Source organism: Streptomyces sp. NPDC001750 (genome assembly GCF_042892615.1).
Classification (GTDB): Bacteria; Actinomycetota; Actinomycetes; order Streptomycetales; family Streptomycetaceae; genus Streptomyces.
Genome location: NZ_JBIAUE010000013.1, coordinates 114296 through 171966 on the forward strand (window position 1 = coordinate 114296; position 57671 = coordinate 171966).

The window sequence follows — 57671 nt, forward strand, 5'->3', positions numbered from 1 at the left end:
GCTTCCATTACGTTCACCAGCGGCCTGGCTCTAGTGAACGACTGGGGCTTTCACTCGCCCACACGAGCCCGCACTGTCGCCCTGGTATGCGTCGGGGACGCACCGAAGGTATGCGTGCCGCCGGAATACGAGCCCTATGCAGCGACACTTCACCGAGACGCGCTCACTCCGATCGGCCGACTGAAGGCTGCCGGACTAGAGCCCCCCGAGGAACTGCGCATCGCCTCCGCCAAGCAGCCCCTGCCGAAAGGAACGTGGCCTCTCTACTGGTCGCTTCCTTCTCCCGGCGCTGAGGGCGATGTCCGCAGTCAGTACGCGGTTGACCTGGCAGAGTCAGCGGTGACAGGTGTTGCTGCGGCCCACGGCGTACGCGATTGTCGGCAACCAGGCTCTCTCACCGCCGCGTGGGCCGCCTTGGTGATAGGAGTGGACGAACTATCGATGAAGCAGGCAATGCTTGAGGCTGACTGGGCAGCCATCCAGAAGATCAGGAAACTGCCCCCTGCTGAGCAGGCCGACTGGTTCACCCATAGCGTGACCGCGCAAGATCACTGCGGGACTGTGATCCCATGAGGCTATACATGATCACCGTGCGCCGTTGGTGGGCCGTCCTCGTGGCGATCAGTGCTCTCGTTGTGGTCTGCTGGTCTCTCGGGACCACTGAAGTGCCAGTCCCGAGTCTGATCGGCGGCATGACGGGAGCGCGCCTCGCGTACTTCACTCCGCTTTTCGTCGTCGTAGCCACGTTGTACTGCCTCGAAAGACGGCTCAACCACGTGGAGAGTGCAGCGGTGATCGGAATCGCCCGCCTCGACCTCAGCGCCGTACTGCTCGTTGTAGCCCTCGCCCATGCCGCCGGGTTGATAGTGGGAATGGACATTGCGCGCAATGTAACTCTCCTCCTTTCCTTGGCACTTCTCATCCGGTGGTTCACGAACGAGGCTGCTGCCGCGACCGCAGGACTGATGTGCTTGATCGCCAGTCTTATGCTCGGCCGCACCTACCAACCCAGTGGCGAGGCGGGACACGCATGGTGGGCTCTGCCGCTCTACCCGGCCGACAGCTTCGCCGCATGGCTCGCCGCCACTGCCTCCTTGGCCGTCGTTACAGGTTTGGGGCTGGCAAGACGATCTCGCTAGGCGAGTGGAGTGCCAAACGCTGGGGGCCACAACGACGATTCGGTGTGGCCCCCAGCGTTGCAGGAAAGTCGGCTCCGGCCGCTGTCTTTCGGCAGCCCACCCCGGGATTCGCAGCCAGGGCACCCACCTCGTACCGCATCAGACAACGTTCGCCCTGCTCACGGCCTCGCGAAAGCGTTCGTCGGTGGCGTGCTTGTTCCGCCAGATGATGTAGCGCGGATCATGCCGCCCTGCTCACTTCCGCCTTCAAGGACGACGCGCAGCCGGTCTTCTGCTGGACCCAGTCCGCCGGTCACGGCCCCGGCCCGGAGCTGCTCGGCAACCCACGTGCGGTGTTGGAGCTCGGCTGCAGCACCGGCCGCGCCCCTCGCCCACCTTGCTCAGCACGGTATCGCCGCTCGGGGCGTCGATCTGTGTCCCGTCATGGTCGAGAAGACCACCACGAAATTTACACGGGAGGCTCCGCGGGCAGGGCGATGTTCACGTACCGCTACAGCCACCGCGCCGCCCTGTGGGAGCATCTGCTCACCCACGCCGGGGTGCTGTGGCCGGAAAGGTTTGCCGGGCCGTTTAGGGTCAATGCGACCGAACCAGGTCGGCCCGGAAGGCGTCCCACGCGGCGGGGGCGACGACCAGGACCGGGCCGGCGGGGTCCTTGGAGTCGCGGACGGCGACGGAGCCCGGGACGTTGACAGCCACCTCGACACATTCGCCATTGCCGCTGCTGTAGCTGGACTTGACGAACTCGAAGTGGGGCACGGCTACAACTCCTTGCGGATACGCTCCATCAGCGCGATGGAATCACGGGGAGCGAGTCCATTTCGCGCGATCCGATCGAACGTGGCGTTGTGGCGCACAGCATCAGTCTCACTCTCCAGCCACAGAGTAGACGACGTAGTGTCCATGTAAACCACGTCCATCGCGCCAGGCTCAGCGAAGGACACCACGCTGAAGGCGCTGGTCATCCCGGGGTGCGATCCGGCGAGAAAGGGCACCACCTGCAGCTTGATGTTCGGCGCCGCCGCCATCTTCTCCATGTGGGCAAGCTGTGCACGCATCACCTCGCGGCCACCTACCAGCTGCCGTAGGGCACTCTCGCCGACAATCGCCCACAGCTCCAGCGGGCTCTCGTCCGAGAGCCGCGCCTGACGAGCGATCTTCGCCTCGACAAACCTCTCGATCTCATCGGGGTCGTCCCAGTCCGCGTTTCCCACGGCCAATGCGCGGGCGTAGTCCGGCGTCTGCATCAGGCCGGGCACGAAGGAAACCTGCCACGTCCTGATACCGGTCGCGATGTCTTCGAGAGCGACGTACTCGACCAACGAGCGCAGCTCAGGGTACTGATTCCACCAGCCCTTGACCTTGCGCCGTTCGCGGTCTGTCCTCGCCAAACTGAGCAGCCGTTCCAGGACTTTGGCGTCGGTGACGCCGTACAGCGTGCACAGCGCACGGATGTCCGGGTCTCTGAACGGGACCCAACCACGCTCCATCTTCGCCACCTTGGCGGCCGTCGCTGAGAGCACGGCGGCAGCCTGGGTCTGGGTGAGCCCAGCGGCGTCCCGGAGTTCAAGCAACTGGCCGCCCAACTTCCGGGCCAGCACGGTGGATACGCGGTTTCCTCGGCTGGATTGTTCTACGACCACTTCGCCTACCTCCCGATTCGGAGCCAGTCTGCCGCGCGCCCCAGAATCCGAACAACTCATCGTGGGGATAAATATCTCCGCGACTGCTTGCACCAAAAGCCCGAGCGCCGCTACGTTCAGTGCCCAGTCGCTCACCCAGCGGCGTACCCATCGGCGGAAGCGCACCGCCCTGCCCGTTCGCGCAGGCGCGGCATGCCACCGCCCGCACCCGAGGGAGCTCGCGCCCATGACCGCAGCCCAAGAGGTTCCGACGCCCGGACCCGGCCCGACCGGCCCCGTGCGGGCCTGCCCCGTGCCGTTCTGTCCCGGGCCCGACGGGTCCACCCCCACCGGCTCCGGCCCCGTTCTCCGCGAGGACCGGCTCGACTACGCCCCGCACCCCCACAACGTCGCCTTCAGCCGCCGCCGCGCGGGCCGGCTCGTCGCGGAGTGGGGGTACCCGGAGCTGTCCAGCGACGCGGCGCTACTGGTCAGCGAGTTGGCGACCAACGCACTGCTGCACGGCACCGTGCCCGACCGGCTGTTCCGCGTCCGGCTCGCCCTCCTGCCCGGCGTCCTGCGGATCGAGGTGAGCGACGCGTGCGACGAGCGGCCGGCCGGGCCCGGGGCGCGTGTGGGCGCCGGTGACGAGACTGGGCGCGGGCTACTGATCGTCGACCGGGTGGCCGACCAGTGGGGCGCCGAGTCCCGTACCGTCGGCAAGACCGTCTTCGCCGAACTCGACCTCGCCGAAAGGGACATGAAGACGCCGGTGGGCCCGCGCGTCGGAACGCGCGGGCCCACCGACGGTGAGTGAACCGTACGGCCTCGGGCCCAGGTGATCAGGCGCTCGATTCACGTGGCCGCCAAAGCGCCTCGATCCCGAGGCGCTCGACTCTCGTACGCGCCGAAGCACCTCGATCCCGAGGGCGGCCTCCGGCCTCGCCGTCCGCGAAGAACGCTCAGTCGAGACAGAACTCGTTGCCTTCGACGTCCTGCATCACGATGCACGACTCGTTTTCTTCATCGGCATACAGCACCTCCACACACACCGCGCCGAGCGCGATCAGCCGATCGCGTTCGGCCTCAAGGGTGGCCAGGCGCTCCGCGCCCACGAGCCCGGTGCCGGCCCGCACATCGAGATGCACCCTGTTCTTGGCGACCTTCCCCTCGGGAACGCGCTGGAAGTACATGCGCGGACCCTCGCCCGTGGGATCGGAGCACGCGGCCCATGAACCCTTCCCCTCGGAAGGCAGCGTCACGGTGTACCCCAACACCTCGCACCAAAAACGAGCCACGCGCTCGGGTTCCGCACAGTCGAAAGTGACCTGGAACTTCTTGACCGATGTCATTGGACCACGTTAACGACCCGCCGCCGAGGCCCGGTTCCCGGTGAGGATCGGCATGGTGGCCAGCGCATGAACGGCAATCGGCCCCGCTGCTCGCCCCACGCCGTGCCCGCGGGTTGCCCCCCTCCCGCGGCGATGAAATCGTCAGCTCTCCCGATCGACGGAAACCTCAGCTCTCCCAGTCGACGGAAACCACCGTCCCGTCCAGGGTCGACTTGACGGCGAGTATTTGATCACTGAGATCGGGCTCAAACACGTAGTCCAGAACGACCGGGGACCCATCGGACAGGTCGCTCAGCCACAGGCCGACACCACTCAGGCGCATGGCGGCGACGAAGGAATCGGCTCCGACCGCGTCGTCGGCCGCGTCCCGTACGAGACGAGCAACCGTCTCGCTGTCTTCAAGCGCCTCGACATGGAAGTCGATGAAGTAGCGGTCCTCGCGCAGGTACGTGCGCAGCGCCGCGCGAGCCGCTGTGTCGAGAGCCGACAGGCCGGTGATGCATGCCGCGCATCCGTCCAGTTCTTCGGCGTCCGGCTCGCTGGACGGTCCGGCCCACAGCCGGACCTCCACCTCACCGTCCCCAAGTCGTGAGGTGCTTTCCCAGACGACATCCACGCCATCCAGCGCACCTGTTTCCACGCGCCCGAAGTAGGCGTGCTCCATGGCTTTCACGAGGGACCACCGGCCTCTTTCCGCGCCGAATTCGAGCGATTCTCTGGATCGGTCCACCGTAGCGGGGGCCTCTGACACCGGCAGCCGACGCCCGGGGTATCCGACGGAGTTGCGTCCGTGACAGGGCCCGGACGGAAAGTGGGTCCGCGCGAACTCCGCGCGGACCCACCTCGTACTGCTGAAGGCACCCGTGCTGCCGAAGGCACGCGTACCGCCGAGCCCCCTACGCCCAGGTGATCAGTCGCTTCGGCTGCTCCAGGATCGCGGCGACGTCCGCCAGAACCTTGGAACCGAGCTCGCCGTCGACCAGCCGGTGGTCGAACGAGAGCGCCAGCGTGGTTACCTGACGGGGCTTCACCTTGCCCTTGTGGACCCACGGCTGGAGCTTGATCGCACCGACCGCGAGGATCGCGGACTCGCCCGGGTTGAGGATCGGCGTACCCGTGTCGACGCCGAAGACGCCGACGTTGGTGATCGTGACCGTGCCACCCGCCATGGCGGCGGGGGACGTCTTGCCCTCGCGCGCCGTGGACACCAACTCGCTCAGGGCCTCGGCGAGTTCGGGCAGGGTCTTGTCGTGCGCGTCCTTGATGTTCGGCACGATAAGACCGCGCGGCGTGGCGGCGGCGATGCCCAGGTTGATGTAGTGCTTGCGCACGATCTCCTGGTTCGCCTCGTCCCAGGCGGCGTTGATGTCCGGGTTGCGGCGGATCGCCACCAGGAACGCCTTGGCGATGATCAGGAGCGGGTTGACCCGGACCCCGGCGAGGTCCTTGTCCTGCTTGAGCTCCGCGACGAGCTTCATCGTCCGCGTCACGTCGACGGTCACGAACTCCGTGACGTGCGGCGCGGTGAAGGCGCTACCGACCATCGCCTGCGCGATGGCCTTCCGTACGCCCTTGACCGGGATGCGGGTCTCCCGGGCACCCGCGACGGCGGTGATCGCCGTCTCCTCTTCGAGTACGGAAGCCTGGGCCGGGGCGGACGCGGGCGCGGCCGGTGCCTGCGCGGCGACCGGCCGCTGTGCCTGGGCCGGTACGGGCGTGGCCGCTGCGTGCACGTCCTCGCGGGTGATGATCCCGCCCGCGCCGGTCGGCACGACCGTGGTCAGGTCGATGCCCAGGTCCTTCGCCAGCTTGCGCACCGGCGGCTTGGCCAGCGGCCGGTTCTCCCGGACCGCCGTGGCCACGGAGCCGGACCCGTGACCGTTCAGCTCGCCCTGCACCGCAGCCGCCGCGGCGCTCGTAGCAGCCGTACGGGCCGCCTCCGCGTCGCCCTTGCGGGCGCGCCGCTTGGTGGATGTCTCGGCGACGCCGTACCCCACCAGGACCGGCTTACGGCCCGAGCCGGACGCGGGGGCCGGTGCGGTCGGGGCCGGTGCCGTCGGGGCCGCCGCGGGCTCCGGGGCGGGGGCGGCGGTCGGCGCCTCACCGCCCGGCGCCACGTCCACCGCGATGATCACCTCGCCGACGTCGACGGTCGTGCCCTCGGGGAAGCGCAGCTCGTGCACCACCCCGTCGAACGGGATCGGCAGCTCGACAGCCGCCTTCGCCGTCTCGACCTCGCACACGACCTGGCCGTCGGTGACGGTGTCACCGGGCTGGACGTACCACTTGAGGATCTCGGCCTCGGTCAGGCCCTCGCCCACGTCGGGCATCTTGAACTCGCGGACGCGAGCGGCATTGGAAGTGTCGGTCGTCATCGTTGTCACGCCCCAGTTCTCAGTACGCCAGCGAGCGGTCGACGGCGTCGAGCACACGGTCGAGACCCGGCAGGTATTCGTCCTCCAGCCGCGCCGGCGGGTACGGGGCGTGGTAGCCGCCGACCCTCAGCACCGGTGCCTCCAGGTGGTAGAAGCAGCGCTCCGTGATGCGGGCGGCGATCTCGGCCCCGGAGCCGTAGAACACCGGCGCCTCGTGGACGACCACGAGCCGGCCGGTCTTCTCGACCGACGTCTGGATGGCGTCGAAGTCGATCGGGGACATCGAGCGCAGGTCCAGGACCTCGATCGACCGGCCCTCCTCCTGCGCCGCCTCGGCCGCCGCCAGGCAGACCTTCACCATCGGCCCGTACGCGACGAGCGTGAGGTCGGAGCCGGTGCGCGCCACGGCGGCGCGGTGCAGCGGGCCGGGAATGGCGTCGGTGGCGACCTCGCCCTTGTCCCAGTAGCGGCGCTTCGGCTCGAAGAAGATGACCGGGTCGTCGCTCTGGACCGCCTGCTGCATCATCCAGTACGCGTCGTTCGCGTTCGAGGGCGAGACCACCTTCAGACCCGCGACGTGTGCGAACAGCGCCTCGGGGGACTCGCTGTGGTGCTCGACCGCGCCGATGCCGCCGCCGTACGGGATCCGCACGACGACCGGCATCTTGACCTTGCCGAGCGCGCGGGCGTGCATCTTGGCGAGCTGCGTGACGATCTGGTCGTACGCGGGGAAGACGAAGCCGTCGAACTGGATCTCGACGATCGGCCGGTAGCCGCGCAGGGCCAGACCGATCGCGGTGCCGACGATGCCGGACTCGGCGAGCGGGGTGTCGATCACCCGGTCCTCGCCGAAGTCCTTCTGGAGCCCGTCGGTGATCCGGAAGACGCCGCCCAGCTTGCCGACGTCCTCGCCCATGATGAGGACCTTGGGGTCGTTTTCGAGGGCCTTGCGCAGCGACTCGTTGAGCGCCTTCGCGATCGACATCTTTTCCACGGCCATGGCTACTTGCCCTCCTCGGCGTCCGCGAACGATGCCTGGTACGCGGCGAACTGTGCGCGCTCCTCGTCGACGAGGGGATTCCCGTCGGCGTAGACGTGGTCGAACATGGCCATCGGGTCCGGATCGGGCATCGCCCGCACCGCCTCGCGCACGCGCTTGCCGAGGGCCTCGCTCTCGGCCTCCAGCTCGGTGAAGAACGCCTCGTCGGCGGCGCCCTCCGCCTCCAGGTACCTGCGCAGCCGCAGGATCGGGTCCTTGGCCTCCCACGCGGCGCGCTCCTCGTCCGCCCGGTACTTCGTCGGGTCGTCGGAGGTGGTGTGCGCGCCCATGCGGTAGGTGAACGCCTCGATGAGCATGGGGCCCTCGCCCCGGCGGGCGCGCTCCAGCGCCGCCCTGGTGACGGCCAGGCAGGCGAGCACGTCGTTGCCGTCGACCCGGACCCCGGGGAAGCCGAAGCCCTGCGCGCGCTGGTAGAGCGGGACGCGGGTCTGCTTCTCGGTCGGCTCGGAGATCGCCCACTGGTTGTTCTGGCAGAAGAAGACGACCGGGGCGTTGTAGACCGCGGAGAACGTGAAGGACTCGGCGACGTCCCCCTGGCTGGAGGCGCCGTCGCCGAAGTACGCGATCACGGCCGAGTCCGCGCCGTCCTTGGCGACGCCCATGGCGTAGCCGGTGGCGTGCAGGGCCTGCGAGCCGATGACGATCGTGTACAGGTGGAAGTTGTTGCTGTTGGGGTCCCAGCCGCCGTTGTTCACGCCGCGGAACATGCCGAGGAGGTTGGTCGGGTCCACGCCCCGGCACCAGGCGACGCCGTGCTCGCGGTAGGTCGGGAAGACGTAGTCGTCGTCGTTCAGGGCCCGTCCGGAGCCGATCTGGGCGGCCTCCTGGCCGAGCAGCGAGGCCCAGAGGCCCAGTTCGCCCTGGCGCTGGAGGGCGGTGGCCTCGGCGTCGAAGCGGCGGGTGAGGACCATGTCGCGGTACAGACCACGCAGTTCCTCGGCGGTCAGGTCCACCTGGTAGTCCGGGTGCTCCACGCGCTCGCCCTCGGGCGTCAGCAGCTGTACGAGCTCGGGCTCGGAATTCCGCGGGGCCCTGGCGGTCGCCTTGGCCGGCTTCTTCGCGGGCGCCTTGGCGGTCGCTTTGGCGGTCGCCTTAGTGGGCTTGTTCGTGGTCGTCTTCACGGCGCTGGTCCGCTTGCTGCTGCGTCGCGGTGTGCGCGCGGCAGTGCTCTCCACGGTCACGTGCGTGCTCCTCCGTCGGTCCGGCCCCCGGGGTCTGCCGGGAAGCCAGTGCGGCTCGCCTGCGCCCGTACCCGTGCACGGGGTGGGTGCCGCTCGGTTCGGGAGACAGGCGTGACAGGTGCCCCGGCGAGCGCCCTGTCAAAAGCACGTTACCCAGTACGCCGCATAACTGCGAAACCCTGCCTGACCTGCGATTTTGCTTGGATTTCCAAGTAAATCGAAAAAGTCGGGAACTCTCGCTGGTCACAGCACTGGGAACAGCCTTGTGGGCTGCCGGAACACCGGCACGTTATCCCGCCGTTCGGCGGCAGGGAAGAGGCGAGTATGTGAGACTTCATTTTGTGCGCGAACAAGGAAAAATCACCGTTTTTCTGCTGGACGACCATGAAGTGGTCCGGCGCGGGGTCCACGAATTGCTGTCGGGCGAGGACGACATCGAGGTGGTCGGCGAGGCCGGCACGGCGGCGGACGCGCTCGTCCGCATCCCGGCGACCCGGCCCGACGTGGCCGTGCTCGACGTCCGGCTGCCGGACGGGAGCGGGGTGGAGGTCTGCCGGGAGATCCGCTCCCAGGACGACGGCATCAAGTGCCTGATGCTGACCTCGTACGCCGACGACGAGGCGCTTTTCGACGCGATCATGGCGGGTGCGTCCGGGTACGTGCTGAAGGCGATCCGCGGCACCGAACTGCTGAACGCGGTCCGGGACGTGGCGGCGGGGAAGTCGCTGCTGGACCCGGTCGCGACCGCCCAGGTGCTGGAGCGGCTGCGCGAGGGGAAGAAGGGCGGGGGCGACGAGCGGCTGGCCTCGCTCACCGAGCAGGAGCGCAAGATCCTCGACCTGATCGGGGAGGGAATGACGAACCGCGCGATCGGCGAGCGGCTGCACCTCGCGGAGAAGACCATCAAGAACTACGTCTCCAGCCTGCTCTCCAAGCTGGGCATGGAACGGCGCTCGCAGGCCGCCGCGTACGTGGCCAGGCTCCAGGCCGAGAAGCGCTGAGCGGTCCGGCCCGCACCCCGCGCGCAATCGCGCCGAGCGGCCCGGCCACTGATCGGGGTGGAGCAGGGCCGAGCAGTCCGGTCACCGTTCCGGGCGGAATCGCGCCGAGCGGTCCGGCCACCGATCCCGGCGGAGAAGCACTGACCGGCCCGGCCTCCGCCCGCCCCTCGCGCCGCGCCCACCGGGAGCCGGTGATCCTCCGGTGGCGTATCGGTTGACCTCTCGTTGAACACTTGATGGTCCCGGGTGATCCCCGGTGATCCATCGATGCCCTCTTGTTGATCTTCGGGACTTTGGTCCCGGGGCAACCGGGGCAGGGGCCTCTTCCCGCCGCCGCGGGGTGCCGGGAGAGTGGAGGACATGCCCTCTGAGGATCTCCACGCGCTCGAACTGCTCGGCCGCGTCGCATACGGCCGACTGGCGACGAGCATGCGGGCCCTTCCGATACTGGCCGTGGCCCGTCACATCGTGGCCGACGGCCGGGTCGTCCTGCGGATGCACGAGGGCCTCGGCTATCACGACGCGTGCGACGGCACGGTGGTGGCGTACGGGGCGGACAACTACAACACCGCGTCCTCGGGGAACGACGGCGAACTGTGGTCCGTGCAGTTCACCGGCCCCGCGCAGATCGTGCACCCGACCTCCGGGCAGCGGAAACGCTTCGGTGACGCACCCTCCGTGGTCAACGGGGAACCCTTCGCCCCGGCCTACCTCGCGGTCGCCCCGCACTTCGTCACCGTGCACACGCTCGGCTTCCACACACACCCCGGGCTTTCACGCAAGTCAGCCGATCCGCAACACAGCGTGATCTAACATCTGGCGGGTGCTGCGCTCATCTGTACCCCTTTCAGCCCTTTCTCCGGGTCCGTCGGTCCTTACCGCCGCCCCGTCGGTTCTTCCCGCCGCCCCGTCGGTTCTTCCCGCTGCTCCGTCGGCCGTTCCCCGGGCGGTCGTGCCCCGTCCGGCCGTCCCCCGTCCGGCCGTACCTCGCCCGACGGCTAACCGCCCGAGCGCATCGAGCCGCCCGAACGGAACGGACCATCCGAACGGAACGGACCGCCGAGACGGAACGGGTCCCCGGGACGGAACGGGCCGCCGGGACGGAACAGGTCACTGGGACGGAACGGGCCGCCGGGACGCGAGCCGCCCGACCGGGCCGCGCCCGCCCGTGCCGCCGGTCGAAGAGGTACTGCGCCGCTACCCCGACGTCGGTGCGCCGCTCACCTGCAAGCCCGTCACACAGGGCCTGCTCAACCACGGCTACCGCGTCTCCACCACGCGCGGCTCCTACTTCCTCAAGCACCACCTCGACGCCTCCACCGGCGACCGCGCCACGATCGTGCGCCAGCACCGCGCCACCCAGCGCCTCCAGTCGCTCGGGCTGCCGGTCGCCCCGCCCGTCGAGGACGTCGAGGGGGACACGGTCACGGAGATCGGCGGTCGGTGCTACGCCCTGCACCCCTGGGTCGACGGACTCCACCGGACCGGCGACCAGCTGACCCGCGCCGAGTCGCGGCGGCTCGGCGCCCTGCTCGGCGCCGTGCACATCGGACTGGAACGGGTCATGGGCACGCTCCCTGAGCCGGCCGGGCGGTCCGGCGGGCACCCGAGCCCGGACCCCGTCGACACCTTCACGCTGATCGACGAGCTGCTGGCCGCGGCGCGTGGTCGGCGGCACCGCGACTGCTTCGACGAACTGGCCGAACACCGCCTGCTGGAACGGCGCGCCCTGCTGGAACGGCACGCCGACCGACGGCCTCCCGCCCCCGACGTCCCGGCCACCGGCTGGGTGCACGGCGACTTCCACCCGCTGAACGTCCTCTACCGGGGCACGGACCCGGTCGCGATCCTCGACTGGGACCGGCTGGGGGTCCAGCCGCGCGCGGAGGAGGCGGTGCGGGCGGCGGCGATCTTCTTCGTGCGGCCCGGCGGGGAACTGGAGTTGACGAAGGTACGGGCGTACGCGGGGGCCTACCGGCGGGCGTCCGGGGCGGGGACGGCCGAGCTGGCCGCGGCGGTGCACCGGGTGTGGTGGGAGCGGCTCAACGACTTCTGGATACTGCGCTGGCGGTACTGCCTGCACGACCGGAGGGCCGACCCGCAGTTCCCGGCGGTGTCGGCCCTGGTGGTCTGGTGGACGCGCGAGTACGAGGCGGTGTGCGAGGCGTTCATGGGGTGACATTCGTGGGGTGACGTTGGTGGGGGTGGGGCCCGGCGTCCGCGCGGCGGGGGTGACTCCGGGGCGGGGCGGTGGCTCCGGAGCCACCGCCGGCCCGCCTCACGCGGGGCCGATCCCGGCAACCTCTTCACACAGGACCGCCCCGGGCCGGAAAACCATCGGCCCGGGGCGGTCCTTCTCTACGGTCAGGCGGCGCCTTCGGTCACTGACCGGTGCCCGTCGAGGTCCCCAGGGGACCGGAGGCGGTTCCGGTCGTCCCGTTGTTGGTGCCGCTGCCGTCGGTCGTGCCGGTGCTTCCGTCCGTCGTACCGGTACTGCCCTCGGTGGTACCGGTACTGCCGTCGGTCGTGCCGGTGCCTCCGTCCGTCGTACCGGTACTGCCCTCCGTCGTACCGGTATTGCCCTCGGACGTCCCCGTGCCGCCGTCCCCCGTGCCGCCCGTGGCCGGGGTCGTCGGCTGGTCGGAGGACGGCTCGTTCGGCTCGTTCGACCGGGCCGGCGGGGAGTAGGAGTGGCGGGGCCACGTTCCCTGCTGGTCGCCGCTGGAGTTCTCCGGCTGCTGGTTCTGCTCGGTCTCCTCGTCCTTCGGCGTCGGCGAACTTTCCGGCGAGGACGTCGAGCTGGAGGTCGGGGCCGGCGGCTTCTCGCGCTGGTCTGCGTTGTCGTTCGCGGCCTTGACCGCGAGGGCGACGCCGGCGCCGATGGCGATCAGCGCGAACACGACGAACAGCCACATCTTGCCGCGCCCGCCGGCGCCCTGGTGCCCGCCCTCGTAGCCGCCGTCGTCCGGGTTCATCGGCGGCAGGATCGGCCCCTGCGAGGTGTCCCCGTGGCGGGGGTGGTTCATCGCCATCGTGCCGCCGGTGACGCCCATGGGCGGGGTGTGCCCGCCTTCGAACATCGTGGCCTGGCCGGTGTTCCAGGTACCCGTGTGCCCGCCCTGCGACTGGAGCATCTGCAGGCTGTACTGGATGAGTCCGCGCATCTCCTCGGCGCTCTGGAACCGGTCGTCCGGGTCCTTCGCCAGCGAGCGCATGACCAGCCCGTCCAGCTCCGGCGGGACCGATTCCAGCACCTGCGACGGCGCGACCGGCGTGTCCTGCACGTGCTGGTACACGACGGACAGCGGGGTCTCGCCCGTGAACGGGGGCCGCAGCGCGAGGAGTTCGTACAGCAGGCAGCCGGTCGCGTAGAGGTCGGAGCGGTGGTCGACGGCCTTGCCCAGTGCCTGCTCCGGAGAGAGGTACTGGGGCGTGCCCATGACCATGCCGGTCTGCGTCATCGTCGACTGCGCGCCGTGCAGCGCACGGGCGATACCGAAGTCCATCACCTTGACCGCGCCCGAGTTCGTGATGATCACGTTGGCGGGCTTGATGTCACGGTGCACGATGCCGTGCTGGTGCGAGTAGGCGAGCGCCTCCAGCACGCCCGAGACGATGATCAGCGCCTGCTCGGGCGGCGGGGCCTCGGCGTTGAGCAGCAGATCACGGATGGTGCGGCCCTCGACGAGCTCCATCACGATGTAGGGGACGGTCTGGCCGCCCACGACATCTTCGCCGGAGTCGTACACGGCGACGATCGCGTGGTGGTTGAGACCGGCCACCGACTGCGCCTCGCGCGTGAACCGGGCCTTGGAGACCGGGTCCTCGGCCAGATCGGAACGCAGGAGCTTCACCGCGACCGTACGTCCCAGCCTGACGTCCTCGGCCGCGAAGACCTCCGCCATGCCGCCACGGCCGAGGCGGTGGGTCATCCGGTAGCGCCCGTCACCGACGACGCCGCCGATGCCCCAGGAGTCGGTGCCATCCGAGACTCCGCCGCCGTTTGCTTCGGAATCGGGTGCCATCAGTCCTCGCCGTCGTATCTGTCCGCGCGTCCGCGGGTTCTCACGGTGTCCAGTGCCGCTCCCGGCAACCAGCTGCATTGCCACGTCACGCTACAGCCTCTGGCGGACACACTGTTCCCGCGAGGCACAGCCCGGCGAACCGCCCCGTGGGGACCTATGGGGAGCCCGCGCGGATTCCATGCGGTTCCTGTAACGCTTCCGGGACGCTTCTTGTGCGGAGGGTCACGGAACGGGCACCCGGCTTGACGTGTCGGACCCCTGGGGCAGACTTGGCGCGTAAGAGGGATCACCGCGTGAGTCGCGCGCCGAGGGGGAAGCAAGTCATGAGCCAGGACGGCGCACACGGCGCGCGGAGCGCGCAGGGCCGCTACGCGGGCGGCTCGGTCGCCGGTGGCCGGTACCAGCTTCGCGACCTGCTCGGCGAGGGCGGCATGGCCTCCGTGTACCTGGCGTACGACACCGCGCTGGACCGGCAGGTCGCGATCAAGACGCTCCACACGGAGCTGGGCCGCGAGCAGTCCTTCCGCGAGCGGTTCCGCCGCGAGGCGCAGGCCGTTGCCAAACTGCAGCACACCAACATCGTCTCGGTCTTCGACACCGGCGAGGACGAGCTCGGCGGCGCGCTGATGCCGTACATCGTCATGGAGTACGTGGAGGGGCAGCCGCTCGGCTCCGTGCTCCAGGCGGACATCCAGAAGTACGGGGCGATGCCCGCCGACAAGGCGCTCAAGGTGACGTCCGACGTGCTGGCCGCGCTGGACACCAGCCACGAGATGGGGCTGGTCCACCGCGACATCAAGCCGGGCAACGTGATGATGACCAAGCGCGGTGTCGTGAAGGTCATGGACTTCGGCATCGCCCGCGCCATGCAGTCGGGCGTCACGTCGATGACCCAGACCGGCATGGTCGTCGGCACCCCCCAGTACCTCTCCCCCGAACAGGCCCTGGGCCGCGGGGTCGACGCGCGCTCCGACCTGTACTCGGTCGGCATCATGCTGTTCCAGCTGCTGACCGGCCGTCTTCCGTTCGACGCGGACTCGCCGCTCGCCATCGCGTACGCACACGTCCAGGAGGAGCCGGTCGTGCCCTCCACCGTCAACCGCGCGGTCACCCCGGCGATGGACGCGCTCGTCGCCCGCGCGCTGAAGAAGAACCCCAACGAGCGCTTCCCGAGCGCCGCGGCGATGCAGGACGAGATCGCGCGCGTGCTGAGCGCTGGCGGTCAAACGGGCGCCCCGGTGATCGTCGCGGGCGGCCCGGTGAACAGCGGCTCGGGCGTCGGCTCGACGGTCTTCCCGCCGGTCGACCAGGCCGCCCCGGCGCCGCAGAACGTCCAGACGCCCTACCAGCCGGGCCCGTACCAGCAGGGCACCCAGCCGGGTCCGTACGGTCCGGCGACCCCGGCCCCCGCGACCGGCCCGTCGTACGGCTATCCGCAGTCGGCTCCGGCGTACCAGAACCAGGCGGCGATGTCATCGGTGCCGACGGCGCCGTCGATGCAGCAGACCCCGCCGTACACGGTCGGACCGCAGACCCTCGCGGGCGGTGGCGGTGGTGGTGGCGGCGGTTCGAAGCGGAGCATGCCGATGGTCGTCGGCGCGATCGTGGTCGCGCTGGTCGCGATAGGCGGGCTGGTCACGTACCTCTCGCTGCAGGGCTCGGACACGGGCCGGGACACCAAGGCCGACGAGACCCCGGCCGCGACGGGCGAGCACAAGCCGCCGGAGCGGAACCGGACGATGAAGACCGAGAAGTGCACGGACGCACTGGAGAGCACCGACGACCCGGCGAAGGTCGACGCGCCGAACTTCCTCTACAAGGACTACCTCTCCGCGAAGGCGTGCGCAGACGCGGCCGGCTGGGTCGTCAAGAAGGTCGAGGTGCCGGGGAACACGTACGCCGAGGACCAGATCATCGACCAGTTCCCGTCCGCCGGCACCGCCGTGGACAAGGTGGGCGCCAAGTTCGAGCTGCGCGTCGCGACGGGCGACCCGGCCTGAGTGGATGCGGCCCCCAGTGGCGGGTCCGGGCTGTCCCTGTGGCGGGTCCGGCTGTCCCGGTTGCGGACGCGCGCCGGTCCGGCTGCCGGACGACGGGCGGGTGCGGGCCGGGGTGGTGCGGGCCGGGGTGGTGCGGGCCGGGCCGGGTTTGCCTCCGAGTGGCCGCGCGTGGGGCTTTTGTGACGGCATAACCGGATGCGGCGCTCCCGGGGAGAGACTGCACCCTTCACATCCATGGCGTCCCATATGCCCGAAACATCCGAGATGCCGGACATGTTGCGTCATGTGACTCTGACCTCATGGCTCAAGGACTTCTGCCTTCGCGATCCACGAGGTGCGTGGCCTGCCTCATACTCTCGGCGGGCGCGGCACTGGGGGCCGCGGCCGGTGAGGCGCACGCGGGCCGACGCCCGAGCGGCGACATACCGGGTACGGCCGACGCCCCGGTGACGACTGCGGCGGTCACGATGGCCACGCCTCTCGCCCGCCCCGCACCCGCCCCCGGCGCCGAACCGTCGGCCAGGGGCCTCACCTCATCGGCCGAACCATCCGCCCTCCCCGCAGACACGCCCCCCGCACCCTTGGTGCCCGGACCGCCCCCACCGCACCCGTCACACCCGTCACACCTGGCCCCACCCATATCCCTCTCCTCCCCCGCCGCGCCTCTTCCGTCCTGGTCCGCGCACGCCGCCGCTTCCGCCTCCGCTCCCGCGGCCCGTACAACGCCCCCGGACCCGGCCGCGTCCCCTGCTTCCCCGGCCGCCTCGGGCTCCCCCACCCCCGCCTCCACCTCGACTCCCTCCGCCGACGGAGAGTCGACGCCTCCGGAAACACAGACCCCGCCCGCCGGGCGCGAGGCCGGAGAAGGGCGGACCCAGCCCGGCCGATCGCTCTCGCCACAGGGGCACTCACAGGAGCTCGCGCCGGACCCCGCAGAGGATTTCGCACAGGCGGACGAATCGCTCGACGACTTCACCGAACCCGACGCACACCCCGCGGCCATCGATCCGGCGCCGGTGACGCCCGACGGGAAGCCGGCACCGAGCGCTTCCCCTGGGGCCGGCCGGAGCGCCCCTCAGGCCCTCGACGGACCCTCCGCACGACAGGTCCGGCAGGTGTCCATGGGGGCGGGAATCGCGCTGATAGGGCTGGGCCTGGGCTTCCTGGCCCTCCACTTCCGGCATCCCGGCTGACCTTCTCCGCCGCGTGAATCCGGTCACCCCACGCGTGCAACGGGTCGCCTCCGCCCCTGATCCACCGACCGCCCCGGCCCCCGCTCCCTGCCACCCCTGCTCCTCCTTCACCCCTCACCATCAGCGGCCTCGCCGCCGAAGACGACTTGCACCAATGAACATACTCGGTATACATACTCAGTATGTCGATCCGTCATGGGCTCTTGGCCCTGTTGGAGCGGGGCCCCAGATACGGTTCCCAGCTCCGTACCGAATTCGAGTCGCGCACCGGCTCCACCTGGCCGCTCAACGTCGGCCAGGTGTACACGACGCTGAGCCGGCTGGAGCGCGACGGCCTGGTCGTCCAGGACGACGAGGACGACCAGGGGCACGCCCTCTACGCAATCACCGGCGACGGCCGTACCGAGCTGCGGAACTGGTTCGAGACGCCCGTCGACCGCAGCAGTCCGCCGCGTGATGAGCTGGCCATCAAGCTCGCCATGGCAGTCGGAGCGCCGGGCGTGGACATCCGGGCCGTCATCCAGTCCCAGCGCCACCACACCGTCAAGGCGATGCAGGACTACACCCGCCTCAAGGCGCAGGCCCTCGCCGATGTCCCGGCCAACCGCGACGAGGTCGCCTGGCTGCTCGTGCTCGAACAGCTGATCTTCCAGGCGGAGGCCGAGGCACGCTGGCTGGACCACTGCGAGTCACGGCTGGTCCGCCTCGCCGAGGCCGCCGCCACCGAACCGGAGCCCGAGCCACGTGCCCCGAGCCGTGGCCCGGCTCGCGCCCCGGCTCATGCGCCCGCCCGCCTCGGCCGCCCGCGCGGCCGGGCCTGACCACGGCGGCGTAGCGCCCGCGTACGCCGCCGAGCCACCCGGCACCGCCGAGGCGACCCGGTACCACCGGGGTCGCCGCGGCCTCACCGGGACCGGCCGGGGAAAACCGGGACCGCGAAGGCCACGAGAAGGCCACTGAAGACCACCCGCCGCAGCCCGCCACCGGCGCCCGCACACGCCCTCACCGGCGAACGGATCACCTCGGCGTCCGGACCTCGACATCCGGACCTCGGCGTCCGACGCCGCACCACAGAACCGTCACAGGGGGAACCACCCACCATGTCCTCACACACCCCGTCCCGCCCCGGCTCCACGGCCGCCGTCCCACCGGGCTCCCCGGCACCGGGAGGCACACCGGTGCTCGAACTGCGGGCCCTCACCCGTACCCACGGCAGCGGCGTCGCCGAGGTGCACGCCCTGCGCGGCGTCGACCTGTCCGTGTACGCGGGTGAACTCGTCGCGGTGATGGGCCCGTCGGGGTCCGGCAAGTCCACCCTGCTGACCATCGCCGGCGGGCTCGACACCGCGACCAGCGGCCAGGTGATCATCGAAGGGCAGGACATATCCGGGCTCGGCCCCAAGGGGATCGCCGCCCTGCGCCGCCGCAGCGTCGGCTACGTCTTCCAGGACTACAACCTGATCCCGGCGCTCACCGCGGCCGAGAACATCGCCCTGCCGCGCGAGCTCGACGGGGTCTCCGTGCGCAAGGCCCGCAAGGAGGCGCGCGCGGCGCTGGAGGAGATGAACCTCCTCCAGGTCGCCGACCGGTTCCCCGACGAGATGTCCGGCGGTCAGCAGCAGCGTGTGGCGATCGCTCGCGCCCTGGTGGGCGACCGGCGCCTCGTGCTCGCCGACGAACCGACCGGCGCCCTGGACTCCGAGACCGGCGAGAGCGTGCTGGCGCTGCTGCGCAGCCGCTGCGACCAGGGGGCCGCGGGCGTGATGGTGACACACGAACCGCGGTTCGCGGCCTGGGCGGACCGGGTCGTCTTCCTGCGGGACGGCTCGATCGTCGACCAGGCGCTCACCATCGGGGCCGACGCGCTGCTGACCGGCGAGGGCACCGAGTGAGCGTGTTCACGGGCTGGCGCGCCGCCCTCCGAATTGCCGGCCGCGACGCGATGCGCGCCAAGGGGCGCAGCGCGCTGGTGGTCGCGATGATCGCGGTGCCGGTGCTGGGCGTCACGGCCCTCGACGTGACGTTCCGCAGCATGACGCAGACCACCGCCGAGAAACTGACCAGCCAGATGGGGTCGGCGGACGCCCTCTTCGCCGACCAGCAGATGGGCCCGCTGGAACAGATGCCCGGGGGGGAGATGTTCCAGCCGGCCGACCCGGACGCCCCGGCGTCCGGCGAGCCCCTGCCTCCGGTCGACGTCACGACCACGTTCCCCAAGGGCTCACGCGCGATCAGCATCCAGTCCGTACCGGCGAGCGTCACCACCGAGTACGGCATCGCCAACACGGACATCTACGAGTTCCGCACCTCGGACGGACTGGCGCGCGGCAAGACCGACCTCGTGCGCGGCTCCTACCCGCACGGCACGGGGGAGATGGCCGCCACCGAGCTGTTCCTCGAGGAAACCGGCCTGAGCATCGGCTCGACGACCACCGTGCGCAACTACGGCGCGAAGTTCAAGATCACCGGTGTGATCGAGCAGCCGAACGATCTGAAGAGCAAGGCCCTGTTCGCGGACCCGGGAGCGGTCATCGCCCCGTGGAAGGCCAAGGCCGACCACGACAAGAAGGTGCTGCCGCCGAACACCACTCCCAAGGAATGGCTGGTCAAGGGCCCCGACGGGGTGGGGGTGACCTGGCCCGACGTCATGGAGGCCAACAAGTCGGGCATCCTCGTCACCTCCCGCCAGGTCGCCCTCGACCCGCCGCCGGACTCCGAGGTCCCGCTGCTCAAGAAGACGGAGCGCCCGAACTGGGGCGGCTCCGGTGACTGGAGTCCCGCCCTCCTCACCGTGGTCTCCATGGCGGTCCTGGAGATCGTGCTGCTCGCCGGGCCCGCGTTCGCGGTCGGTGCGCGCCGCTCCCGCCGCCAGCTCGGCCTGCTGGGCACCTGCGGCGGGGACCGGCGGCATGTCCGGGCCGTGGTACTCGGCGGCGGTCTGGTACTCGGCGGTGTCGGCGCCGTGACCGGTGTGGTGCTCGGCGTCGGGCTCACCGTGGCGTTCCGGCCCATGCTCGAGAACTGGGCCGGACACCGCTTCGGCTCCCTCGTCATGCCGCCGACGGAGCTGCTCCTCATCGCCGCGATCGGCCTGGTCACCGGCCTTCTGGCGGCGTTCGCCCCGGCCGTCGTGGCGAGCCGGCAGTCCATTCTGGAGTCGCTCACCGGCCGTCGCGGCGTCCGGCGCTCCTCCCGGGTGCTGCCCGTCGTGGGCGCCTGCGTGCTGGCGCTCGGCTGCGCCGCCGCCGTGTACGGCGCCACCAGCGGGAACGAGGCCCTGGTCGCCGGCGGCTCGGTCGTCGCCGAACTGGGAATGCTCGGCTGCATCCCGGTGGTGGTCGGCCTCCTCGGGCGGCTCGGCCGCAGGCTGCCGCTCTCGCCCCGCATGGCGCTGCGCGACGCGGCCCGCAACCGCGGCCGCACCGCCCCGGCGGTCGCCGCGGTGATGGCGGCCGTGGCCGGTTCGGTGGCGATCGCCACCTACATGTCCAGCAAGGGCGCCGAGTACGAGTACGAGTACACCCCCTCGCTCGCCCAGGGGACCGTCGCTGTCATGTCGAACGGTGACGGGTCGGCCGAACGGCTGCCGCTGGCCCGCGCCGCCGTCGAGCGGAACATGACCGTCAGCGGCGGGCACGCCGACTTCAAGCGGGTCTGGGCGGGCAGCGACTGCAACGTCTACTACGAGGAGGAGAACGGCTGCGGCACCCTGCAGCTGATCAAGCCCACCGGCGAGGGCCACACCTGCCCGCTGAAGGGCAAGGGGGCCCAGGAACTCGCCGCACGGCTCTCCGCGGACGAGCACAAGGAGCAGATGAACACTCCGGCCTGCCTGGGCGAGCACACGCTCTCGCACGCGTTCCCCACCGGCGAGGACCAGATTCTCGTGGCCGACGCGAACATGCTCAGCACGTATGTGAAGCTCGACGACCCCGCGGCCGCCGATGCCCTGGCCGCAGGCACACCGGTGCTGCTCAACCCGGCGTACGCCAAGGACGGGGAGATCACCCTCACCGCGGTCCACAAGTACAACGACCGCGACAAGGAGAACCGGAAGCAGCACCCGGGCAAGGCACGGACCACGACGGACCGGCTGAAGGTGTACGTGGCTCCCGCGAAGTACGCGGCGACCCCCGGCGTCCGCCTGATCCTCCCGCAGAAGACCGCGGACCGGCTCGGTCTGCACACCCAGCCGGCCGGCAGCGTGTACGCCGTCTCGCAGCCGCCGTCGAACGCCGAGCAGCAGCGCATCGACGGAGCGCTCGAACAGGCCGGCGGCGGCTTCTGGCTCCAGGTCGATTCCGGCCCCGGCCAGGACGAGAACACGCTCCTGCTGGTCCTGACGCTGTTCGCCGGAGTGGTGACGCTGGGCGCGGCCGCGATCACGACCGGCCTCGCGAAGGCGGATGCGGAGGCGGACCTGACCACGCTGAGCGCGGTCGGCGCGCCCCCGGGCGTGCGGCGGACGCTGACCGGCTTCCAGTGCCTGGTGGTGGCGCTCACGGGCGTGGTCCTGGGCACGATCACGGGTCTGGTGCCCGCGGTGGCGCTGCGCCTCGTCGACCTGCGCGAGGCGCTGGCGGCGATGCGGGCCGAACCGATGGAGTCGGCGTACACCCCGATCGTGCTGCCCTGGAGCACGCTCGCCGTGCTGGTCGTGGGCGTTCCGCTGCTCGCCGGGGCGCTCGCGGCGGCGATCACCCGGTCGCGTCAGTCCCTGGCCCGGCGGGCCGGATGACGGCACGAGCGGCCCGTTCCGGGGCCTGAGCAGCCGTTCCGGTGCCCTCGCAGACGGTGGATCAACCGTTTGCGGGGGCACCACCGCGTCGTAGGGCGGGTGTGGGAGACAATGACGCCATGGAGATGCCGAGGAATGAACGGTCGCAGGAGCACCCCCAAGTCCTCGTGGTGGGGCAGGACGGCATGGCGATCGGCGGCGGTGGCACTGACGACGACTCGCGTGAGGTCCCGGTGACGGAGATGGTCGAACAGCCCGCGAAGGTCATGCGCATCGGCAGCATGATCAAGCAGCTCCTGGAAGAGGTCAGGGCGGCTCCTCTCGACGAGGCGAGCCGGGTCAGGCTCAAGGAGATCCATGCCGGGTCCGTGAAGGAGCTGGAGGATGGTCTCGCGCCGGAGCTGGTGGAGGAGCTGGAGCGGCTCTCCCTGCCGTTCACCGAGGACTCGGTGCCCTCCGAGGCGGAACTCCGGATCGCCCAGGCCCAGTTGGTGGGCTGGCTGGAGGGCCTGTTCCACGGCATCCAGACCGCGCTGTTCGCCCAGCAGATGGCGGCGCGTGCCCAGCTGGAGCAGATGCGCCGTGCCCTTCCGTCGGGTGCCGGGCACGAGGAGCAGGACGGCGGCGGCGATCAGAGCGGAGCCATCCGGACCGGCCCGTACCTCTAGTGCTGTGGCCGAAAGATTTGCCGGGAAGCTCGCGGCGTCCGGTGCGGTGCGTCGCAAGGCGGAGGAGCGCCCTCGTACGGGACGTACCCGGGTGATGCCACAACGCGTCGAGGCTCCGTGCCGGGCGCCGCGAGCCGGTGAACCCTTCCGGTCGCAGCACTAGGGTCGAGCCTCCGGCCCGTTTCTCCGACCTGTGAGATCGCGGTCGTGACCGGTGGTCGGCGGCCCGTACGCCGTTCGTCCGGTCCGCACCGCTCGCTTCGCTCACCCCCGGACACCACATCGATCACACCGAGCAGGTCGATCACACCGAGCGGGAGGCCCGGCGCACGCGGTCGACGACCATGTGCGCCGGGCCTCTCGATACCCATCCCCGTACGTCCCCGTACGGACGCGTGCGGGGACGTACGGGGACGCCCGTGGTCACCGCGTCCCGCGCCCGACGTACGTGTGTACGCGCCCGGCACGAGCGCGATGCGTCGCCCCGTGCGCCCGTGGGCCGCACGTGCCGCGGGCACCGGTCAGGGCATCCGGAGCACCATCGGCCCAGGCACGGAACGCGGTCGACCAGGCACGGGGAACGGTCAGGCAGACGCCGGGCGCGGTCGACCAGGCACGGGCAGCTGTCAGGCAGACGCCCGGCGCGGTCAGGCCGCGGGGTTCCGCAACAGCACCTTCCCGATGTGGGCGCTGGACTCCAGCACCCGGTGGGCCTCGGCCGCGTCCGGCATCGGCAGCGAGCGGTCCACGATCGGCCGGACGACCCCGCCGGCGATCAACGGCCAGACATGCTCACGTACGGCGGCGACGATCGCCGCCTTCTCGTCGAGCGGACGGCCCCGCAGCGAGGTCGCGGTGATGGCGGCCCGCTTACGCAGCAGAGCGTTCAGGTTCAGCTCGCCCTTCACGCCACCCTGGAGCCCGATGATGGCCAGTCGGCCGTTGACGGCGAGTGCCTTCACGTTCCGGTCCAGGTACTTCGCGCCGACGATGTCGAGGATGACGTCCGCACCCGCCCCGTCCGTCGCCCTGCGCAGTTCCTGGACGAAGTCCTGCTCGCGGTAGTCGATCAGGATGTCGGCCCCGAGCTCCGCGCAGCGCGCCAGCTTCTCCGGTCCGCCCGCGGTCACCGCGACCCGCGCGCCCACCGCCTTGGCGAGCTGGATCGCCATGGTGCCGATGCCGCTGGACCCGCCGTGCACCAACAGGGTCTCACCAGGGCGCAGATGGGCCACCATGAACACGTTCGACCAGACCGTGGCCGTCACCTCGGGCAGCGCCGCGGCCGTGACCAGGTCGACCCCCTCCGGCACCGGCAGCAGCTGCCCCACCGGCACGGCGACCTTCTCCGCGTAACCGCCACCGGCGAGCAGCGCGCACACCTCGTCGCCGACCGACCAGCCGCTGACGCCGGGGCCGACCCCCGAGACACGGCCCGCGCACTCCAGGCCCGGGTACGGTGACGCCCCGGGCGGCGGGTTGTAGAACCCCTGCCGCTGCAGCACGTCGGCGCGATTGACCGCACTGGAAACGACATCGACGAGGACCTCGCCCTCGCCGACCACCGGATCGGGCACCTCGGCCCATACGAGAGCCTCGGGGCCACCGGGTTCGGGGATGGTGATCGCATACATGGCCGCGAGGCTACTCCGTGCCACGGGCCGGGCGCCCTGACGCGAGCCGGACAACCCCCATCACAGGAGCGACCACCCCCTCACGGGGGCCGACCAGAAACGCGGACGGGTCGGACAGCACCACCGTACGGACCGGTGGCATGCGGTGCGTCCGGGCGCCGACTACGGGCGGGGGCCGCCGGGCGCCGGGCTGCCGAGCGCCTGTTCGTTCGTGGCGCGCACAATGGTGATCACGCGGTCCGTCAACTGCAACGGGCTCGCCGCCGGGTCGTCGTAGGCGAGCAGCCGGTGCCCGCGCAACACGCTGACCACGAGATCGTCCGTCTCCCGGACGCTCTTGCCCACCTCGGCCTTTATCACCGGTCGTTCGACGAGGTCGAGACCGCTGCCCTGCTGGATCAGGTCCTCCATCACCGTGCCCGCGCTGGGGCTGAGGACGGAGAGGCCGAGCAGTCGTCCGGCCGCGCTGGCGCTGGTGATCACGGCGTCGGCACCGGACTGCCGCAGCAGCGGGGCGTTCTCCTCCTCACGAACCGCGGCGACGATCTTCGCGCTCCGATTGAGCTGCCGCGCCGTCAGCGTCACCAGCACCGCCGTGTCGTCGCGCTGCGTGGCGATGACGATCTGACGCGCCTTCTGGAGCTCGGCCCGCAGCAGCACATCGCTGCGCGTCGCATCGCCGACCACCCCCACGAATCCCTCGGCGTTGGCGATCTCTATCACCTTGCTCGCCGGGTCGACGACGACGATCTGGTCATTTCTCAGGCCTGAGGCACGCAGGGTCTGGATGGCCGAACGGCCCTTCGTGCCGAACCCGACGACGATGGTGTGGTCACGCAAGTTGGTTCTCCAACGCTTCAGCCGGAAGTCCTCCCGGGTCCGTTCCGTGAGGACCTCAAGGGTGGTACCGACCAGGATGATCAGGAAGAGCACCCGCAGCGGCGTCACGAGCAGCACATTGGCGAGCCGGGCACTGTCGCTGTACGGGGTGATGTCGCCGTAGCCGGTGGTGGAGAGGGTGACCGTCGCGTAGTACACCGAGTCCAGCAGGTCGACCGTGTCATCGGCGGCGTCGTGGTATCCCTTGCGGTCCAGCCAGACGATCACCACCGTGATGGCCAGCACCAGCAGCGCCATCGACAGCCGCTTGGTCACCTGCCGGGCCGGCCGGTCGACGACCCTGCGCGGGAGCTGTACCCGCGTGGGGACGACATGCTCGTCAGCGCGCCTGGCCATCGCATCGTGGCCGGGAAGTTTCACGTGAAACACCCTTCCGTCCACGGCGTCGCCGACGCCCACGGTAGTTCGAGGATCTCCACCTCGGTGCCGGACCGTACCCCGCCCGGTGGCACAACGGCCAGCCCGTCCGCCACGGCGACCCCCCGGAGCATCGCCGGACCGTCGTAACGCAGTGGTACGACGTACTCGGCAACTCCTCCGGTTCCGACGTCACGCGCGCCCGCGCCACCGGTCGGGCGGCCGGCTCCCCGGCCCCCGGCTCCTCGGCCGCCGCGCTCCCGGTCCCCGGTCGCTTCGTGACGGGAAACGGCCACCCGATGGACGACGGGCACCAGCCGGGTGTCATCCGGATGCCCGGGCAACTCGTCGCGCGCGACGGCCCAGTACGGCTCGTACGGAACATGGCCGGCCAGCCCGTGGAGCAGCGGCTCGGCGAGCGTGAGAAGGCCCGCCACGGCGGCCAGCGGGTTGCCGGGCAGCCCGACGACGTACGGTCCGGCTGCTTTGAGTCTGGCCAGCAGCATCGGGTGGCCCGGACGAACGGCGACGCCGTCGACCAGCAGCTCGGCCCGGAGCTCGGAGAGCACCGGATGGACGTGGTCGACCGGGCCCGCGGCCGTACCGCCCGTGGTGACGACAAGATCGGCGTCGGAATCGGTGAGCGCGCGCCGAAGGGCCGCCGCGTCGTCGCCGAGACGCTGCGGGGCGGAGACGGCTGCACCCAGTGCCCGCAGCCAGGGGCCGATCATCGGCCCGAGCGCGTCTCGGATCAGTCCGTCGTGCGGCAGACCGCTGGTCAGCAGCTCGTCGCCGAGGACGAGGACATCGACGCGGGGACGCGGAACGGTGGCCAGTCCGTCGTACCCCGCGGCGGCGGCCAGTCCGAGAACGGCGGGGGTCACCACGGTTCCGGCAGGCAGCAGCAGATCACCGGAGCGGCATTCCTGGCCGCGGGGCCTGATGTCCTGCCCGGGGTGCACCCGGTACCGGGCATGGAGCAGTCCCCTGGCCTCGTCGACACGGCCGTGCTCGCTGCGGATCACGGCGTTGGCGTCCGCCGGGACGCGCGCACCGGTGGCGATCCGTACGGCGTCCCCGTCGGGGAGCCAGGCGGGAGCAGCGTGACCGGCGAGGATCCCCCGTTCCCGCACCGGCCGGCTCTTCGCACTCGGGTCCGGGCTCGGCCCCGGACCCGGTGCCGCGTCTCCGGCCCCTTCGAGACCTTCCTCGCTCCCCACCGACTCACGGATGGTCCACGGTCCCGGCCCGCTGACGACCCAGCCGTCCATGGCGGAGGTGTCGAAGGGCGGCAGATCGGTGAGTGCCACGAGCGGTTCGGCGAGTACGTGCCCGAGTGCCTGGTCGAGAGGAAGGTGCCGGACGCGGCCGGGGTCGCCGCGGCCCGACCGGGCGGCAAGGGCGCGCGCTTCCGGCCAGGAGGTCGACCGCCCGCGCCGATCCCGCGCGGGGAGCCTGTCGGCACGCCGGTCCGGGTCCGGGATCCGGCCGGCTCGCCGGTCCGAGGCAGACGACCGGGCCGCGTCCTCGTGCTCGGATGCGGGGCCGGGCCGCCCAGCCGCGAACCTCTGTCCGGCGGAGGCGGCCCGGTGGGCATCGGGCCTCTGATCCGCCGAGGCGGGCCGACCCGTAGGACGGGGCTCACCCGACGACTGACGCCTGACCAGGGCCAGGGCCTGCTCGACAGCCAGCTCGTCCTCGGCGGCCCGCGCCTCCTCCGGACTCGCACCCGGAGCCGGACTCGCACCCGGAGCCGGATTCGTACCCGGCCCCGGGGACGCACCCTGCTCCTTACTCGGAGCCGCGCCCGGCTCAGGTCCCGGATTCGCACTCGGGCCCTGTCCCGTTCCCGGGCCCTGTCCCGCTGCCGGGCCAGGGCCATGGCTCGTGCTCAGCCCCGGGCTCCACCCCGGAAACGGGTCGGGCCCGTCGTCCCGGGTCGTCATCGACGCTCGTTCTCCTCCACCCACCGCCGAGCCAGCGCGGCAGCCTTGCGGGCTGCCTCTGCCACCGCTGCCGGGCCGTCGCCGCTCGCCTTCGCCGCCGCGTATCCGACCAGGAAGGTCGTCAACGGCGCTGCGGGCCGGGCGACACCATGAGCGGCATCACGGGCGAGGTCGAGCAGGACATCGGTGTCCACATCGAGCTCGATGCCCAGTTCGTTCTTGACTGCGGTGATCCATTCGTCCAGCACGGCCCCATGCTCCCTGATGCGGGCTCGGGCCTGCGCAATGTCCTCCCAGGTGTCGCAGTCGAAGGAGGTGAGAGGGCCTGCCGGCACCCGCACCAGATCCAGTTCCTCCGTCAGCAGCCGCAACGGAAGTCCGGACAGGCCGCCGTGCTCGACGGCGATCAGGGCGAGTTCACGGCGCAACGGCTCGGCCCGGTAGACGGCCACGAGAGGCTGGTCGCGCCCTTCCTGATCCGTGCACAGGGCCCCCTCCCGCTCGCCGTCGCCGACGGCGTCCAGCAGCGCCGCGACGGTGCTCTCCGCGAGGAACGGCAGATCGGCGGAGAGCACGAGCACCCGTTCCGCTCCGGTGCGCCGCACCCCGGCGTCCAGCGCGGCCAACGGCCCGCCTCCCTGCGGAACCTCACGTGTCCAGGTCACCGCACGCACCGTGGGCCGACGCCCGCCCACCACCACAGTGGTCGAGGCGCCCGCACAGGCCGCGAGCACCCGGTCGAGCAGCGTGCGGCCACCGACCCGGATTCCGGGCTTGTCCGCTCCGTCGAGTCGTGCGGCGGCCCCTCCGGCAAGGACGATGGCGTCATACGCGGTCATGCCTCCGAGTATGCGGGCCACGCCCTCCCGGCGGTCCTCCCGGTCCTCCCGGTCCTTCCGATCCCCCTGGTCCTTCCGACCCCGGTCCTCGCCGTGCCTCGTTCCGCGCCCTCGTCCTCCGCCCCTTCCCCGCCCTGTCCGCGTGTCCCTGCCCGACCGCTGACGCAGACCGATCGCAGACACAGACGCAGGCACAGCGGACACGGACGAGGAGGGACGAAGAGGAACGAGGAGGGGACGCGAAGGCGGCGAGGGGGGCAAGGCGAGGACGCGGAGGAACGGAATCCGCAACCGCTCCCCGGCTGTCCGGCTCCCCGGCTGTCCGGTTCCCGGGCTGTCCGGCTGTCCGGCTGTCCGGTTCCCGGGCTGTCCGGCTGTCCGGCTGTCCGGTTCCCGGGCTGTCCGGCTGTCCGGCTACAACGTGCGGAGCAGAACCGCCGGTTGCTCCACGCAGTCGGCCACGTAGCGCAGGAACCCGCCCGCCGTACCGCCGTCACAGACCCGGTGGTCGAAGGTCAGCGAGAGCTGGACGACCTGGCGTACGGCGAGTTCGCCCCGGTGCACCCACGGCTTGGACACGATCCGGCCGACACCGAGCATCGCCGCCTCCGGGTGGTTGATGATCGGGGTCGAGCCGTCGACGCCGAACACCCCGTAGTTGTTCAGCGTGAACGTGCCCCCGGTCAGCTCCGCCGGAGTGAGTCTCCCCGCCCGCGCCGCCTCGGTCAGTCGGCCTATCTCGGCGCCGATCGACTCCACGTTCCGGGCCTGCGCGTCCCGTATGACGGGGACGACCAGTCCACGATCGGTCTGTGCCGCGAACCCGAGATGGACCTCCGACAGCCGCACTATTTCCCGCGCCTCCGGATCCACCGTGGAATTGAGCTCGGGGAACCGGGCCAGCGCGGCGGTGCAGATACGCGCCAGCAGCGCCAGCACCGACACCTTGGGGCCCGCCGCCGGGCCGCCCGTGCTGTTCATCGCGGCCCTGGCCGCCATCAGCTCGGTGGCATCCGCGTCGACCCAGCACGTGGCGTCGGGAATCTCCCGGCGGCTGCGCGCCAGCTTGTCGGCGACCGCGCCCCGTACGCCCCGCAGCGGGATCCGCTCCGCAGCCGGAACCGCACCTCCACCCACCGACGTGGGCCTCATCGACGCCACCGACGCCGCAACCGGCTGCGGGACCGCGGCCGACTGCGAGGCGGTGCCCGTGGCGGCGGAATCGGGGGCGGCGGTGCGGGTCTCCGCAGCCTGCTCCGACGCCCTGATCGCGGACTCGACGTCGGCCCGGAGGATCAGCCCTTCGGGGCCGGATCCCACCAATCGGTGCAAATCGAGGCCATGCTGTCGCGCCAGCTTCCTCACCAGCGGCGAGACAACAGCCACCGGCCCCCGCTCCACATCGGGAACGGCGGCGCGAGCCACCGAAGCGGTCCCGGCCGAACCGGTCGCCTCCCGCTCGACGCCCGCCACCGCCCACGCCGAAGGACGCACCCGTCGACGGCGTGCCACCGGCGCGCCGGTCCCGTATCCGACGAGCACATTGCCGGACGACTCCGCCTCACCGGTCCCGGACACCCCCGGGGCCCGGGCCCCGGCACCCGACGACCCACCGGATCCCGCGGCCCCCGCACCTCCCAAAGATCCCTCAGCCCCCATGGCCCTTCCGGCCCCTACCGCCCTCCCGGACTCCGCAGACGTCCCAGCCCCTGCGGACGCCTCGGCCCCTCCGTCCTCCCCGGAGCCCACCGCCACGGTCAAGAGGGGTGCCCCGACCGGCAGTTCCGCACCCTCCTCACCGAACCGGGCCGTCACCACTCCCCCGTACGGGCACGGCACCTCCACCATCGCCTTGGCCGTCTCGACCTCGACGACGGGCTGATCGATGGCGACGACATCGCCGACCTCCACCAGCCAGCGCACGATCTCCGCCTCCGTGAGCCCCTCACCGAGGTCCGGCAGCCTGAATTCGAGTACCTGGGCCATCAGCTCTCCGCCTCCCACTGCAGGCGGGCGACCGCGTCGAGCACCCGGTCCACGCCCGGCAGATGGTGCCGCTCCTGCATCGGCGGCGGGTACGGGATGTCGAACCCGGCGACCCGCAGCACCGGCGCCTCCAGGTGATGGAAGCACCGCTCGGTCACCCGGGCCGCTATCTCACCGCCCGGACCGCCGAAACCGGAGGACTCATGGACGACGACCGCGCGCCCCGTACGCCGTACGGAGGCGCCGACCGTCTCGTCGTCGAACGGCACCAGCGAACGCAGGTCGACGACTTCGAGGTCCCAGCCCTCCTCGACCGCCGCTTCCGCAGCCTCCATGCAGACCGGAAGCGAAGGGCCGTACGTGAGCAGCGTCGCGCTGCGCCCACGTCGGCGGACGACGGCCCGCCCGATGGGCTCGACGGCCGCGGGCGCGTCGGGCGACCAGTCCGCCTTCGACCAGTAGAGCCGCTTCGGCTCCATGAAGACCACCGGGTCGTCGGAGGCGATCGACGCCCTCAGCAGCCCGTACGCGTCCTCGACCGTGGCAGGGGTGACGACATGGAGGCCGGGCGTCGCCATGTAGTAGGCCTCCGACGAATCGCTGTGGTGCTCGACCCCTCCGATCCCGCCTCCGTAAGGCACCCGCACCGTGATCGGCAGCGGCATAGCACCGCCCGTCCGGTTCCGCATCTTGGCGACATGGCTGATGAGCTGCTCCAACGCCGGATAGGCGAACGCGTCGAACTGCATCTCCACCACGGGCCGCAGCCCGTACATCGCCATGCCGACAGCCGTGCCGAGAATGCCCGCCTCGGCCAGCGGGGTGTCCGTGCAGCGATCGTCGCCGAACTCCTTCGCCAGACCGTCGGTGATCCGGAAGACCCCGCCGAGCGTGCCGACGTCCTCACCGAGGACGTGCACCGTCGGATCTTCGGCCATCGAGTCGCGCAGCGCCCGCCCGAGAGCCTGCGCCATCGTGGCGGGTCTGGTCTTCGCGGTCCGCTCGCCGGCCGGCGCCGCTGCGGTGGTCATCGCCCCTCCTCCGTTCCGTCACGGTCCTGCTGGTCGTGCCGCTGGTCCTGCTCGACTTCCGCCTCCGCGCGCAACAGGGCAGCCTGCTCCCGCAGTTGAGTGGTCTGCTCCGCGTAGACGTGGGCGAAGAGATCCATGGGGTCCAGCACCGGATCGGCGTTCATCCGCTCACGCAGTGCCGCCGCCATCCGCTCGGCGGACGCGCGCGCTTCTTCCCTCACACCGTCGTCGAGCAGTCCCCGTTCGGTCAGCTCCCGTTCCAGGAGCTGGATCGGATCGTGCGTACGCCACGCCTCCACCTCGCTGTCGGTGCGGTAGCGCGTGGCGTCGTCGGCGTTCGTGTGGGCGTCCATGCGGTATGTCACCGCCTCGACGAGCGTGGGACCGCCACCGCTCCGCGCCCGCGCGACCGCCTCGCCGAGGACCTGGTGCACAGCCACCGCGTCATTGCCGTCCACCAGTCGCCCCGGCATCCCGTACCCCACGGCCTTGTGCGCCAGGGACGGGGCCGCGGTCTGCTTCGCCAGCGGAACGGAGATCGCGAAGCCGTTGTTCTGCACGAAGAAGACGACCGGGGCCCGCCAGACGGCCGCGAAATTGAGCGCCTCGTGGAAATCCCCCTCGCTGGTGCCGCCGTCGCCGACCATGGCCAGCGCCACGACGTCGTCGCCCCGTAGGCGCGCCGCGTGGGCCAGGCCCACGGCATGCGGCAACTGGGTGGCGAGCGGGGTGCAGAGCGGTGCGATGCGGTGCTCACGCGGGTCGTAACCGCTGTGCCGGTCGCCCCGCAGCAGCGTCAGCGCCTCGACCGGGTCCAGACCGCGCGCAACGGCCGCCAGCGTGTCACGGTAGCTGGGAAAGAGCCAGTCCTGGTCCTCCAGCACCAGCGCGGCCGCTGTCTCGCACGCCTCCTGCCCGGTGCTCGACGGGTAGACGGCGAGCCTTCCTTGTTTGGTCAGGGCGGTGGCCTGCGCGTTGTACCTGCGACCGCGGACCAGCTCCGCGTAGAGCCGGAGCAGCAGTCCGGGATCGGCGTCGCCCGCGGCATCCGTACCGAGCACACGGTAGGGCTCGGGGTCCGGGAGCAGCGGCGCGGGATCGGTGAGCGGCTTCCAGGCCGGGGGCGGCGTGGGGCGGTAAGCGGCCGCGCCGGGCAGCTCTTGGACCGTCATGACAAGCACCTCCTGGCGTCGAGGGGTTTCGAGCGGCGTCTGTCGGCTTCGGGGGTCGTCCAGTCCCGCGGGGGATCGTCCGAAGCCGTGGGGTGTCGAAATAACCGAAATGTCGAGCGCTGTCCGAGGCGCGACTGTGGCGTGCCTCACCTACCGATTGTTCGGTCGCGAGCGCATTTTGGCTACAGGCACCTTCAGCCTGTGGACAAACGGTTATCCACAGCCTGGGATAGGGGCAGGTCGTCCAGGACGAGGAGGCGCGGGCACATGGCAGCTGAACAAATGGCCGACGGGATCGCGGAACCCGACCGGATTCCGCCGGCCCGCCCGCTCGACGCCGTCGACCGCGACATTCTGCGGCTGCTCCAGACGGACGGCCGCGCCTCGATACGGTCGGTGGCCGATCGCGTCCATGTGTCCCGCGCCAACGCGTACGCGCGGATCAACCGGCTCATCGACGACGGCGTGATCCGTGGATTCAGCGCCCGCGTGGACCACGAGCGGGCGGGCCAGGGCGCCTCCGCCTACATCACGCTCAAGATCGTCCAGAATTCCTGGCGCACCGTGCGCGAGCAGCTCCAGGCCCTGCCGGGCGCGACCCATATCGCCCTCGTCAGCGGCGACTTCGATGTGCTGCTGCTGGTGCACACCCCGGACAACCGGTCACTGCGCGAACTGGTCCTGACGAAGATCCAGTCCATTCCGGAGGTGCTCTCCACCCGCACGCTTCTCGTGTTCGAGGAGACGGACCTGGCCCCGGGCCCGGACCGGCCCACCGAGCTCACCTGACCGACGCCCGCATCGGCGCCGACCCGGGACCCGGCGCCGGGCCTCAGCAGTCTCAGCAGTCTCAGCGGGCCTCAGCGGGTCTCAGCGGGTCTCAGCGGCTGGAGCGCATCCCCTCGAAGGCCACCCGGACGAGCGTGTCCGCCAGCCGCTCGCCGTCGGCGCCGCCGTCCGGCTGCGGCCGGTACCACTCCACCAGGGAGTTGACCATTCCGAACAGCAGCCGCGTCACCAGTCGTATGTCCACGTCCGAACGGAGATCACCCTCCATGACGGCCGCTCCGAGCAGATCCGTCACCCGCTGGTCGAACTCGCGCCGCCGCTCCATCGCCCAGCGCTCGGTCTTCGTGTTGCCCCGCACCCGCAGCAGCAGAGTGACATAGGGCAGCTCGGCTATCAGCACGTCGACGGTCCGTCGCGTGACGTACTCGACACGCTCGACCGCCCGCCCCTGTGTGGCGCCGGGTTCGTCGAGAATCCCGAAAAGCCCGTCCAGCGCCCGGCTCACCGCACGGTGGAGCAGGTCCTCCTTGCCGGTGACATGGTGATAGATGGAGGACTTGGAGATGCCCGCCGCCTTGGAGAGATGCTCCATCGACGTGCCGTCGTAGCCGCGCTCGTTGAAGACGCGGACGGCGACGGTGAGCAGGGTCTCCGGGGTGTACGTGTCCCGCTTGGCCGTGGTCATGTCCGCGATCCTCCCCTACGAGTTGTCCACAGGTTTGGCGGGCCCCCTTGTCCCGACCGATCGTTCGGTTACTCTAACTCTGTCCACCCGTTCCTGCCCAGCTCGATGAGGAGTTGGTCCGTCATGGCCGCCGAGCTCACCCCGCATCTGCTTTCCGAGAAGCACCGCCCCACGCTCGACCAGGCCCTCGACGCGATCCGTACGCGCGCGTACTGGTCCCCGCACCCCGAGCACCCGAAGGCGTACGGCGAGGGCGGAGCCCCCGGCAGCCTGGGAGCCGCCGAGGGCAAGGCCGCGTTCGACGCCGTACTGCACACCCGCCTCGACCTCGGCCAGCCCGGCACCGACGGCTGGACGGGCGGAGAGGTGTCTCCGTACGGACCGGAGCTGGGCGTCGAGTATCCGCACGCCGACCTGGACGTGCTGCTCCCGGCGATGCGCGCCGGCATGGCCGCATGGCGGGCGGCGGGCCCCGAGACGAGGGCCCTGGTCTGCTTGGAGATCCTCTCGCGGATCAGCGCCAGGACCCACGAGTTCGCCCACGCCGTGATGCACACCAGCGGCCAGGCGTTCATGATGGCGCTCCAGGCGGGCGGCCCGCACGCCCAGGACCGCGGACTGGAAGCCGTGGCGTACGCGTACGCGGAGCAGGTCCGCACGCCGGGGAGCGCCGACTGGTCCAAGCCGCAGGGCAAGCGCGATCCGCTCCGGCTGCACAAGTCGTTCACCGCGGCTCCGCGCGGCATCTCGCTGCTGATCGGGTGCAACACGTTTCCCACGTGGAACGGCTACCCCGGCCTGTTCGCCTCGCTGGCCACCGGCAACCCCGTCCTGGTCAAGCCGCATCCGCGCGCCGTGCTCCCGCTCGCGCTCACGGTCCGGCTGACCCGCGAGGTGCTCGTCGAGGCGGGCTTCGACGCCAACCTGGTCGCACTGGCCGCCGAGCGGCCCGGCGAAGGCATCGCGAAGACCCTCGCCGTACGCCCCGAGATCAAGATCATCGACTACACCGGGTCCACGGCCTTCGGTGACTGGCTGGAGACCAACGCCCGCCAGGCGCAGGTGTACACGGAGAAGGCCGGGGTCAACACCATCGTCCTCGACTCCACCGACGACTACCGGGGCATGCTCTCCAATCTGGCCTTCTCCCTCTCGCTGTACAGCGGCCAGATGTGCACCACCCCGCAGAACCTGCTGATTCCCCGCGACGGCATCTCGACCGACGCCGGCGACAAGACGTACGACGAGGTCGTCGCCGACATCGGCACCGCGGTCGACGGTCTGCTGGGGGACGACGCGCGGGCGGGCGCCCTGCTCGGCGCCCTCGTCAACCCCGATGTGAAGGCCCGACTGGAGGCGGCCGCGAGGCTGGGCGAGGTCGCCCTGCCCTCCCGCACGGTGGTCAACCCGGAATTCCCCGACGCTGTGGTCCGCACGCCCCTGATCGTCAAGCTGGACGGCAACAAGCCGGACGACGCGGAGCACTACATGTCGGAGTGCTTCGGACCGGTCTCCTTCGCCGTCGCCGTCGACTCGGCGGCCGATGCCATGGAACTGCTCCGCCGTACGATCCGCGACAAGGGCGCGATGACCGTCGGCGCGTACACCACCTCGCCGGACGTGGAACGCGCCGTCGAGGACGTCTGCCTGGACGAGTCGGCCCAACTTTCGCTGAACCTCACAGGTGGCGTGTACGTCAACCAGACCGCGGCGTTCTCCGACTTCCACGGCTCGGGCGGCAACCCGGCAGCGAACGCGGCTCTGTGCGACGGCGCCTTCGTGGCCAACCGCTTCCGTATGGTGGAAGTTCGCCGCCAGGCGTGACGCCGGGCCAGGAGCCGAGGTACCGGCCGGGGGCAAGGGCCGGGCCTCCGGGCAGGGCCATGGGTCGAGGTCGGGTCCGGGAGCCGCGGGCCGGGAAACCAGCAACGGCACCCGTACTCGCGCCCTCGTCGGCATCCACGGCCTGGCCTCGCCGGATGTTCCCGCCCGCGTCAGAACTCCTGGCGCGGCGCTTGCCCCTGTTGCTGCCCCGGCTCCGGAATCTCCGCGTACCGCTGCACCCACGCATGCATGGCGATCGCGGCGGCGGCGCCCGCGTTGATCGACCGCGTCGACCCGAACTGCGCGATGGAGCACACCATCGCCGCGTGCTCCCGGGCTTCCTCGGTCAGCCCGGGCCCTTCCTGCCCGAAGAGCAGCACGCACCGACGCGGCAGCTCGGTACGCTCCAGCGGAACCGAGCCCGGAAGGTTGTCGATGCCGATGATCGGCAGCCCTTCCGCAGCCGCCCACGCGGTCAGCGACTCCGTGTCGGGGTGGTGCCGCACGTGCTGGTACCGATCGGTGACCATCGCACCGCGCCGGTTCCAGCGCCTTCGCCCCACGATGTGGACCTCCTTGGCGAGGAACGCGTTCGCGGTCCGCACCACGGAGCCGATGTTGAAGTCGTGGCCCCAGTTCTCGACCGCCACGTGGAAGTCGTGCCGCCGCAGATCCAGGTCGGCGACGATCGCCTCCCGCGTCCAGTAGCGATAGGCGTCGCCGACGTTGCGCCGGTCCCCGTGGGCGAGCAGCTCGGGGTCGTACCGCTCGTCCACGGGCCAGGGCAGGGGGTGCGGCCCCACCCCGACCTGTGTTCCGAACCCGTCGTCGTACTGTACGGGCTCCGCCGCCGGTCCGGGCGCACCGGACGCCCCACGTCCTGGCAGCTCATCGGTCGGCGGTTTCCCGCCGATGCTGCCGGTGCGGCCGATACCGCCGGTTCTGCTGCCGTTCTCGCTACTCACCCGACGAGCGTATGACCCTCGCCGCCGACTTGCTGCGGGGCCTCCTCGGCATCGGTGGAACGCCGCTGACCGGGCACCTTCACCTTCCGCCCGAACAGCAGCCTCCGCCCGTGGGCCACCCGGTCGCCGAGCCACACCAGGAAGACGGTCGGCAGGAACACGGAGTCGGCGGCGATCATCGCCATGGAGAAGAACGGCAGCCCGAGCAGCAGGGCGATGCCGGCATGCTCACAGATCATGACGGCGAGCAGGACGTTCTTGACCTTCCGATTGAACAGCGTGAACGGGAAAGCGACCTGCACGATCACCGTGCCGTAGCTCACCAGCATCACGATGACACCACTGGACGCGAGGATGTCCGACATCACGGGCCACGGCGCGAAGTAGTCGAGCTTCAGCGGGTAGTACAGCGCGGTGCCGTCCTGCCACCTCGACCCCTGGACCTTGTACCAGCCCGCCGTCGCGTAGATCACACAGACCTCGGCCATGATCACGACGAGGGTGGCGTTGTGGGCCAGGTTGGCCACGATGTCGAGCAGGGTGCGCATCTCGCTGTGCGGGGCACGCCGGTTCACGATCCACCAGAGTCCCTGGCCCACCCAGAGGATCCAGAGAAGAGCCGGGAACCACCAGGTGCCCCCGAGGCCGTCGGTCAGCGTGGCCGCGATGAGGACCAGGCCCAGCGCCCCCCAGAGAACAGGGCCGACCGCATCCCGCCGCACCGGCCGCGCCGGGTCGTCGGCGTTCGCCTCCGCAGGCGCGCCCGCCTGCCCCGGCGCCTCGGCACCCACCGGAGGCGGAAGGGCCGCGAGACCCGCGGCGCGCGCCGTACGAGCCGCGCGTCGTGCGTCCAGCGACCAGACCTGCCCGCAGCGGGTCAGTACGAGGTAGATGGCCATCAGATGGATGACGTTGTCACCGCCGTCGCCCATGAAGATGCTGCGGTTCTGCAGGGAGAGCACACCGACCATGAAGAGGACCGACACGGCGCGGGTGCGCCATCCGACCATCAGCAGCGCGGCCGAGAGCAGGGCGACCGCGTACACGATCTCGAACCAGACCGTGCTGTCCGACCACATGAGCGCGGTGAACGCCTGGTTGCCCGATATGAGCTCCCGTGCCATGTCCCAGCGCCACGGGGCATCGGGGCCGTACATCTCATGGCGGTTCGGTATCTCGCGCAGCAGGAACAGCAGATAGGTGGCGGAGAAGCCGATCCGGATGACGGCGCTCTGGTACGGGCCGAGGGCCGCGGAGGTGACGCGCTGGACGGCGCGGGCGAGCTTGCGATCGAGGGAGAGCGTACTCACTTGTCGGCCCCCTCGGCGTTCCCGGCACTCATCGCGCTTCCGGCGTCCTCGGCGTCCTCGGGAAGGTCGGCGGAGGTCACGGTCCACCACGGCAGCACCCGGTAGGACGGCTTGGTGCTGATCTTCTCGTTGCTCCAAGGGGGTGCCCCGACGGACCGGACCTCGGAACGGAGCTGGATGCGCTCGACGGTGCCGCCGTAGTCGTGTCCGGTGAGGCGCAGCATCGCGATGCGACGCATGTAGCGCTCGGACAGTTCGCCGCGCACGCCGTTCGCCCGGTTCTCGTTGTCGTGGGAGTTGATGTAGAAGTCCCAGGCGCGTCGCAGCTCGTTCTGGTGGATGTGGCTGGGTATGACGTTTCCGCGTATCGCCTCGGTGTCCTCACCTGTCAGGCTCATCCAGGCGGTGGTGCGCCTGCCGTCGTCCCCCGCCACCTCGGCCCGTACGTGCACGGCGACGTTCTGCTGGAGCGGGTTGGGGGCGAACAGTTTCCAGTTCTGCTCGAACTCCGGGTAGATCCAGTCGTCGACCGCTTCGCCGTGCTGCTTGGTCAGCGTGTTGGACGGTGCGACGTGCAGGAAGACCATGGCCAGGTGGCCACAGGCGAGAAGTCCGATGACCGACAGGGCGATCGCCGCGACGGCCTGGTACGGCAGCGAGAGCGCGGCCACGCCGCCCGGGGAGGCGCGTCCCGGTCCCGGGGCGGTACCGGTCGGCGCGTCCTCTCCCTGCCCCGCTCCGCGCCGCTGCCGCCCCGGCTCGGCTCCCCCGTTTCCGCTCTCGCCGTCCGTTTCGTCGTACGAATCCATCCCGCCCCGATCCCCGTCGATCCCGGTGAGTTGTCCACAGGGTTGACACCCTACGGGCCGCCGACTCACCATTGTAGACAACGAACCGAACGATCGGTCGGTCGGTAGGGAGTCCGGGATGACGGCAGTGACTGCGGGCCAGACGACGCAGACAGGAGCAGGCGGGCCCGAGGGGGCCGGCGGAGCGGACGAGGCGCTCGAAGCGACCTTCGACGCCGCGGTGGCGGCGGACGAGCGGATCGAGCCCCGCGACTGGATGCCGGACGCCTACCGCGCCTCGCTGATCAGGCAAATGGCCCAGCACGCCCATTCCGAGATCATCGGCATGCAGCCGGAGGCCAACTGGATCTCCCGAGCGCCCTCGCTGCGCCGCAAGGCGATCCTGATGGCCAAGGTGCAGGACGAGGCAGGGCACGGGCTCTATCTGTACAGCGCCACAGAGACGCTCGGCGTCGGCCGGGAGGAGCTGCTGGACAAGCTTCACGCGGGCCGCCAACGGTATTCGTCGATCTTCAACTACCCCACGCTGACCTGGGCGGACGTCGGAGCGATCGGCTGGCTGGTGGACGGCGCCGCGATCACCAACCAGGTGCCGCTCTGCCGCTGCTCCTACGGCCCCTATGCCCGGGCGATGGTCCGCATCTGCAAGGAGGAGTCGTTCCACCAGCGCCAGGGGTACGAGCTGCTGCTCGCCCTCAGCCGCGGCACCCCGGCCCAGCACGAGATGGCGCAGGACGCGGTGAACCGCTGGTGGTGGCCGTCCCTGATGATGTTCGGTCCGCCGGACGACGCGTCCGCCCACTCGGCACGATCGATGGCCTGGAAGATCAAGCGGCATTCCAACGACGAGCTGCGGCAGCGTTTCGTGGACATATGTGTCCCGCAGGCCGAGGCCCTGGGACTCACCCTCCCGGATCCGGACCTTCGGTGGAACGAACAGCGCGGGCACCACGACTTCGGGGCGATCGACTGGGCGGAGTTCCAGGAGGTCCTCAAGGGCAACGGCCCGTGCAACGAAGAGCGCCTTGGCCGGCGCCGCCGGGCGCACGAGGAAGGCGCCTGGGTCAGGGACGCGGCGGCGGCGTACGCCGCGAAGCACACACCGGTAGGGAACGGGGAGGCGACGGCATGAGCAGCTCGACCGAATGGCCGCTGTGGGAGGTGTTCGTGCGCTCGCGCCGCGGACTGTCCCACACCCACGCGGGCAGCCTTCACGCCCCGGACGCGGAGATGGCCCTGCGCAACGCACGCGATCTGTACACCCGCCGCTCCGAGGGCGTCTCCATCTGGGTCGTCCCGTCCGCCCAGGTGACGGCGTCGTCGCCGGACGAGAAGGACTCGTTCTTCGAACCGGCCGCCGACAAGCCGTACCGGCACCCGACGTTCTACGACATCCCCGAAGGGGTGAAGCACCTGTGACCGCGGCACTCGCCCTGGGCGACGACGCGCTGGTGCTCTCGCACCGGCTGGGGGAGTGGGCCGGTCACGCCCCCGTCCTGGAGGAGGAGGTGGCGCTGGCCAATATCGCCCTGGACCTGCTGGGGCAGGCACGTGTGCTGCTCTCCCTCGCGGGCGACGAGGACGAGCTGGCGTATCTGCGCGAGGAACGCGCGTTCCGCAACGTCCAGTTGGTCGAGCAGCCGAACGGCGACTTCGCCCACACCATCGCCCGGCAGCTCTACTTCTCCGCCTACCAGCACCTGCTGTACGAGCGACTCGCGGCGGGCGACGGCCCCTTCGCCGGCCTGGCCGCGAAGGCGGTCAAGGAAGTCGCGTACCACCTGGACCACGCGGAGCACTGGACCCTGCGGCTCGGCGACGGCACGGACGAGAGCCATGAGCGGATGCAGCGCGCCGCGGACGCACTCTGGCGGTTCACCGGTGAACTGTTCCAGCCCGTCGAGGGAGTGGAGGTCGAGTGGCCCTCACTGCAGGACAGTTGGTCGAAATCCGTCACGGACGTGCTGGAACGGGCCACGCTGACCGTGCCGGAAGGCCCGCGGTCCACGGCGTGGACTGCGGGTGCGGGACGCCAGGGCATCCACACCGAACCCTTCGGCCGGATGCTCGCCGAGATGCAGCATCTGCATCGCAGCCATCCGGGGGCGACATGGTGACCGAGACCGAGACCCTTCTCGAAGCAGAACTGCACCGGCTGGCGGGCTCCGTGCCCGATCCCGAGATGCCCATGCTGACCCTGGACGAACTGGGGGTGCTGCGGGGGGTGGAGATGCTCGCACCCGGACGGGTCACCGTGCGTCTCACCCCGACGTACACCGGATGCCCGGCGATCGAGGCCATGTCCGCCGACATCGAGCGAGTGCTGAACGACCACGGCATACCGGAGGTCTCCGTGGTCACCGTGCTCTCCCCGGCATGGTCCACGGACGACATCAGCGCGGAAGGACGGCGCAAGCTCGCCGAGTCCGGCATCGCGCCCCCGCGCCCGCACGGCGCCTCGTCCGCGGCTACCGACGTCGGCCCGGTACCGCTCGCGCTCTCGGTGCGCTGCCCGCACTGCGGCTCGACCGACACGGAGCTGCTGAGCCGGTTCTCCTCCACCGCGTGCAAGGCGCTGCGCCGGTGTGTGGCGTGTCACGAACCGTTCGACCACTTCAAGGAGTTGTAGATGTTCCATCCGCTCCGGGTCCACGCGATCGAACGGCTCACGGACGATTCGGTGGCCGTCACCCTCGCCGTGCCGCCCGAGCTGTGCGACACCTTTCGCCACAAGCCCGGTCAGCACCTCAACGTGCGCTACACCGTCGACGGCGAGGAGATCCGCCGCTCGTACTCGATCTGTTCCCCGGCCACCGGGGAACCGGCCGGCCCGGTGCTGCGCGTGGGGATCCGGCTCGTCGACGGCGGCGCGTTTTCCACCTACGCGCTGAAGGAACTCTCCGTGGGCGACATGGTCGAGGCGATGCCCCCGATGGGCCGATTCGTGCTCGTGCCGCGCCCCGGGCGCTTCGCGGCGATCGTCGGAGGCAGCGGGATCACACCGGTGCTGTCCATCGCGGCGACGCTGCTGGAGCGGGAGCCCGACGCCGTCTTCTGCCTGATCCGGAGCGACCGGACAGCCGGATCGACGATGTTCCTGGACGAGGTCGCCGACCTGAAGGACCGCTACCCGGACAGATTCCAGCTGGTCACGGCGCTCTCCCGGGAGGAACAGCAGGCGGGTCTGCCCTCCGGCCGACTGGACCGGGAACGGCTCGGCCGACTGCTGCCCGCGCTGCTCCCGGTGGCGGAGCTGGACGGCTGGTATCTGTGCGGACCTTTCGGCCTGGTGCAGGCGGCGGAAGGCGCGCTGCGCGACCTGGGTGTCGACCGGACGCGCATCCACCAGGAGATCTTCCATGTGGACGACGCCCCGGACTCGGCCACCCGGCCCCGGTCCGAAGCACCTGCCCACAGCAGACTCACGGCGACCCTGGACGGCCGTTCCGGCACCTGGCCCGTGCAGGAGGGCGAGTCGTTGCTGGAGACGGTTCTGCGCAGCCGCTCCGACGCGCCGTACGCCTGCAAGGGCGGTGTGTGCGGGACCTGCCGGGCGTTCCTGGTCTCGGGCGAGGTCCGGATGGACCGCAACTTCGCACTGGAACCCGAGGAGACGGACGAGGGATACGTGCTGGCGTGCCAGTCGCACCCGGCGACACCGGAGGTGGAGCTGGACTTCGACCGCTGAGCGCACCCGAACCGCCCGCCCCACGCCGCCTCGCCACTCGGCGCCGCTCGATGCCGCTTGACCCGCCCCCCTCACCTCGCTCCTCCGTCTCGCCGCGCGCACTCGCGCGTTCTCCTGTTCCCTTCTCATAGAACCTGTTCTATCTTGACGGACCGTCAGACATGGGATTCGGGAGTGGCGGTTCGCGGGAGGCAGGGACGATGGACTTCACCTTCACCGAGGAACAGCGAGCGGCCGCGGAGGCGGCGAAAGCGATCTTCTCGGGTGTCGCACCCGACGGCGTTCCCAGCCCCGCCCTCGTACCGGGCGCCGTGGCAGACGACATCGACCGGAGTCTGTGGGCCCGGCTCGCCGCGAGCGACCTGCTGAGTCTGCCACTGTCACCGGAACACGGCGGGGCAGGTCTCGACCTCGTCGCCCTCTGCCTGGTGCTGCGGGAATCCGCCAGGGTACTCGCCCGGGTACCGCTGCTGGAGACATACGCCCTCGCGATGGCGCTCCAGCGTTACGGCAACCCGGCGTCGGCCGCGGACCTTCTGCCCCGGGTCGGCCGAGGGGAGCTGGTCCTCACCGTCGGTGCCAACGGCCGCTCCGGCCACGACCCGGCGGAACTCGCCGTCACCGCCCGGGCCATCCCTCGCGATGTCGCGGGACGATGCGCCGGTGACGCCCCGGACGGTGCTCCCGGCGCTGATCGTCGTGATGCACCCGGCCGCGAGGGTGACGACACCGTTCGGGTGCTGGACGGGGTACAGACGGGGGTGCCGTGGGCGGCGTCCGCGGACCGGATTGCGGTCCCCGCCCGTACGGAGGAAGGCCGGACGGTCATCGCCCTGGTCCGCCCCTCACAGGAAGGCGTCACCCTGGCCGAGCAGTTCTCCACCAGCGGTGAACCGTTCGCCGAGGGCCGGCTGGACGCGGTACGTGTCGGTGGCGAGGCGCTGATCGACACCTCGGGGGCCTGGGAATGGCTGCGCGCCCTGCTCACCACCGGGACGTGCGCGCTCGCGCTGGGGCTGGGCGAGGCCGTGCTCGGCATGACGAGCGAATACGCGGGCAGGCGCGAGCAGTTCGGTCATCCGATCGCGACCTTCCAGTCCGTCGCCATGCAGGCCGCGGACCGTTACATCGACCTTCGGGCCATGGAGGTCACGCTCTGGCAGGCAGCCTGGCGCCTGTCCACCGCGTCCGACGGCGCCCTGCCGGTCGAGGGGGACATCGCCGTGGCAAAGATCTGGGCCTCGGAGGGTGTCCGCCGGGTCGTGCAAACCGCACAGCATGTACACGGCGGCTTCGGTGCGGACACCGACTACTCCCTGCACCGGTTCCATGCCTGGGCGAAGCAGGTGGAACTCTCCCTCGGTCCGGCTGCCGCGCACGAGGAAGCACTGGGCGACCTGCTGGCCACACACCTGCTCGGCTGACCCGACCAACGCCTCACCCGGCGGAACGGCACCGAGAAAGGCACCGACGCCGCGCCGAACGACGTCGGCGCCGTGCCGTACGGTAACCGAACCACAGCCGGCCCGAACCGCACGAGGCCCGCGGAGCGACGGGGCCGAACCGCTCCAAAGGCCAGGCGTCCCGGAGGTCCCGGGAACCAGCCCCGGAGGGCAGTGCACACCCCTCTGCTCCAGGAAACGGAGGCCGGGGCTCCTCGGATCGCCTCAGAGCACCTCAGGACCGCTTCAGAGCACGACGGCGGCGTTGCCGTTGTCGGTGACCATGGGGCGCCCGGCACCGTCCCAGGCGAGCATGCCGCCGTCCACGTTCACAGCGTCGATGTCCTGTCCCACCAGGTACTGGGTCACCTGGGCGGACCGACCGCCGACCCGGCACATCACATGTACGCGCCGACCGTCCTCGACGGCCTCGGCCAGCTCACCGAAACGCCCCGCGAAGTCACTCATCGGAATGTGCAGGGCACCTTCGACGTGCCCGGCCGCCCATTCGTCGTCCTCCCGGACATCCAGCACGAAGCCGTCCGACGGGACCGCCGCGGCATCCACCGAGGGCAGCGGGGCGAAATTCATGGGTTGTGCCTTCTCTCGTACGTACGCTCCTGAGTCACCAGGAACGCTACTGCACCAGTCCCGCCAGCTCCTCCTCGCGCCGGGCGACCTCGGCCAGCAGTTGTTCGGCGATCTCGTCGAGCAACCGGTCCGGGTCGTCGGGCGCCATCCGCAGCATGGCGCCGATCGCGCTCTCCTCGAGCTCCCGCGCCAGAACCGTCAGGAGTTCCTTGCGCTGGGTGAGCCAGTTCAGCCGCGCGTAGAGCTCCTCGCTCTCGCTCAGCTCCACCTCCGGCACCACCGGACCCGCCGCCCACTCCTGCGCCAGCTCCTCCAACAACGCCTCGTCACCGCGTCCGTAAGCGGCGTTGACCCGGGTGATGAACTCCTCCCGGCGCGCCCGCTCCGTCTCGTCCTGCGCCAGGTCCGGGTGGGCCTTGCGCGCCAGCTCGCGGTAGAGCTTGCGCGCCTCGTCGGTCGGCCGGACCCGCTTCGGCGGCCGTACCGGCTGCTCGGTCAGCATCGCCGCCGCCTCGGGGGACAGCCCGTCGGAGTCGATCCAGTCGTGGAACAGCTCGTCGACACCCGGCATCGGCATCACGGCCGCCCGGGCCTCACGCGCCTTGCGCAGGTCGTCGGGGTCCCCCGTTCTGGCGGCCCGGGCCTCCGCGATCCGCGCGTCGAGCTCGTCGAGGCGCGCGTACATCGGGCCGAGCTTCTGGTGGTGCAACCGGGAGAAGTTCTCGACCTCTACCCGGAAGGTCTCCACCGCGATCTCGAACTCGATCAGAGCCTGCTCCGCCACCCGCACGGCCCTGGCCAGCCGCGCCTCGGGCCGCGCCTCCTCGGCCGTGCCCTCCGTGGCCCCACCGCTCCCGGCGGTGGTATCAGTCCCCGAACCACCACCGGCCGACCGACCGTCCTGCCCGGTCTGCGCATGCGGCTCGTATTGCTGGCCGTTGTCCTGCTGGTCGTTGTCCTGCCGGTCATCGTCGTTCCGGGTGGTCGGCACCCCGGCGGCTTCGTGCGTCACCCGTCCAGCGTATGGCCACCACCACCGCCCCGAGGACGCATGGTGCGGAGCGCCCCCTGTACGCCCCTACACACCCGGCTCGGCGGCTATCCGCCCCGCCGCTATGGCCCGCAGCAACTCCGCGTGGTCCGCCTCCGTACGGTCCGCGTACGTCACAGCGAATGCCGCCACCGCCTCGTCCAGTTCGTCGTTCTTGCCGCAGTACCCGGCGATCAGTCTCGGGTCGGCGCTGTGCGCATGGGCACGCGCCAGCAATGCCCCGGTCATCCGGCCGTAGTCGTCCACCTGGTCGGCCGCCAGGGCCGCCGGGTCCACACTGCCCTTGCGGTTCCTGAACTGCCGCACCTGGTACGGACGTCCGTCCACGGTCGCCCAACCCAGCAGGATGTCGCTCACGACCTGCATCCGCCTCTGCCCGAGCACCACCCGGCGCCCTTCGTGCGCCACCTCCGGAACGTCGAACCCGACGGCCGGCAGATACGGCGCGAGCGCCGAGGGCCGCGCCTCCTTCACCTGGAGCACCAGGGGTTCACCCCGGTGGTCGAGCAGAAGCACCACGTACGACCGGGTGCCGACGCTCCCCGTGCCGACCACCCGGAACGCCACGTCGTGTATCGCGTACCTGCCGAGGAGGGGCACCATGTCCTCGGAGATCGTGCCCAGATAATCACCGAGCCCCGCCGCCACCGCCGCGGCCTCCTCGTCCGGCACCCGCCGCAGCACAGGAGGGGCGTCGACGAAGCGGCGCCCCCCATCACCGGAGTTCTCGGTGGACTTGGCGGCGAAACGGGCACTGGTGTTGCTGCGGGCCTTCTCCGAGACGCGTTCCAGCGTGCCGAGCAGATCCCGCGCGTCCGTGTGCGAGACCAGTTCCTCGTCCGCGATGGCGTTCCAGGCGTCGAGGGCGGGCAGCCCGGCCAGCAGCCGCATGGTCCGCCGGTACGCGCCCACCGTGTCGTACGCGCCCTGACGGCAGGTGTCCTCGTCCGCACCGGCCTCCCTCCCGGCCAGTACCAGGGAGGTGGCAAGGCGTTTGAGGTCCCATTCCCAGGGACCGAACACGGTCTCGTCGAAATCGTTCAGGTCGATGACAAGGCTGCCACGCGCATCCCCGTACAACCCGAAATTGGCCGCGTGGGCGTCGCCGCAGAGCTGGGCGCCCACCCGGCTGACCGGCGTGCCCACCAGGTCATGCGCCATCAACCCGGCCGAGCCGCGCAGAAAGGCGAACGGCGTGGCCGCCATCCGTCCGACCCGTATCGGCGCGAGGCCGGGCACCCTGCCCAGGTTCGACCGCTCGACCGCCTGCACGGCATCGGGCCGCCCGGACGGAAGGACCAAGGAGGAATGCGAGGCCCTGGGCACCCGCTCCCGCAGCGCCTTGCCCGCCGCCTTGAGCGACCGCGACGCCTTGCCGGAACCCTTGGCCGCGGCATACGCCCGCGGCGCGAATCCGGGCACGACCGGAATACGCGGCTCCCCTGCCGCAGCCCGCTGTTCCGGCATCGACGCCGGGTCCGCCACCGCGGCCCGATCAGACGCCGTCCCCTGCCCCGGCTCCGTCCCCCGCTCCGGAGCTGTCACTTCGATTTCACGCATGGCGCGCAGCCTCCCCCGACTCTGTCCTGCGCACCGGCCCGGTGCCTTGTCGCAGATCAACCGCGACGACGCTACCGCTGTCGACCGAAATCCGTCTCCCCCTGTGGACAACCCTGTGGAAACCCCCTGCCGGCCTGTGGACCCTCCAGCACTCCCGGTCGGACGCGGCCCAGTCGGACATGGCTCGGTCGGCCCCGGCCCGGTCAGACGCCGACGGCTTCCTCCAGTCCCTCCTTCAGCTCCTCGTCCTCGTCCGCCCTGGCCAAGGCGGCGGTCCTGACATGCCGCCCACGTCCACGCGCCGGCGAATCCGGCGACGGTGCCGGGGCCGGCCGGAGCCGTTCCCACCGGAGCCGTCCCCGAGGCTCACCCCCAGGGACGCGGCGATCACCAACGCCGCGCTGACCCGCAGCGCGAGCACTGCGCCCGCGCCACCGATGACCGCGATCCACGCGTAGGAGCCGATGCTCGGCACGACCAGCAGGAAGAAGATGCCCTGCCCGGTCGGATCGCCGTCCGCGGTCGGGGCCGTGTCGGTCACCTTCAGAGGGTGCCCGTGTTCGGCGGCGACCTTCGTGAAGACCTTCTCGACCACCGTGTCGCTGGTGTCGGAGGACGCGCTCGCCACCAGCAGCTCAGGGCGCCTCCCCGGCAGATAGGCACCGTAACTCTCCTGTGTCGCCAGGTGATTCACCGCGGTCGCGCGGTCCGGGACCGTCGAACGCTCAGTGCACCGTCACTCTCGTCCTGCAGGGGCTGTGCGAGCACCTCTGCACTTGCCTCACCCGGACGACGTCGACCCGCAGATCGTGCGGCTCAGAGGCTTGGAACGCGCCGAGGCAGGCGAGCCCCATGCCGACGCACATCAGCAGCGGCGTGACGATATGGCCCAGCGCATGGCGCAGGGCAGCAATGGAGCCGACGGCGACACCCGGGCCTGAGGACGCTCCTGACGCACATCGACGACCGGCACGGCTGCCGCGCGACGGACCTGGCCGCCCCCTACATGCTGGGCAAAACGACGGTCAGCCGAAAGATCGGCGCGCCGGAGAAACTGGGGCTGGTCGAACGCCATCCGGACCCGGACGACCATCGCATCCAGGTTCTGCACCCCACGGAGGCCGGAACCCGGGCACTCGCCTCGAACAGGCCGGCCGACGCGCCGCCTACCAGGAACGCCTCGCGGACCGGACGGAGGATGATCTCGCGAACTCCGCGGAATACCTGCTGCGATACAACACCGCGAACAGCGCGAACGCCGCCATACCGGTCGAACCGCGGTAACCGTCGTCATCCCGCTCGACCCGCGGCGACAACGCAGGACGCCTCGGGATCCACACGTTCCGGGACTCGTACGTGTGAGACCGCCCCAACCACGAGAACACCCTCAATGGGGTGTTTCACGTGAAACACGACCCCAGGGCTCGACCGAGTTCGCCATGGATCGAACGGGTTCGCCCCACCCCGTACAGCACCGGGCGGTCCTCCGTCCACGACCTGGCTTCCCTCACCCGCAGGCCCACGCTCCCCGCCTAGAACCCGGCGTCCCTCGCCAGCAACGCGGCCTGCACCCTGTTCTCGCATCCCAGCTTCGCCAGGATCCGGCTCACATACGTCTTCACGGTCGCCTCGCTCATATGCAGGCGTCGGCCCGCGTCCGCGTTCGACAGCCCCTCCCCGAGCAGTCCGAGGACCTCTCGCTCCCGCCCGGTGAGGGCCGCGACCCGCTGCCGTGCCTCTTCGCCCCGGACCGCGGCCCGCCCCAGAGTGAGCTGATCCACCACGTGCCGGGTGGCGCCGGGAGAGAGGTACGCATCCCCGGCCGCCGCCGCCCGCACGGCCTGGATCAGTTCCGCCGGGGCGGTGTCCTTGAGCAGGAAGCCGGCACCCCCCTGTTCCAGCGCCCGCAGGACGTTCTCCCGCTCCCCGAACGTCGTGAGCACGATCACTCGCGCCTTCGGCGCCGCCGTGCGCAGCTCCGCCAGTGCCGTGAGCCCGTCCATCACCGGCATCTGCAGGTCGAGCAACACCACATCCACCGCGTGGGCGCGGGCCAGCTCGACGGCCTCACGTCCGTTCGGCGCCTCCGCGGCCACCTCGATGGACGGATCGGAGGTGAGGATCATCCGTATCCCGGCCCGGATGAGGGGCTCGTCGTCAGCGATGACGACCCTGATCGGCTGCCCCGTCACTTCACTCGCACCCCCGCGCTCGTCCCGGGCGCCTCATCTGCCGACGACCTCGTAGGACCTCTTCTCGATCAGCTTGCCGTCCCGGAAACAGAACCGGAACACGGGCTCGGTGTTGAGGTCGTCGCCCAGCTCGGAGGACATCAGGACCAGGCACCGCGCCCCGGCCGGCTTCTTGGGCCCCTCACGGTCCAGTCCGGTCGCAACGAATGTATCGCCGTCGGGCAGTTGCTCCCTCACCTCGTCCTCGGCCGCCCCGACCTTGATCGACTGGTACTGGCTCGGGTCGATCGTCGCCTTGTCCAGCTCCGTCATCAGGAAGTACAGGCCGAACCCGCAGGCCAGCACCAGCAGCACCAGTGCTCCCACGCCTATGCCGCAGCCCAGCGCGATCCCGCTGCCCGTGCCTCTCCTGTTGCCGCCCATCGCCAACTCCCGCTCGGAAACCGTCCAGTCCATGACCGGACCACCGTTCCCCCGCAGGGCCTTCTGCGACTGCTGCCGAAAGTCGTCCTCCACATCAACCATCGGCGCCCCCACCGCGCCACCGGGTGCCCCCTCGGTGCCGTACGGAAGCACTCCGGCCACCCGGAAGCCCCCATCCTCGGTCCGGCCCGTGTGCACCATGCCGCCGACCAGCCGTGCCCGTTCGTGCAGACCGGGCAGTCCCTGCCCGCCGCTGACCACCTCCACCGCGGGCTGCGCATCGCTCGGCGGTCCGTTGACGACCTCGACGACGCAGGAATCCGGCTCGTAGCGCAGCTCGACCGTGATTGCCGCACCCTGCGCGTGCTTGTACGCGTTGGTCAGCGCCTCCTGGACGATGCGGTAGGCCGCACGGTCCGAGGGACCCGCGAGCTCCCGCGCCTCTCCGGTCCTGCGGAGTTCCACCGCACTCCCGGCGGCCCGCGCGGCGTCCGTCAGTTCCTCGATGCCCGCCGTTCCGCGCGCCGTCGGCTGCCCGCTCTCGACACCGTCCCGGAGAATGCCGACGACCTCGCGCAATTCGTGCATCGCGTGCACCGAGGCATCCCGCAGCACCCCGACCACTTCCCGCTGCCGCTCCGTCAGCTCCCGGTCGACCTCCAGCGCCCCCGTGTGGACGGAGATGAGCGCCAGTTGATGACCGAGGCTGTCGTGCATGTCCTGCGCGATTCGCTGGCGCTCCATGAGCCGCGCCTGGCCCACGATCATGGACCGCTCCCGAATGAGCTGGACATTGCGCTCCTGGAGGGCGTGCAGCAGGGTCCGGCGCTGCGTCCAGTACCGGCTGGCGAGGCCGGGCACGAGGGTCGTCGCCAGGAAGTAGAGGGTGGTGAACAGCACCTGTGTCAGGGGCCACAGCGACGACCAGCTCACCGCTACGGCCAGCCCGACGTAGAGCACGTACGAGGCGGTGAAGGCGCCCAGAGCCCGCCCGGCCCCCGCGATCCTGCGCCCGGAACTCCACGCAACGACCATCAGCAACAGCGCGAAGCCGCCGGACAGACCGGCCAGGGCGGACGTCACCACCAGCACCGTCACGGGCAGTCGGCGCCTCAGCAGGGACAGCACCACGACTACGGCCGACACCGTCCACAGACGCAGGTTCCCGCTGCTCAGCAGTTCTTCCGTACCGGCCGCGAGCAGCCCCAGCACCGCGGCCAGTACCGCTTCGCCGGCTGTCCTGCGCCGGGACCAGAGTTCGGGCGCGGCCCACCATCGCCACCCGGCCCGGAGCTTCGATATCGCGTACACGCTCCGCACCCTAGACAGTCCTGTATGCGTATGACGCCCACTTTCGTCGCACCTGCCCACGACGAAAGTCGTCACCCGCCGCACGAACCCCGCAAGCTTCATGAACCGCATGCAGCCCCGCGAACACCAGAAGTCACCGAAAAGCGCTGCACAGCGCCGAAACACCCAGAGGCGACGGAGGGCACAGCGAACGCCGTGGACGCCACGGACGCCGTGAACCCAGCGAACCCACCGAACCAGGCAAACCAAGCGAACGCCATGAAGCACGGGAAGGCCCCGGAAGAACCGAAACCATCGGAAGCGCCGAAAAAAGTCACGGAAAGCCGGGAACGAAGAAGCCCCACAGATCGTTTGACCCGTGGGGCTTCTCCCTTGTGCGCGAGGGGGGATTTGAACCCCCACGTCCCTAAGGACACTGGCACCTGAAGCCAGCGCGTCTGCCGTTCCGCCACTCGCGCAAGAGTGGTGTTTCCGGGCTCTCCCACCGTTTGGTGCGATCGCCTGGCGACATCCGGAAGATTAGCACGCTGGACAGGGTGGATTCACATCCGTTGTTTCACCGAAGGCATGGCGGGAGAGGGAACGCCGAGCGGCCGCCCCCACTCCTCCCCAGTACCCCCCTTGTGCGGGACACTGTCAGGAGGCCGCCTCTACGATCCGTGTGAGAGGTGACACTCATCCACAGGGCAGACAAGGGGAACCAGCCGATTTCCCGACGCGTGGATACGATCAGTAAGCAGTACCGGGCCGACCACAACGGAGGAGGTGCCCCATGGGAGTCATGAAGCGTTTCGAGCAGCGTCTCGAGGGTCTGGTCAACGGCACCTTCGCCAAGGTCTTCAAGTCCGAGGTCCAGCCGGTGGAGATCGCGGGAGCCCTCCAGCGCGAGTGCGACAACAACGCGACGATCTGGAACCGCGAGCGGACCGTCGTGCCCAACGACTTCATCGTCGAGCTCAGCACGCCCGACTACGAGCGACTCAGCCCGTACTCGGGCCAGTTGGGCGACGAACTCTCCGGGCTGGTCCGCGACTACGCCAAGCAGCAGCGGTACACCTTCATGGGCCCCATCAAGGTCCACCTGGAGAAGGCCGACGATCTCGACACCGGCCTGTACCGGGTGCGCAGCCGCACTCTGGCGTCGAGTTCGTCACAACACCAGGACTTCGGTCGGCAGCAAGCGTCGAACCACCCGGGACAGTCCGGCCCGTCCCCCTACCCGGCCCAGGGGCGGCCCCCGCAGCCCACCGGCGGCTACGGCTACCCGCCCAGCTCCGCCCCGCCCATGCCCACGGCCCCGCCGCCAAGCGCTGGCAGGCCGGGAGCGCCCGGCGCCGACCGGCACCCGCCGGCCGGTCCCAGCCCCCTGCCGAACGCGCAGGTGCGGCGCTGGATCGAGATCAACGGCACTCGCCACCAGATCTCCCGCCCGACGCTGGTGCTGGGGCGCAGCACCGACGCCGACGTGCGGATCGACGACCCCGGCGTATCGCGTCGGCACTGTGAGATCCGGACCGGAACGCCCCCGACGATCCAGGATCTCGGATCCACCAACGGCATCGTGGTGGACGGGCAGCACACCACCCGCGCTACGCTCCGCGACGGCTCGCGGATCGTCGTGGGCAGCACCACCATCGTTTACCGGCAAGCCGAAGGGTGAAGCGGGGGCAATGTCAGAGCTGACCCTGACGGTCATGCGGCTAGGTTTCCTGGCTGTTCTGTGGCTGTTCGTGATCGTGGCCGTCCAGGTCATCCGCAGCGACCTGTTCGGAACGCGCGTCACGCAGCGCGGCTCACGCCGCACCACGAACGACGCGCGACCGCAACAGGCACGCCAGAATGCCGCGGCCCCGCCGCAGCAGCGCCAACAGTCCGGCCGGCAGCGTCGGGGAGCGCCCACAAAGCTGGTCGTCTCCGAGGGGTCGCTCACCGGCACCACGGTCGCGCTCCAGGGGCAGACCATCACGCTGGGACGGGCCCACGATTCGACGATCGTGCTGGACGACGACTACGCGTCCAGCAGGCATGCCAGGATCTACCCCGACCGTGACGGTCAGTGGATCGTCGAGGACCTTGGGTCCACCAACGGCACGTACCTCGACCGGACCCGGCTCACCACCCCGACGCCTGTTCCGCTGGGCGCGCCGATCCGTATCGGCAAGACCGTCATCGAGCTGCGGAAGTAGTACGACAATGAGCGAGCGGAGCGAGCGAGCCGCGGCGGCCCGGGCAACGGACCCGGCCCGGCTCCCGACCGGAGGGTGGGCAGTGTGGCTCGAGACCGGCGGTACCCCGAGCCGACGGGCGAGGTGCGCATGAGTCTTTCCCTGCGCTTCGCCGCCGGATCGCACAAGGGCATGATCCGGGAGGGCAACGAGGACTCCGGCTACGCCGGTCCGCGCCTCCTCGCCATCGCCGACGGCATGGGCGGACAGGCGGCCGGCGAGGTCGCCAGCTCCGAGGTGATCTCCACGCTCGTCCAGCTCGACGACGACGTCCCGGGCTCGGACATCCTCACTTCGCTCGGCTCGGCCGTCCAGCGGGCCAACGACCAGCTGCGCATGATGGTCGAGGAGGACCCCCAGCTGGAGGGCATGGGCACCACGCTCACCGCCCTGCTCTGGACCGGGCAGCGCCTCGGTCTCGTCCACGTCGGAGACTCCCGTGCGTACCTGCTGCGCGACGGCGTGCTCACCCAGATCACCCAGGACCACACCTGGGTGCAGCGGCTGGTCGACGAGGGCCGGATCACCGAGGAGGAGGCCACCACCCACCCGCAGCGTGCCCTCCTGATGCGGGCACTGGGCAGTGGCGACCACGTCGAGCCCGATCTCTCGATCCGTGAGGTCCGGGTCGGCGACCGCTATCTGATCTGTTCCGACGGGCTCTCGGGCGTCGTCTCCCACCAGACGATGGAGGAGACTCTCGCCAGTTACCAGGGCCCCCAGGAGACCATCCAGGAGCTGATCCAGCTCGCTCTGCGCGGCGGCGGCCCGGACAACATCACCTGCATCGTCGCCGACGTCGTCGACGTCGACAACAACGACACCCTGTCCGGGCGGCTCAACGACACCCCGGTCGTGGTCGGCGCTGTCGCCGAGAACCAGGCGGCGCAGATGGCCGCCGCCGAGAGCACGGCCGCCATGCAGACCCCCGCCGGACGGGCGGCCGGCCTGGGCCGCCCCGTACCGCCTCCCGCGGGCGGGTTCGGCCCGCCCGGGAGCGGCGAAGCCGCCGGGTACGGAGAAATGCCCGAGAACTCCTTCGACGCGTACACGGACGAGGACTTCGTGAAGCCGGGCGGCGGCCGGAAGTGGTTCAAGAGGTCGCTCTACACCATCCTGGCGCTGGCCGTCATCGGCGGTGGCGTCTACAGCGGATACCGCTGGACCCAGAACCAGTTCTATGTCGGCGCGAACAACGAGCACGTCGCGCTGTTCCGGGGCATCAGTCAGGACCTGGCGTGGGTCTCGCTCTCGAAGGTCGAGAAGGATCACCCGGAGATCGAACTCAAGTATCTCCCGGCCTACCAGCGCAAGCAGGTCGAGGCGACCATCGCCGAGAGCGACCTCGCCTCCGCCCGCGAGAAGATCGGCGAACTCGCCGTCCAGGCATCCGCCTGCAAGAAGGACGCCCAGCGACGCGCGGCCGAGAAGGCTCGCTCCGACGAGGGCCAAGCCGCCGGTACGGACTCGGACGCCGTCAAGCCGTCCACCACACCGAGCACCGCCACGACCAAGTCGACCGCAGCGACCCCCACTCCTGGCCCCAGCCTCTCGGCGGAAGAGAAAAAGCTGGTCCCGCAGTGCGGTAAGCAGTAAGCCGTAGGGGGCCTTCAGCACCATGAGCGTTGTCACCAATACGACCACGATCGGCGCGATCGACGCACCGAGCCGCCGCAACACCGAGTTGATGATGATGGTCTTCGCCGTCGCCATCTCGGTGTTCGCCTATGCCAATGTCGGGCTCGCCATCGACGGCAAGCTCCCGTCGGGCATGCTGAGTTACGGCGGCGGGCTCACCCTGCTCGGCGGCGTCGCCCACCTCGTGGTACGCAAGTTCGCCCCGTACGCGGACCCGCTGCTGCTGCCGCTCGCGACCCTGCTCAACGGACTCGGGCTGGTGCTGATCTGGCGCCTCGACCAGTCGGAGCGACTGATCAAGCGCGCTGAGTACCTGTACGGGGCGTACAGCCCGGACGCCCCGAAGCAGTTGCTCTACTCGGCGATCGGCGTCGCCTTCTTCGTCGCCGTGCTGATGATCCTCAAGGATCACCGCATCCTGCAGCGCTACACCTACATCTCGATGGCGGTGGCGCTGATCCTGCTGATCCTGCCGATGTTCTTCCCCGCGGTGAACGGCGCCAAGATCTGGATCAGCCTCGGCTCGCTCTCCATCCAGCCGGGAGAGTTCGCCAAGATCCTGATCGCGATCTTCTTCTCCGGCTACCTCATGGTGAAACGCGACGCGCTGGCGCTGGCCAGCCGCCGTTTCATGGGGATGTACCTGCCGCGCGGACGGGACCTTGGACCAATCATCACCATCTGGGCCCTGTCGATCCTGATCCTCGTCTTCGAGACCGACCTCGGCACCTCGCTGCTGTTCTTCGGCCTCTTCGTGGTGATGCTGTACGTCGCCACCGAGCGGACGAGCTGGATCGTCTTCGGTCTGCTGATGTCGGCGGTCGGCGCCGTGGGTGTCGCATCTTTCGAGTCCCACGTGCAGTCCCGGGTGAACGCCTGGCTCGACCCGTTCGGCAAGGCGACATGGGAACAGAGCGACCAGCTCGCCCAGTCGCTGATGGCGTTCGGCTCCGGCGGCACGCTCGGCACCGGGCTCGGCCAGGGCCACTCCGACCTGATCATGTTCGCCGCCAACGCCGACTTCATCCTCGCCACCATCGGCGAGGAGCTGGGCCTGGCCGGGATGATGGCCGTCCTGCTGATCTACGGCCTGATCATCGAGCGGGGCGTCCGTACGGCGCTCGCCGCCCGCGACCCCTTCGGCAAGCTGCTCGCCATCGGACTGTCCGGGGCCTTCGCGATCCAGATCTTCGTGGTTGCCGGCGGCGTGATGGGGCTCATCCCCCTCAGCGGTATGACCATGCCGTTCCTCGCCTACGGCGGCTCGTCCGTGCTCGCCAACTGGGCGCTGATCGCCATCCTGATCCGGATCAGCGACACCGCCCGCCGCCCCGCCCCGGCCCCCGCACCGTCCCCCGACGCCGAGATGACCCAGGTGGTCCGAACGTGAACAAGCCCCTGCGCCGGATCGCGATCTTCTGCGGCCTCCTCATCCTCGCCCTGCTCGTACGCACCAACTACCTCCAGTACGTACGTGCCGACGAGCTGAACAGCCGGGACGAGAACCGTCGTGTCCGTATCGAGCGCTACGCGCACGAGCGCGGCAACATCATCGTCGACGGCAACCCGGTGACCGGCTCGGTCGAGACCAAGGAAGGCGACTTCAAGTACAAGCGAGTCTGGAAGGACGGCCCCATGTGGGCCCCCGTGACCGGGTACTCCTCCCAGGCGTTCGACGCCTCCCAGATCGAGAAGCTCGAGGACGGCATCCTCACCGGCAACGACGATCAGCTCTTCTTCGACCGGACGCTGTCGATGTTCACCGGCGAGGAGAAGCAGGGCGGCAACATCGTCACCACGCTCAACTCGGCGGCGCAGAAGGCCGCGTTCAAGGGGCTCGGCGACAAGAAGGGCGCCGTCGCGGCGATCGACCCGCAGACCGGAGCCATCCTGGCCCTCGCCAGCACCCCCTCGTACGACCCCTCCACCTTCGCGGGCAACTCCGACAAGGACACGAAGGCCTGGCAGCAGCTCCTGAAGGACAAGGACAAGCCGATGCTCAACCGGGCATTGCGCGAAACCTACCCTCCGGGCTCGACCTTCAAGGTCGTCACCGCCGCCGCGGCCCTGGAGAACGGGCTGTACACCGACATCGACGCGAAGACGAACTCCCCGCTGCCCTGGCGACTGCCCCTGTCGACCAACAACCTGAACAACGAGGGCAACATCCCGTGCGAGAACGCCTCGCTCCGGGAGGCGCTGCGGTGGTCCTGCAACACCGTCTTCGGCAAGATCAGCGACGACCTTGGCAACCAGAAGATGATCGACCAGGCCGACAAGTTCGGCTTCAACAAGGAGATCTTCACTCCGGTACGGTCCGACGCCAGCATCTACCCCAAGGACAACCGGCCGCAGAACGCCATGGCCGGCATCGGCCAGGCGTCCAACCGCTCCACCCCGCTCCAGATGGCCATGGTCGCCGCCGCGGTCGCCAACGACGGCAAGCTGATGCAGCCGTACATGGTCGCCGAGCGCCAGGCACCCAACCTCGACGTCATCTACACCCACAAGAAGGAACAGCTCAGCCAGGCCCTCTCCGCCGAGAACGCCCAGAAGCTCCAGCGGATGATGGAGACCGTCGTCCAGGACGGCACCGGTAAGAACGCCCAGATTCCCGGCGTCACCGTCGGCGGCAAGACCGGTACGGCCCAGCACGGCCTCAACAACAGCGAGAAGCCTTACGCCTGGTTCATCTCGTACGCCAAGACCGACAACGGCTCCCCGGTCGCCGTGGCCGTGGTCGTCGAGGACGGCGAGGCGAACCGCGGCGACATCTCCGGTGGCGGTCTGGCCGCCCCGATCGCCAAGGCAGTGATGAAAGCGGTCATCGACAAGAAGTGATGACCGTCACACCAAGTGTCATACCTGCATCTTCGGTACCGGTCAGGTATCAGGTCCGGGCTCCGGGCCGATCGGGTAGTGCGCGGCCGGTAGCGTAGGCGCGAGCAG

At 70.3% G+C, this 57671-nt stretch carries 48 protein-coding genes, 1 tRNA gene and 5 pseudogenes (1 of these 54 cut by a window edge); 27 read left to right on the plus strand and 27 right to left on the minus strand.

The genetic code is table 11. The annotated features are described in order from the left end of the window. Together ACFYY6_RS21030 and ACFYY6_RS21035 are read left to right on the plus strand one after the other, a co-directional pair. On the plus strand, positions 1-573 hold the 3' portion of the coding sequence (locus ACFYY6_RS21030; protein ID WP_386608846.1) for a hypothetical protein. The gene continues 615 nt to the left of window position 1, outside the view; only the last 573 of its 1188 coding nucleotides appear in the window; its start codon lies off the left edge, out of view; it ends in the stop codon at positions 571-573. A gap of 8 nt (positions 574-581) precedes the next feature. Beyond that, positions 582-1139, plus strand: a complete 558-nt coding sequence (locus tag ACFYY6_RS21035; protein WP_351524258.1) for a hypothetical protein — start codon at positions 582-584, stop codon at positions 1137-1139. Positions 1140-1277: 138 nt separating this feature from the next. Here the strand turns inward: ACFYY6_RS21035 and ACFYY6_RS21040 are convergent. Next, positions 1278-1375, minus strand: a pseudogene (locus tag ACFYY6_RS21040) (transposase); the annotation flags it as partial. Here ACFYY6_RS21040 and ACFYY6_RS21045 point away from each other — a divergent pair. Beyond that, positions 1370-1581 (plus strand): annotated as a pseudogene (locus ACFYY6_RS21045) (class I SAM-dependent methyltransferase); the annotation flags it as partial. The pseudogenes ACFYY6_RS21040 and ACFYY6_RS21045 overlap by 6 nt on opposite strands. 7 nt (positions 1582-1588) lie before the next feature. Next, positions 1589-1678, plus strand: a pseudogene (locus ACFYY6_RS21050) (SAM-dependent methyltransferase); the annotation flags it as partial. A gap of 37 nt (positions 1679-1715) precedes the next feature. Here ACFYY6_RS21050 and ACFYY6_RS21055 read toward each other — a convergent pair. Beyond that, on the minus strand, positions 1716-1898 hold the full coding sequence (locus ACFYY6_RS21055) for a DUF397 domain-containing protein (RefSeq protein ID WP_351524259.1): 183 nt from the start codon (positions 1896-1898) through the stop codon (positions 1716-1718). Between the two features lie 2 nt (positions 1899-1900). Next, positions 1901-2740, minus strand: coding sequence for a helix-turn-helix transcriptional regulator (locus ACFYY6_RS21060; protein ID WP_351524260.1), 840 nt, complete (start codon positions 2738-2740; stop codon positions 1901-1903). 268 nt (positions 2741-3008) lie between these two features. Here ACFYY6_RS21060 and ACFYY6_RS21065 point away from each other — a divergent pair, with 268 nt between their 5' ends. After that, entirely contained in the window at positions 3009-3578 is a 570-nt protein-coding gene (locus tag ACFYY6_RS21065) for an ATP-binding protein (RefSeq protein WP_389194589.1), read from the plus strand. A 145-nt stretch (positions 3579-3723) separates the two neighbouring features. On the opposite strand, the gene ACFYY6_RS21070 is transcribed toward ACFYY6_RS21065, so the two are convergent. From ACFYY6_RS21070 to pdhA (ACFYY6_RS21090), 5 genes are all read right to left on the minus strand, one after another. Beyond that, complete coding sequence (locus ACFYY6_RS21070; RefSeq protein WP_351525528.1) at positions 3724-4113, minus strand: VOC family protein; 390 nt, start codon at positions 4111-4113, stop codon at positions 3724-3726. Between the two features lie 166 nt (positions 4114-4279). Further along, the gene (locus tag ACFYY6_RS21075; protein WP_351525527.1) at positions 4280-4777 is read right to left on the minus strand and encodes a DUF2004 domain-containing protein; all 498 of its coding nucleotides are present in this window, start codon (positions 4775-4777) and stop codon (positions 4280-4282) included. Positions 4778-5009: 232 nt separating this feature from the next. Beyond that, the gene (locus ACFYY6_RS21080; protein ID WP_389194592.1) at positions 5010-6488 is read right to left on the minus strand and encodes a dihydrolipoamide acetyltransferase family protein; all 1479 of its coding nucleotides are present in this window, start codon (positions 6486-6488) and stop codon (positions 5010-5012) included. A gap of 19 nt (positions 6489-6507) precedes the next feature. Next, on the minus strand, positions 6508-7488 hold the full coding sequence (locus ACFYY6_RS21085) for an alpha-ketoacid dehydrogenase subunit beta (protein WP_351525525.1): 981 nt from the start codon (positions 7486-7488) through the stop codon (positions 6508-6510). Positions 7489-7490: 2 nt separating this feature from the next. After that, positions 7491-8729, minus strand: coding sequence for a pyruvate dehydrogenase (acetyl-transferring) E1 component subunit alpha (gene pdhA / locus ACFYY6_RS21090; RefSeq protein ID WP_351525524.1), 1239 nt, complete (start codon positions 8727-8729; stop codon positions 7491-7493). Between the two features lie 341 nt (positions 8730-9070). Here pdhA (ACFYY6_RS21090) and ACFYY6_RS21095 point away from each other — a divergent pair, with 341 nt between their 5' ends. The 3 genes from ACFYY6_RS21095 (at position 9071) to ACFYY6_RS21105 (ending at position 11909) form a co-directional block, all read left to right on the plus strand. Then, positions 9071-9730, plus strand: a complete 660-nt coding sequence (locus ACFYY6_RS21095) for a response regulator transcription factor (protein ID WP_351525523.1) — start codon at positions 9071-9073, stop codon at positions 9728-9730. A gap of 360 nt (positions 9731-10090) precedes the next feature. Continuing rightward, entirely contained in the window at positions 10091-10543 is a 453-nt protein-coding gene (locus ACFYY6_RS21100; RefSeq protein WP_351634743.1) for a pyridoxamine 5'-phosphate oxidase family protein, read from the plus strand. Between the two features lie 355 nt (positions 10544-10898). Beyond that, positions 10899-11909 carry a phosphotransferase gene (locus tag ACFYY6_RS21105; RefSeq protein ID WP_360105657.1) on the plus strand — a complete coding sequence of 337 codons (1011 nt, stop codon included), beginning with the start codon at positions 10899-10901 and terminating at the stop codon, positions 11907-11909. A gap of 202 nt (positions 11910-12111) precedes the next feature. Here ACFYY6_RS21105 and ACFYY6_RS21110 read toward each other — a convergent pair whose 3' ends face one another. Continuing rightward, complete coding sequence (locus ACFYY6_RS21110) at positions 12112-13755, minus strand: protein kinase (RefSeq protein WP_351517512.1); 1644 nt, start codon at positions 13753-13755, stop codon at positions 12112-12114. Positions 13756-14078: 323 nt separating this feature from the next. Here ACFYY6_RS21110 and ACFYY6_RS21115 point away from each other — a divergent pair, with 323 nt between their 5' ends. The 5 genes from ACFYY6_RS21115 (at position 14079) to ACFYY6_RS21135 (ending at position 22354) form a co-directional block, all read left to right on the plus strand. Continuing rightward, on the plus strand, positions 14079-15755 hold the full coding sequence (locus ACFYY6_RS21115; RefSeq protein WP_389194596.1) for a protein kinase: 1677 nt from the start codon (positions 14079-14081) through the stop codon (positions 15753-15755). Between the two features lie 1375 nt (positions 15756-17130). Continuing rightward, a complete protein-coding gene (locus ACFYY6_RS21120; RefSeq protein ID WP_351517516.1) occupies positions 17131-17769 on the plus strand; it encodes a PadR family transcriptional regulator in 639 nt (212 codons plus the stop codon). A gap of 279 nt (positions 17770-18048) precedes the next feature. Continuing rightward, positions 18049-18840, plus strand: a complete 792-nt coding sequence (locus ACFYY6_RS21125; protein ID WP_351517518.1) for an ABC transporter ATP-binding protein — start codon at positions 18049-18051, stop codon at positions 18838-18840. After that, the gene (locus ACFYY6_RS21130) at positions 18837-21686 is read left to right on the plus strand and encodes an FtsX-like permease family protein (protein ID WP_389194600.1); all 2850 of its coding nucleotides are present in this window, start codon (positions 18837-18839) and stop codon (positions 21684-21686) included. Before ACFYY6_RS21125 ends, ACFYY6_RS21130 begins: the two co-directional genes overlap by 4 nt. A 119-nt stretch (positions 21687-21805) precedes the next feature. Then, positions 21806-22354 (plus strand): bacterial proteasome activator family protein, encoded by a 549-nt coding sequence (locus tag ACFYY6_RS21135; RefSeq protein WP_351517520.1) that lies wholly within the window; start codon positions 21806-21808, stop codon positions 22352-22354. 647 nt (positions 22355-23001) lie between these two features. Here ACFYY6_RS21135 and ACFYY6_RS21140 read toward each other — a convergent pair. The 7 genes from ACFYY6_RS21140 to pdhA (ACFYY6_RS21170) all read right to left on the minus strand — a co-directional run bounded on the left by ACFYY6_RS21140 (position 23002) and on the right by pdhA (ACFYY6_RS21170) (position 32219). Next, positions 23002-23988, minus strand: coding sequence for an NAD(P)H-quinone oxidoreductase (locus tag ACFYY6_RS21140; RefSeq protein WP_351517521.1), 987 nt, complete (start codon positions 23986-23988; stop codon positions 23002-23004). Between the two features lie 162 nt (positions 23989-24150). Beyond that, positions 24151-25287 (minus strand): potassium channel family protein, encoded by a 1137-nt coding sequence (locus ACFYY6_RS21145; protein ID WP_351517523.1) that lies wholly within the window; start codon positions 25285-25287, stop codon positions 24151-24153. Further along, positions 25245-26936, minus strand: coding sequence for a molybdopterin-binding protein (locus ACFYY6_RS21150; protein WP_389194650.1), 1692 nt, complete (start codon positions 26934-26936; stop codon positions 25245-25247). Before ACFYY6_RS21150 ends, ACFYY6_RS21145 begins: the two co-directional genes overlap by 43 nt. 251 nt (positions 26937-27187) lie before the next feature. Next, positions 27188-28030 (minus strand): DUF6457 domain-containing protein, encoded by an 843-nt coding sequence (locus ACFYY6_RS21155; RefSeq protein ID WP_389194603.1) that lies wholly within the window; start codon positions 28028-28030, stop codon positions 27188-27190. A 414-nt stretch (positions 28031-28444) separates the two neighbouring features. Continuing rightward, positions 28445-30016, minus strand: a complete 1572-nt coding sequence (locus ACFYY6_RS21160) for a dihydrolipoamide acetyltransferase family protein (protein ID WP_388651525.1) — start codon at positions 30014-30016, stop codon at positions 28445-28447. Then, positions 30016-31047 carry a transketolase C-terminal domain-containing protein gene (locus ACFYY6_RS21165; RefSeq protein ID WP_351517528.1) on the minus strand — a complete coding sequence of 344 codons (1032 nt, stop codon included), beginning with the start codon at positions 31045-31047 and terminating at the stop codon, positions 30016-30018. Before ACFYY6_RS21165 ends, ACFYY6_RS21160 begins: the two co-directional genes overlap by 1 nt. Beyond that, complete coding sequence (gene pdhA / locus ACFYY6_RS21170) at positions 31044-32219, minus strand: pyruvate dehydrogenase (acetyl-transferring) E1 component subunit alpha (RefSeq protein WP_351517529.1); 1176 nt, start codon at positions 32217-32219, stop codon at positions 31044-31046. Before pdhA (ACFYY6_RS21170) ends, ACFYY6_RS21165 begins: the two co-directional genes overlap by 4 nt. A 267-nt stretch (positions 32220-32486) precedes the next feature. Between pdhA (ACFYY6_RS21170) and ACFYY6_RS21175 the strand changes: the two genes are divergently transcribed. Next, a complete protein-coding gene (locus tag ACFYY6_RS21175; RefSeq protein ID WP_386608855.1) occupies positions 32487-33008 on the plus strand; it encodes an Lrp/AsnC family transcriptional regulator in 522 nt (173 codons plus the stop codon). Positions 33009-33099: 91 nt separating this feature from the next. Here ACFYY6_RS21175 and ACFYY6_RS21180 read toward each other — a convergent pair whose 3' ends face one another. Continuing rightward, the gene (locus tag ACFYY6_RS21180) at positions 33100-33693 is read right to left on the minus strand and encodes a TetR/AcrR family transcriptional regulator (RefSeq protein WP_351517530.1); all 594 of its coding nucleotides are present in this window, start codon (positions 33691-33693) and stop codon (positions 33100-33102) included. 123 nt (positions 33694-33816) lie between these two features. Here ACFYY6_RS21180 and paaN point away from each other — a divergent pair, with 123 nt between their 5' ends. Next, entirely contained in the window at positions 33817-35517 is a 1701-nt protein-coding gene (gene paaN / locus ACFYY6_RS21185; RefSeq protein WP_389194606.1) for a phenylacetic acid degradation protein PaaN, read from the plus strand. Positions 35518-35687: 170 nt separating this feature from the next. On the opposite strand, the gene ACFYY6_RS21190 is transcribed toward paaN, so the two are convergent. The 3 genes from ACFYY6_RS21190 to ACFYY6_RS21200 all read right to left on the minus strand — a co-directional run bounded on the left by ACFYY6_RS21190 (position 35688) and on the right by ACFYY6_RS21200 (position 38601). Beyond that, positions 35688-36404, minus strand: coding sequence for a TrmH family RNA methyltransferase (locus tag ACFYY6_RS21190; protein WP_351631252.1), 717 nt, complete (start codon positions 36402-36404; stop codon positions 35688-35690). Positions 36405-36478: 74 nt separating this feature from the next. Continuing rightward, entirely contained in the window at positions 36479-37792 is a 1314-nt protein-coding gene (locus tag ACFYY6_RS21195; RefSeq protein WP_389194609.1) for an HTTM domain-containing protein, read from the minus strand. Further along, entirely contained in the window at positions 37789-38601 is an 813-nt protein-coding gene (locus tag ACFYY6_RS21200) for a DUF5819 family protein (RefSeq protein WP_351517534.1), read from the minus strand. Before ACFYY6_RS21200 ends, ACFYY6_RS21195 begins: the two co-directional genes overlap by 4 nt. 118 nt (positions 38602-38719) lie before the next feature. Between ACFYY6_RS21200 and paaA the strand changes: the two genes are divergently transcribed. The 6 genes from paaA to ACFYY6_RS21230 all read left to right on the plus strand — a co-directional run bounded on the left by paaA (position 38720) and on the right by ACFYY6_RS21230 (position 43713). Beyond that, complete coding sequence (paaA, locus tag ACFYY6_RS21205; protein WP_351631212.1) at positions 38720-39733, plus strand: 1,2-phenylacetyl-CoA epoxidase subunit PaaA; 1014 nt, start codon at positions 38720-38722, stop codon at positions 39731-39733. After that, a complete protein-coding gene (gene paaB, locus ACFYY6_RS21210; RefSeq protein WP_073790700.1) occupies positions 39730-40020 on the plus strand; it encodes a 1,2-phenylacetyl-CoA epoxidase subunit PaaB in 291 nt (96 codons plus the stop codon). The genes paaA and paaB overlap by 4 nt, the downstream gene beginning before the upstream one ends. Next, positions 40017-40718 (plus strand): 1,2-phenylacetyl-CoA epoxidase subunit PaaC, encoded by a 702-nt coding sequence (gene paaC / locus ACFYY6_RS21215; RefSeq protein WP_351517538.1) that lies wholly within the window; start codon positions 40017-40019, stop codon positions 40716-40718. The genes paaB and paaC overlap by 4 nt, the downstream gene beginning before the upstream one ends. Continuing rightward, positions 40712-41230 carry a 1,2-phenylacetyl-CoA epoxidase subunit PaaD gene (gene paaD, locus ACFYY6_RS21220; protein ID WP_389194614.1) on the plus strand — a complete coding sequence of 173 codons (519 nt, stop codon included), beginning with the start codon at positions 40712-40714 and terminating at the stop codon, positions 41228-41230. The genes paaC and paaD overlap by 7 nt, the downstream gene beginning before the upstream one ends. Next, entirely contained in the window at positions 41231-42289 is a 1059-nt protein-coding gene (locus ACFYY6_RS21225; RefSeq protein WP_386608860.1) for a 2Fe-2S iron-sulfur cluster-binding protein, read from the plus strand. A 200-nt stretch (positions 42290-42489) separates the two neighbouring features. Continuing rightward, complete coding sequence (locus ACFYY6_RS21230; RefSeq protein ID WP_389194617.1) at positions 42490-43713, plus strand: acyl-CoA dehydrogenase family protein; 1224 nt, start codon at positions 42490-42492, stop codon at positions 43711-43713. 264 nt (positions 43714-43977) lie between these two features. Here ACFYY6_RS21230 and ACFYY6_RS21235 read toward each other — a convergent pair whose 3' ends face one another. From ACFYY6_RS21235 to ACFYY6_RS21250, 4 genes and pseudogenes are all read right to left on the minus strand, one after another. Continuing rightward, positions 43978-44322, minus strand: a complete 345-nt coding sequence (locus ACFYY6_RS21235) for a rhodanese-like domain-containing protein (protein ID WP_351517545.1) — start codon at positions 44320-44322, stop codon at positions 43978-43980. 46 nt (positions 44323-44368) lie between these two features. Next, complete coding sequence (locus ACFYY6_RS21240; protein WP_351631199.1) at positions 44369-45334, minus strand: J domain-containing protein; 966 nt, start codon at positions 45332-45334, stop codon at positions 44369-44371. A 66-nt stretch (positions 45335-45400) separates the two neighbouring features. Further along, positions 45401-46840, minus strand: a complete 1440-nt coding sequence (locus tag ACFYY6_RS21245; RefSeq protein ID WP_386608869.1) for a DUF2252 domain-containing protein — start codon at positions 46838-46840, stop codon at positions 45401-45403. 457 nt (positions 46841-47297) lie between these two features. After that, a pseudogene (locus ACFYY6_RS21250) lies at positions 47298-47799 on the minus strand (hypothetical protein); the annotation flags it as partial. Positions 47800-47855: 56 nt separating this feature from the next. On the opposite strand from ACFYY6_RS21250, the pseudogene ACFYY6_RS21255 reads away from it, so the two are divergent. Further along, positions 47856-48217 (plus strand): annotated as a pseudogene (locus ACFYY6_RS21255) (MarR family winged helix-turn-helix transcriptional regulator); the annotation flags it as partial. Between the two features lie 248 nt (positions 48218-48465). On the opposite strand, the gene ACFYY6_RS21260 reads toward ACFYY6_RS21255, so the two are convergent. The 3 genes from ACFYY6_RS21260 to ACFYY6_RS21270 all read right to left on the minus strand — a co-directional run bounded on the left by ACFYY6_RS21260 (position 48466) and on the right by ACFYY6_RS21270 (position 51317). Continuing rightward, complete coding sequence (locus tag ACFYY6_RS21260; RefSeq protein WP_351517549.1) at positions 48466-49125, minus strand: response regulator transcription factor; 660 nt, start codon at positions 49123-49125, stop codon at positions 48466-48468. Positions 49126-49158: 33 nt separating this feature from the next. Further along, positions 49159-50961 (minus strand): sensor histidine kinase, encoded by a 1803-nt coding sequence (locus ACFYY6_RS21265; protein WP_389194620.1) that lies wholly within the window; start codon positions 50959-50961, stop codon positions 49159-49161. A 273-nt stretch (positions 50962-51234) separates the two neighbouring features. Next, positions 51235-51317 (minus strand) — tRNA-Leu (locus tag ACFYY6_RS21270). Positions 51318-51631: 314 nt separating this feature from the next. Between ACFYY6_RS21270 and ACFYY6_RS21275 the strand changes: the two genes are divergently transcribed. The 5 genes from ACFYY6_RS21275 (at position 51632) to ACFYY6_RS21295 (ending at position 57563) form a co-directional block, all read left to right on the plus strand. Continuing rightward, on the plus strand, positions 51632-52519 hold the full coding sequence (locus ACFYY6_RS21275; protein WP_351517551.1) for an FhaA domain-containing protein: 888 nt from the start codon (positions 51632-51634) through the stop codon (positions 52517-52519). A gap of 10 nt (positions 52520-52529) precedes the next feature. Further along, positions 52530-53045, plus strand: a complete 516-nt coding sequence (locus ACFYY6_RS21280; protein ID WP_351517553.1) for an FHA domain-containing protein — start codon at positions 52530-52532, stop codon at positions 53043-53045. 129 nt (positions 53046-53174) lie between these two features. Next, on the plus strand, positions 53175-54680 hold the full coding sequence (locus tag ACFYY6_RS21285; protein WP_351517555.1) for a Stp1/IreP family PP2C-type Ser/Thr phosphatase: 1506 nt from the start codon (positions 53175-53177) through the stop codon (positions 54678-54680). A 22-nt stretch (positions 54681-54702) separates the two neighbouring features. Beyond that, the gene (locus ACFYY6_RS21290; protein WP_351631187.1) at positions 54703-56112 is read left to right on the plus strand and encodes an FtsW/RodA/SpoVE family cell cycle protein; all 1410 of its coding nucleotides are present in this window, start codon (positions 54703-54705) and stop codon (positions 56110-56112) included. After that, positions 56109-57563 carry a penicillin-binding transpeptidase domain-containing protein gene (locus ACFYY6_RS21295; RefSeq protein WP_351631184.1) on the plus strand — a complete coding sequence of 485 codons (1455 nt, stop codon included), beginning with the start codon at positions 56109-56111 and terminating at the stop codon, positions 57561-57563. Before ACFYY6_RS21290 ends, ACFYY6_RS21295 begins: the two co-directional genes overlap by 4 nt. The last annotated feature ends 108 nt before the right edge of the window (positions 57564-57671 follow it).

Bases quoted from the DNA above. Each gene is read 5' to 3' on its own strand.
- paaD (WP_389194614.1), top strand. From the start codon at position 40,712: ATGGTGACCGAGACCGAGACCCTTCTCGAAGCAGAACTGCACCGGCTG.
- ACFYY6_RS21080 (WP_389194592.1), bottom strand. From the start codon at position 6,488: ATGACGACCGACACTTCCAATGCCGCTCGCGTCCGCGAGTTCAAGATG.
- ACFYY6_RS21100 (WP_351634743.1), top strand. From the start codon at position 10,091: ATGCCCTCTGAGGATCTCCACGCGCTCGAACTGCTCGGCCGCGTCGCA.
- ACFYY6_RS21200 (WP_351517534.1), bottom strand. From the start codon at position 38,601: ATGGATTCGTACGACGAAACGGACGGCGAGAGCGGAAACGGGGGAGCC.
- ACFYY6_RS21120 (WP_351517516.1), top strand. From the start codon at position 17,131: ATGTCGATCCGTCATGGGCTCTTGGCCCTGTTGGAGCGGGGCCCCAGA.
- ACFYY6_RS21265 (WP_389194620.1), bottom strand. From the start codon at position 50,961: ATGAAGCTTGCGGGGTTCGTGCGGCGGGTGACGACTTTCGTCGTGGGC.
- ACFYY6_RS21275 (WP_351517551.1), top strand. From the start codon at position 51,632: ATGGGAGTCATGAAGCGTTTCGAGCAGCGTCTCGAGGGTCTGGTCAAC.
- ACFYY6_RS21175 (WP_386608855.1), top strand. From the start codon at position 32,487: ATGGCAGCTGAACAAATGGCCGACGGGATCGCGGAACCCGACCGGATT.
- ACFYY6_RS21140 (WP_351517521.1), bottom strand. From the start codon at position 23,988: ATGTATGCGATCACCATCCCCGAACCCGGTGGCCCCGAGGCTCTCGTA.
- ACFYY6_RS21290 (WP_351631187.1), top strand. From the start codon at position 54,703: ATGAGCGTTGTCACCAATACGACCACGATCGGCGCGATCGACGCACCG.
- paaN (WP_389194606.1), top strand. From the start codon at position 33,817: ATGGCCGCCGAGCTCACCCCGCATCTGCTTTCCGAGAAGCACCGCCCC.
- ACFYY6_RS21155 (WP_389194603.1), bottom strand. From the start codon at position 28,030: ATGACCGCGTATGACGCCATCGTCCTTGCCGGAGGGGCCGCCGCACGA.
- ACFYY6_RS21225 (WP_386608860.1), top strand. From the start codon at position 41,231: ATGTTCCATCCGCTCCGGGTCCACGCGATCGAACGGCTCACGGACGAT.
- ACFYY6_RS21035 (WP_351524258.1), top strand. From the start codon at position 582: ATGATCACCGTGCGCCGTTGGTGGGCCGTCCTCGTGGCGATCAGTGCT.
- ACFYY6_RS21115 (WP_389194596.1), top strand. From the start codon at position 14,079: ATGAGCCAGGACGGCGCACACGGCGCGCGGAGCGCGCAGGGCCGCTAC.
- ACFYY6_RS21065 (WP_389194589.1), top strand. From the start codon at position 3,009: ATGACCGCAGCCCAAGAGGTTCCGACGCCCGGACCCGGCCCGACCGGC.
- ACFYY6_RS21110 (WP_351517512.1), bottom strand. From the start codon at position 13,755: ATGGCACCCGATTCCGAAGCAAACGGCGGCGGAGTCTCGGATGGCACC.
- ACFYY6_RS21085 (WP_351525525.1), bottom strand. From the start codon at position 7,488: ATGGCCGTGGAAAAGATGTCGATCGCGAAGGCGCTCAACGAGTCGCTG.
- ACFYY6_RS21235 (WP_351517545.1), bottom strand. From the start codon at position 44,322: ATGAATTTCGCCCCGCTGCCCTCGGTGGATGCCGCGGCGGTCCCGTCG.
- ACFYY6_RS21180 (WP_351517530.1), bottom strand. From the start codon at position 33,693: ATGACCACGGCCAAGCGGGACACGTACACCCCGGAGACCCTGCTCACC.
- paaA (WP_351631212.1), top strand. From the start codon at position 38,720: ATGACGGCAGTGACTGCGGGCCAGACGACGCAGACAGGAGCAGGCGGG.
- ACFYY6_RS21135 (WP_351517520.1), top strand. From the start codon at position 21,806: ATGGAGATGCCGAGGAATGAACGGTCGCAGGAGCACCCCCAAGTCCTC.
- paaB (WP_073790700.1), top strand. From the start codon at position 39,730: ATGAGCAGCTCGACCGAATGGCCGCTGTGGGAGGTGTTCGTGCGCTCG.
- ACFYY6_RS21160 (WP_388651525.1), bottom strand. From the start codon at position 30,016: ATGGCCCAGGTACTCGAATTCAGGCTGCCGGACCTCGGTGAGGGGCTC.
- ACFYY6_RS21280 (WP_351517553.1), top strand. From the start codon at position 52,530: ATGTCAGAGCTGACCCTGACGGTCATGCGGCTAGGTTTCCTGGCTGTT.
- ACFYY6_RS21125 (WP_351517518.1), top strand. From the start codon at position 18,049: ATGTCCTCACACACCCCGTCCCGCCCCGGCTCCACGGCCGCCGTCCCA.
- ACFYY6_RS21165 (WP_351517528.1), bottom strand. From the start codon at position 31,047: ATGACCACCGCAGCGGCGCCGGCCGGCGAGCGGACCGCGAAGACCAGA.
- ACFYY6_RS21070 (WP_351525528.1), bottom strand. From the start codon at position 4,113: ATGACATCGGTCAAGAAGTTCCAGGTCACTTTCGACTGTGCGGAACCC.
- ACFYY6_RS21230 (WP_389194617.1), top strand. From the start codon at position 42,490: ATGGACTTCACCTTCACCGAGGAACAGCGAGCGGCCGCGGAGGCGGCG.
- pdhA (WP_351517529.1), bottom strand. From the start codon at position 32,219: ATGACGGTCCAAGAGCTGCCCGGCGCGGCCGCTTACCGCCCCACGCCG.
- ACFYY6_RS21285 (WP_351517555.1), top strand. From the start codon at position 53,175: ATGAGTCTTTCCCTGCGCTTCGCCGCCGGATCGCACAAGGGCATGATC.
- ACFYY6_RS21075 (WP_351525527.1), bottom strand. From the start codon at position 4,777: ATGGAGCACGCCTACTTCGGGCGCGTGGAAACAGGTGCGCTGGATGGC.
- ACFYY6_RS21245 (WP_386608869.1), bottom strand. From the start codon at position 46,840: ATGCCGGAACAGCGGGCTGCGGCAGGGGAGCCGCGTATTCCGGTCGTG.